Origin of the sequence: Vibrio aestuarianus, assembly GCF_012395185.1 — a bacterium.
GTDB classification, from domain to species: Bacteria; Pseudomonadota; Gammaproteobacteria; order Enterobacterales; family Vibrionaceae; genus Vibrio; species Vibrio aestuarianus.
The window spans coordinates 1-57671 of sequence record NZ_JAAZTU010000029.1 but is presented as its reverse complement, the minus strand read 5'-3'; the positions used below and the strand labels follow the sequence as shown (position 1 = coordinate 57671).

The 57671-nt window shown below is 41.9% G+C and carries 52 protein-coding genes and 1 riboswitch (1 of these 53 running past the window's edge); of the genes, 28 read left to right on the top strand and 24 right to left on the bottom strand.

Translation table 11 applies throughout. From position 1 onward, the window contains the following. The 4 genes from HGG78_RS13980 to HGG78_RS13965 form a co-directional block, all read left to right on the top strand. Positions 1-258, top strand: partial view of a DUF4123 domain-containing protein gene (locus tag HGG78_RS13980; protein WP_254068219.1) — the final stretch only. Its footprint begins 540 nt before the window's first position; 258 of the gene's 798 nt are visible here — the last part of the coding sequence; its start codon lies off the left edge, out of view; its stop codon occupies positions 256-258. Beyond that, entirely contained in the window at positions 255-2396 is a 2142-nt protein-coding gene (locus HGG78_RS13975; RefSeq protein WP_172533253.1) for a phospholipase effector Tle1 domain-containing protein, read from the top strand. Before HGG78_RS13980 ends, HGG78_RS13975 begins: the two co-directional genes overlap by 4 nt. Before the next feature lies 1 nt (position 2397). Continuing rightward, the gene (locus tag HGG78_RS13970; RefSeq protein ID WP_172533252.1) at positions 2398-3135 is read left to right on the top strand and encodes a DUF2931 family protein; all 738 of its coding nucleotides are present in this window, start codon (positions 2398-2400) and stop codon (positions 3133-3135) included. Between the two features lie 183 nt (positions 3136-3318). Beyond that, positions 3319-3960: a LysE family translocator gene (locus tag HGG78_RS13965; protein WP_171981498.1), complete on the top strand. Its 642-nt coding sequence runs from the start codon at positions 3319-3321 to the stop codon at positions 3958-3960. 328 nt (positions 3961-4288) lie between these two features. Here the strand turns inward: HGG78_RS13965 and HGG78_RS13960 are convergent, their stop codons facing one another. Next, positions 4289-5668 (bottom strand): alanine/glycine:cation symporter family protein, encoded by a 1380-nt coding sequence (locus HGG78_RS13960; protein ID WP_172533251.1) that lies wholly within the window; start codon positions 5666-5668, stop codon positions 4289-4291. A gap of 105 nt (positions 5669-5773) precedes the next feature. Continuing rightward, positions 5774-5868, bottom strand: a riboswitch (glycine riboswitch). A gap of 366 nt (positions 5869-6234) precedes the next feature. Between HGG78_RS13960 and HGG78_RS13955 the strand changes: the two genes are divergently transcribed. Next, positions 6235-6393, top strand: a complete 159-nt coding sequence (locus tag HGG78_RS13955; RefSeq protein WP_168522127.1) for a hypothetical protein — start codon at positions 6235-6237, stop codon at positions 6391-6393. 21 nt (positions 6394-6414) lie between these two features. Next, the gene (locus tag HGG78_RS13950) at positions 6415-7149 is read left to right on the top strand and encodes a hypothetical protein (RefSeq protein ID WP_053311461.1); all 735 of its coding nucleotides are present in this window, start codon (positions 6415-6417) and stop codon (positions 7147-7149) included. Between the two features lie 60 nt (positions 7150-7209). Here the strand turns inward: HGG78_RS13950 and HGG78_RS13945 are convergent, their stop codons facing one another. Both HGG78_RS13945 and HGG78_RS13940 read right to left on the bottom strand, forming a co-directional pair. Next, a complete protein-coding gene (locus HGG78_RS13945; RefSeq protein WP_172533250.1) occupies positions 7210-8316 on the bottom strand; it encodes a M20/M25/M40 family metallo-hydrolase in 1107 nt (368 codons plus the stop codon). Between the two features lie 141 nt (positions 8317-8457). Next, positions 8458-9978: an EAL domain-containing protein gene (locus HGG78_RS13940; RefSeq protein ID WP_172533249.1), complete on the bottom strand. Its 1521-nt coding sequence runs from the start codon at positions 9976-9978 to the stop codon at positions 8458-8460. 481 nt (positions 9979-10459) lie between these two features. On the opposite strand from HGG78_RS13940, the gene hppD reads away from it, so the two are divergent. The 11 genes from hppD to HGG78_RS13885 all read left to right on the top strand — a co-directional run bounded on the left by hppD (position 10460) and on the right by HGG78_RS13885 (position 20213). Then, the gene (gene hppD / locus HGG78_RS13935; RefSeq protein WP_172533248.1) at positions 10460-11533 is read left to right on the top strand and encodes a 4-hydroxyphenylpyruvate dioxygenase; all 1074 of its coding nucleotides are present in this window, start codon (positions 10460-10462) and stop codon (positions 11531-11533) included. Beyond that, positions 11526-12662 carry a homogentisate 1,2-dioxygenase gene (locus HGG78_RS13930; RefSeq protein ID WP_172533247.1) on the top strand — a complete coding sequence of 379 codons (1137 nt, stop codon included), beginning with the start codon at positions 11526-11528 and terminating at the stop codon, positions 12660-12662. The genes hppD and HGG78_RS13930 overlap by 8 nt, the downstream gene beginning before the upstream one ends. 9 nt (positions 12663-12671) lie before the next feature. Further along, positions 12672-13682, top strand: a complete 1011-nt coding sequence (locus HGG78_RS13925) for a fumarylacetoacetate hydrolase family protein (RefSeq protein ID WP_172533246.1) — start codon at positions 12672-12674, stop codon at positions 13680-13682. Beyond that, entirely contained in the window at positions 13682-14332 is a 651-nt protein-coding gene (gene maiA / locus HGG78_RS13920; protein ID WP_171981555.1) for a maleylacetoacetate isomerase, read from the top strand. The genes HGG78_RS13925 and maiA overlap by 1 nt, the downstream gene beginning before the upstream one ends. 184 nt (positions 14333-14516) lie before the next feature. Further along, positions 14517-15284: a DUF3450 domain-containing protein gene (locus HGG78_RS13915; protein WP_172533245.1), complete on the top strand. Its 768-nt coding sequence runs from the start codon at positions 14517-14519 to the stop codon at positions 15282-15284. A gap of 1 nt (position 15285) precedes the next feature. Beyond that, positions 15286-16638, top strand: a complete 1353-nt coding sequence (locus HGG78_RS13910; protein WP_172533244.1) for a MotA/TolQ/ExbB proton channel family protein — start codon at positions 15286-15288, stop codon at positions 16636-16638. Beyond that, positions 16638-17174 (top strand): MotA/TolQ/ExbB proton channel family protein, encoded by a 537-nt coding sequence (locus HGG78_RS13905; protein WP_172533243.1) that lies wholly within the window; start codon positions 16638-16640, stop codon positions 17172-17174. Before HGG78_RS13910 ends, HGG78_RS13905 begins: the two co-directional genes overlap by 1 nt. Next, positions 17171-17575, top strand: coding sequence for an ExbD/TolR family protein (locus HGG78_RS13900; RefSeq protein WP_053311471.1), 405 nt, complete (start codon positions 17171-17173; stop codon positions 17573-17575). Before HGG78_RS13905 ends, HGG78_RS13900 begins: the two co-directional genes overlap by 4 nt. Next, positions 17575-18195, top strand: coding sequence for an energy transducer TonB (locus tag HGG78_RS13895; protein WP_053311472.1), 621 nt, complete (start codon positions 17575-17577; stop codon positions 18193-18195). Before HGG78_RS13900 ends, HGG78_RS13895 begins: the two co-directional genes overlap by 1 nt. Continuing rightward, a complete protein-coding gene (locus HGG78_RS13890) occupies positions 18192-19376 on the top strand; it encodes a tetratricopeptide repeat protein (protein WP_053311473.1) in 1185 nt (394 codons plus the stop codon). The genes HGG78_RS13895 and HGG78_RS13890 overlap by 4 nt, the downstream gene beginning before the upstream one ends. Positions 19377-19499: 123 nt before the next feature. Further along, entirely contained in the window at positions 19500-20213 is a 714-nt protein-coding gene (locus HGG78_RS13885; RefSeq protein ID WP_053311474.1) for a siderophore ferric iron reductase, read from the top strand. Between the two features lie 10 nt (positions 20214-20223). On the opposite strand, the gene HGG78_RS13880 is transcribed toward HGG78_RS13885, so the two are convergent. Then, a complete protein-coding gene (locus HGG78_RS13880; protein WP_053311475.1) occupies positions 20224-21468 on the bottom strand; it encodes an MFS transporter in 1245 nt (414 codons plus the stop codon). A gap of 134 nt (positions 21469-21602) precedes the next feature. Here HGG78_RS13880 and HGG78_RS13875 point away from each other — a divergent pair, with 134 nt between their 5' ends. The 9 genes from HGG78_RS13875 to HGG78_RS13840 all read left to right on the top strand — a co-directional run bounded on the left by HGG78_RS13875 (position 21603) and on the right by HGG78_RS13840 (position 33770). After that, positions 21603-22370, top strand: coding sequence for an ABC transporter ATP-binding protein (locus HGG78_RS13875; protein WP_172533242.1), 768 nt, complete (start codon positions 21603-21605; stop codon positions 22368-22370). A gap of 25 nt (positions 22371-22395) precedes the next feature. Next, positions 22396-23286, top strand: coding sequence for an ABC transporter substrate-binding protein (locus tag HGG78_RS13870; protein WP_338326142.1), 891 nt, complete (start codon positions 22396-22398; stop codon positions 23284-23286). Positions 23287-23293: 7 nt separating this feature from the next. After that, positions 23294-25285, top strand: coding sequence for a Fe(3+)-hydroxamate ABC transporter permease FhuB (gene fhuB / locus HGG78_RS13865; RefSeq protein ID WP_172533241.1), 1992 nt, complete (start codon positions 23294-23296; stop codon positions 25283-25285). 180 nt (positions 25286-25465) lie between these two features. Then, positions 25466-25597, top strand: coding sequence for a hypothetical protein (locus tag HGG78_RS19150; RefSeq protein WP_255091358.1), 132 nt, complete (start codon positions 25466-25468; stop codon positions 25595-25597). 75 nt (positions 25598-25672) lie between these two features. Then, positions 25673-27448 (top strand): IucA/IucC family protein, encoded by a 1776-nt coding sequence (locus HGG78_RS13860; protein WP_172533240.1) that lies wholly within the window; start codon positions 25673-25675, stop codon positions 27446-27448. Next, a complete protein-coding gene (locus tag HGG78_RS13855; RefSeq protein WP_172533239.1) occupies positions 27441-28367 on the top strand; it encodes a GNAT family N-acetyltransferase in 927 nt (308 codons plus the stop codon). The genes HGG78_RS13860 and HGG78_RS13855 overlap by 8 nt, the downstream gene beginning before the upstream one ends. Beyond that, positions 28367-30124 (top strand): IucA/IucC family protein, encoded by a 1758-nt coding sequence (locus tag HGG78_RS13850; protein ID WP_172533238.1) that lies wholly within the window; start codon positions 28367-28369, stop codon positions 30122-30124. Before HGG78_RS13855 ends, HGG78_RS13850 begins: the two co-directional genes overlap by 1 nt. A gap of 14 nt (positions 30125-30138) precedes the next feature. Beyond that, positions 30139-31446, top strand: coding sequence for a lysine N(6)-hydroxylase/L-ornithine N(5)-oxygenase family protein (locus HGG78_RS13845; protein ID WP_053311482.1), 1308 nt, complete (start codon positions 30139-30141; stop codon positions 31444-31446). Between the two features lie 149 nt (positions 31447-31595). Continuing rightward, entirely contained in the window at positions 31596-33770 is a 2175-nt protein-coding gene (locus HGG78_RS13840; protein WP_172533237.1) for a TonB-dependent receptor, read from the top strand. Positions 33771-33830: 60 nt separating this feature from the next. On the opposite strand, the gene HGG78_RS13835 is transcribed toward HGG78_RS13840, so the two are convergent. The 17 genes from HGG78_RS13835 to HGG78_RS13755 all read right to left on the bottom strand — a co-directional run bounded on the left by HGG78_RS13835 (position 33831) and on the right by HGG78_RS13755 (position 52741). Beyond that, positions 33831-34472 (bottom strand): sugar transferase, encoded by a 642-nt coding sequence (locus HGG78_RS13835; RefSeq protein WP_053311484.1) that lies wholly within the window; start codon positions 34470-34472, stop codon positions 33831-33833. A gap of 10 nt (positions 34473-34482) precedes the next feature. Then, positions 34483-35670 carry a glycosyltransferase family 2 protein gene (locus tag HGG78_RS13830; protein WP_172533236.1) on the bottom strand — a complete coding sequence of 396 codons (1188 nt, stop codon included), beginning with the start codon at positions 35668-35670 and terminating at the stop codon, positions 34483-34485. Then, on the bottom strand, positions 35667-36767 hold the full coding sequence (locus tag HGG78_RS13825) for a glycosyltransferase (protein WP_141652891.1): 1101 nt from the start codon (positions 36765-36767) through the stop codon (positions 35667-35669). The genes HGG78_RS13830 and HGG78_RS13825 overlap by 4 nt, the downstream gene beginning before the upstream one ends. A gap of 153 nt (positions 36768-36920) precedes the next feature. Further along, a complete protein-coding gene (locus HGG78_RS13820) occupies positions 36921-38348 on the bottom strand; it encodes a GumC family protein (RefSeq protein WP_053311487.1) in 1428 nt (475 codons plus the stop codon). Then, positions 38345-39463, bottom strand: coding sequence for a glycosyltransferase family protein (locus tag HGG78_RS13815; protein WP_053311488.1), 1119 nt, complete (start codon positions 39461-39463; stop codon positions 38345-38347). Before HGG78_RS13815 ends, HGG78_RS13820 begins: the two co-directional genes overlap by 4 nt. 11 nt (positions 39464-39474) lie before the next feature. Continuing rightward, the gene (locus HGG78_RS13810) at positions 39475-40185 is read right to left on the bottom strand and encodes an acyltransferase (RefSeq protein WP_053311489.1); all 711 of its coding nucleotides are present in this window, start codon (positions 40183-40185) and stop codon (positions 39475-39477) included. A 119-nt stretch (positions 40186-40304) separates the two neighbouring features. Further along, positions 40305-41678, bottom strand: coding sequence for an O-antigen ligase family protein (locus HGG78_RS13805; protein ID WP_053311490.1), 1374 nt, complete (start codon positions 41676-41678; stop codon positions 40305-40307). A 13-nt stretch (positions 41679-41691) separates the two neighbouring features. Next, positions 41692-43113, bottom strand: a complete 1422-nt coding sequence (locus HGG78_RS13800) for a lipopolysaccharide biosynthesis protein (protein ID WP_172533235.1) — start codon at positions 43111-43113, stop codon at positions 41692-41694. Next, positions 43110-44312, bottom strand: a complete 1203-nt coding sequence (locus HGG78_RS13795; protein ID WP_171980504.1) for a glycosyltransferase family 4 protein — start codon at positions 44310-44312, stop codon at positions 43110-43112. Before HGG78_RS13795 ends, HGG78_RS13800 begins: the two co-directional genes overlap by 4 nt. A 6-nt stretch (positions 44313-44318) precedes the next feature. Beyond that, entirely contained in the window at positions 44319-45512 is a 1194-nt protein-coding gene (locus HGG78_RS13790) for a glycosyltransferase (protein ID WP_172533234.1), read from the bottom strand. Positions 45513-45664: 152 nt separating this feature from the next. Further along, positions 45665-46696, bottom strand: a complete 1032-nt coding sequence (locus HGG78_RS13785; protein ID WP_172533233.1) for a glycosyltransferase family 4 protein — start codon at positions 46694-46696, stop codon at positions 45665-45667. After that, the gene (locus HGG78_RS13780; protein ID WP_172533232.1) at positions 46674-48146 is read right to left on the bottom strand and encodes a sigma-54-dependent transcriptional regulator; all 1473 of its coding nucleotides are present in this window, start codon (positions 48144-48146) and stop codon (positions 46674-46676) included. Before HGG78_RS13780 ends, HGG78_RS13785 begins: the two co-directional genes overlap by 23 nt. 108 nt (positions 48147-48254) lie before the next feature. After that, positions 48255-48662: an Hpt domain-containing protein gene (locus tag HGG78_RS13775; protein WP_080996395.1), complete on the bottom strand. Its 408-nt coding sequence runs from the start codon at positions 48660-48662 to the stop codon at positions 48255-48257. 93 nt (positions 48663-48755) lie between these two features. Next, positions 48756-49451, bottom strand: coding sequence for a P-loop NTPase family protein (locus HGG78_RS13770; protein WP_053311496.1), 696 nt, complete (start codon positions 49449-49451; stop codon positions 48756-48758). Further along, positions 49451-51544 (bottom strand): SLBB domain-containing protein, encoded by a 2094-nt coding sequence (locus HGG78_RS13765; RefSeq protein ID WP_053311497.1) that lies wholly within the window; start codon positions 51542-51544, stop codon positions 49451-49453. Before HGG78_RS13765 ends, HGG78_RS13770 begins: the two co-directional genes overlap by 1 nt. Continuing rightward, positions 51537-52370 (bottom strand): OmpA family protein, encoded by an 834-nt coding sequence (locus HGG78_RS13760; protein WP_053311498.1) that lies wholly within the window; start codon positions 52368-52370, stop codon positions 51537-51539. Before HGG78_RS13760 ends, HGG78_RS13765 begins: the two co-directional genes overlap by 8 nt. A gap of 50 nt (positions 52371-52420) precedes the next feature. Beyond that, entirely contained in the window at positions 52421-52741 is a 321-nt protein-coding gene (locus HGG78_RS13755) for an STAS domain-containing protein (protein WP_053311499.1), read from the bottom strand. A 303-nt stretch (positions 52742-53044) separates the two neighbouring features. Here HGG78_RS13755 and HGG78_RS13750 point away from each other — a divergent pair, with 303 nt between their 5' ends. Beyond that, positions 53045-53893, top strand: a complete 849-nt coding sequence (locus tag HGG78_RS13750; RefSeq protein ID WP_172533231.1) for a DNA ligase — start codon at positions 53045-53047, stop codon at positions 53891-53893. A gap of 37 nt (positions 53894-53930) precedes the next feature. Here the strand turns inward: HGG78_RS13750 and HGG78_RS13745 are convergent, their stop codons facing one another. Continuing rightward, positions 53931-55301 (bottom strand): MATE family efflux transporter, encoded by a 1371-nt coding sequence (locus tag HGG78_RS13745; protein WP_053311501.1) that lies wholly within the window; start codon positions 55299-55301, stop codon positions 53931-53933. 118 nt (positions 55302-55419) lie between these two features. Here HGG78_RS13745 and HGG78_RS13740 point away from each other — a divergent pair, with 118 nt between their 5' ends. Further along, entirely contained in the window at positions 55420-56031 is a 612-nt protein-coding gene (locus tag HGG78_RS13740; RefSeq protein WP_171980513.1) for a riboflavin synthase subunit alpha, read from the top strand. A 42-nt stretch (positions 56032-56073) separates the two neighbouring features. On the opposite strand, the gene HGG78_RS13735 is transcribed toward HGG78_RS13740, so the two are convergent. Both HGG78_RS13735 and HGG78_RS13730 read right to left on the bottom strand, forming a co-directional pair. Next, positions 56074-56277, bottom strand: coding sequence for a CPXCG motif-containing cysteine-rich protein (locus HGG78_RS13735; protein WP_053311503.1), 204 nt, complete (start codon positions 56275-56277; stop codon positions 56074-56076). Between the two features lie 156 nt (positions 56278-56433). After that, positions 56434-57300, bottom strand: coding sequence for a fructosamine kinase family protein (locus tag HGG78_RS13730; RefSeq protein WP_172533230.1), 867 nt, complete (start codon positions 57298-57300; stop codon positions 56434-56436). Positions 57301-57671: the final 371 nt, after the last annotated feature.

Here is a 57671-nt window from a genome sequence, read left to right as displayed (position 1 = left end):
CATGCCCATTCTTTAGAAAGGCGTTTGTGGGAGCTACTGCCGCATCTTTTACAACTCTTGGAAGCACCGCAGCAGATAATACTCGCCGCTCTGCAATCAGCATTAGACAAGCAGCATGACCACGATGTTGCAGAGCAGCATGCGTTAGTTGCGATCGTCACTGCGACCGATACCGCGCTTGATGATTTGTCTCACTATTTACATTTAACATCGGATGAACTCAAAGAATTAAAAGCCATTAAGGAGAGCTGGCAATGAGAAGTACGACAGGAGTTAGCCCTTTCTGCGCACCGTGTGAAAATCGAACGCATTGGATTGAAATTATCATCCGTGATGAGTTCAATAAGCCATTTAAAGGAGTCACTGGTATTATTACTGACTCGGCAAAGCATGAATTTCCCGTCGTATTAGGTGAAGCGCCTATCTTGCTGAAAACGCTTGCCCCTGGCCCGGTGACGCTGACTCTTGATGCTGAACAATGGTTAAGAGAGTCTCAGGGCAAACTGAGAACACCCAATAATGAAGCCGACCCTACTTTGGATTTTGCCAAGCAATACCAAGACCATTTAGGGAATAGTGCTAGTTTTCTAAGTGTAACCACTGGCGATCTAACCGAATTAACGCCAGAACAAGCTCTACCCGTAAGGCACCAAAAAGGCCAAGCGGATGCTTGTAATTTACTGACAGATAAAAGTTATATTCTTAAAGTGAGAGGATTTAACTTTATTACATTGCGCGTAGGTATGTTTTTTGATGGTACGGCCAATAATAGCTACAGTGCGCAGTGGGGGAAAACTCAGTTAGAGAATTACTATCAAACATGGAAAATGAAATACAACGTTGATTGCGACATTATTTACAGAAAAACAGGGCGGCTTAAAAACGACATTCCTGCTACTCACTTATCGAGTGAGTGTTTTGATTATCCTAAAAAAGACAATTTTTTTATCTCTTTATTTAAAAATGATGAAGGCGAAGTAGAGACAGTGGCAGGCAGCGCCACTAATGAGCTAACTAATGTACAGAAGTTGTTTGAACGCTATATAGATAAAGAATTCTCGAACGATAAAGAAACCTATTTTCTTTCTGAATATATGACCGGAATTGGTACGGGGAATAGTACAAATATTGCTCCGGCTGATGAATCGGAAATTTTTGGGCAGGGGGCTGGGATAGGTAAATATGGTGTGACTGCTAAAGTTAGTACTTCTATAGATCAGCTTTCAACGTCAATTATGGAACTGAAATCTACCTTTGCTAACGCACAGTCGAATATCGTTGACGGTTTTAATAAGTTGCAGTTTGATGTGTTCGGCTTTAGTCGTGGAGCTGCTGCTGCAAGACATTTTATTAATGTGGTTTTGGATGGCGAGCAGGGCGAGTTTGCTCAGGCGTTTAGCAAGGCGTGCCAAAAGATCGGTATTCCTTTAGCTTATGGGTTTGATTGGAATGAAGCGGATGAGGCTAAAGCCAACTGTGAGATTACTTTTGCAGGCCTATTTGATACCGTCGCTTCTGTGGTTGACCTACTCTCTTTTGATTTTTCAACTCATCATGATAACGGTGATGTGAGGTTATGGCTTGATCCTCAGCGCGTTCGACGTGCTGTTCACTTAACCGCCGATCCTACCATTGAGTGCCGCTATAACTTTAGCCTTAACCATCTTAACTCCGTGGATTCGGTGGCGCATTTTCATGAATTTGTCCTTCCTGGAGCCCATTCCGATATTGGTGGTGGTTACCATTCACGCCTGAGCTACAACAAGAGTGATTATCTCTTGCCGATCTTAGAAAAAAAGTTGGTGAAGCGTGCGAGCCGCTCTTTCTCTGACCGCTGGGATAAGGATCGCGCCGAGCAATACGTGAGAAGAAAGCTGGCTGAGTATAAACAGCGTGATTTAGCCACTGGTTGGCAGGAGAGTGACTATGTAGAGCCAGAAATTGAGTGTATTAATCATGGTAAAAAAGAGGGCGGAAGAGTGGTCGGTCGCCTTTACATACAGCGAAAAGTGGAAGGTGAACTCTCTCGTTTATACCTCAGATTAATGTATGGTCTAGCTGAGTTTCATGGTGTTCCTCTTGAGGATTATGATGGCAAGATTTGGCATGTTCCGGATCCTTATGCGATTTATTACACAGTAAGAGATTTTCCAGAGCTAACCATAAACGGTTTAGCTGCCAGCTTTAAGGCTTTCAATCAAAAAGTACTGGATATGGCAAAGCAAGGACAGTATGCCAAGTTAGAGAGTGAGTTTGATGAAAAACGTAAACAAGAGTTGATGCAGTTAAACGTATTTCACCACTCGTCAGATGATAGTTTTGCACTTAAACCGCTTTGGGATGAAAGTCAAGGTTGCTATAAGCGCGCCAGCTACCCATGCGAAAAAGGAAAGTAGAATGTATTTGAAAAGTATATCTGTTTTGCTAATTACGGCATTGTTGAATGCTTGCTCATCGTATGCTGGGTCGATACCGGAGACGCCATGGAGTGTCAGTATCTCTATGCCCACTTTTTATCCTGTCAGTGTTACTCAAGCCTATGGGGTGAACGATGCGCAAGATTGGACATCCCCTTTACATACATTTTCTCAGTTTATGAGGATCAGTGCATTTGAAAATATCAAAAAAGAACTTCCTGACTATGATGGTTTTGGATTACCAATACATCCCTTCGCAATGAATCGACGAGGTGATCAGGTAATGCGAATTAAGCTACCACCCGATACTCTTTATTTGTATTGGGTTTCACTTATTAATACTCAGTTTTACGTGACCAAATATACTGTATCTGAAGACGTTAAAAGTTTGATGGCAAGAAAAAGTCTTTACCAAAATCGAGATGGTTCATTGGGTAATGTTTGTTATCGCACCGAATTCGTGTTCGGTTTACTGCCCAATGGACAAGCCAAGGTTTGGCTAAGAGGCTGTGGTGAAATCATCTATTTAGCTGAGCTGGGACCGGATAGAATATTGGATCGTGATAGTAATGGGTTTGATGAAGAAAGATATAAACAGGGTTCTTTAGTAAATGATATACAACAACGCGCAAAAGACGCAGGTGTATCAATTGACCCGATTCCTTGGGATAAAGTGAATAAGGTGTACTCGAGTGAAAAAATTATCCAATTGAATTGAAAGTAAATTACTTGCTGGATAAAAATCTGCTCTGGTGATGTTGTTGCAGTCATCATTAGACACGGAAACAGCCCGATTTTATCGGGTTTTTTCTTATCTGCTGCAAAACTCTTAAAGACATCAATCAAATGCTCAGGTATAAAAAGAACAACTGACCGCATTATTTTTCATACAGGGATAGGTATGTATATCCAAAACTTTGAGGCATTTTTAATTGCCATTACCATCTTAACCTTAACACCAGGGCTAGACACCGCATTGGTTATTCGTAATACCTCTCGCGCCGGTTTTAGTGATGGATGCGTCACTAGTTTAGGCATCTGCGGCGGTCTTTTCGTTCATGCCACGTTTTCGGCTGTAGGTATTTCAGCGATATTGGCACAATCCGCGGAGCTATTTCATTTCGTGAAAATGATCGGTGCTGCTTATTTGATTTGGCTAGGGCTTTCTAGCTTAAAAGCTCTGTTAAAAAATGGGCAAGGGATGAATATCTCCACCGTTTCTCACGGCGAGCTCAAACTCTCTCGTTCATTGCGTGAGGGCTTTCTATCGAATGTGCTTAACCCTAAAACAGCGGTATTCTATTTAGCATTTTTACCTCAGTTTATTAATCCAGAGTCTTCTCCATTATTTCAGTCATTATTTATGGCCGCTGTTCACTTTGTTATTGCCATGGTTTGGCAATGTGGGTTAGCGGGTGCACTAAGCTCTGCAAAGAATCTACTTAAAAATGCATCCTTTATGAAATGGATGGAAGGCACAACCGGTGTTGTACTTATCGGCCTGGGTCTCAAATTGTTACTTGAGAAAGAAACAATTCAATAAATAAAATTGTAGGTTTTTTCCCAATGGATTTGCGCTGACATTTCCCTGAAATAACGTCCTTAAATATGAAGTATAAATACCCGCATGCGCTACTCGGTAGGAAATTGTGGGAGATGATGTGAATATTTTACTTATTTGTGCGGTTGTTTTGGTGTGTGTGTTGCTGTTTCTTGAAGGGATAGCGTTAGATCTTGGAGTGCCTACTGCAATCATTATTTTAGCAGTTTTAAATTGGTCCCACTCTTGCTTAGATAAACAGATACGTAAGCAAAAACACATGTCATTAAACCGCAGATAGGGCTGTTGAATACCTATCTGCGGTGTCGATTTAATATTGTGTCTGAACGGTATTCACAGCGTTTGAAGGTTGTTTTTCAAAGAACAGTTTCGTTTCTTCCATCACGACGTGGCGTAAGGCAATTAAACCAATGAGATTTGGAATGGCCATTAACCCGTTAACGATATCTGCAATGATCCAAATCATATCCAGATGCAAGAAAGCGCCAGATGCAACTAAACCGATAAATATCACTTTATAAGGCAAAACCGCTTTTGTGCCGAATAGGAATACCACGCAACGTTCACCATAGTAGTTCCAGCCCAAAATCGTAGTGAAAGCAAAAAACATCAAACCGATAGAGACAAGCATTGGTCCTAATGTTTGAGCATTTAAACCAACAGCAAATGCGTAAGTGGTCATCGCTGCACCAGAAAAATCGCTTTGCCATGCTCCGGTAAGTATTAATGCAAGGCCTGTCATCGTACAGATGATAATGGTGTCAAAGAACGTACCCGTCATCGAAATTAACCCCTGTTTTACACAAGAGTCTGTTTTCGCAGCGGCAGCAGCCATTGGCGCACTGCCAAGTCCTGATTCATTTGAAAAGACACCGCGCGCGATACCTGATTGTATAGCAAGCATGATGCTTGCCCCTAAAAAACCACCAGTTGCAGCGGTTGAGGTAAATGCAGAAGTAATGACAAGGCTGACTGCATCTAGCAGCTTATCACTATTACTCACGATTACACTTAAGCAGGCAACAATATAGAATAATGCCATTGCCGGTACGATTTTACCTGCCACGTTAGCAATCGATTTAATACCACCAACGGTGACAAAGGCGACTAAAAGCGTCAGAACTACAGCTGAAATTTCGCGAGATACACCAAATGAGATTTCAGTGGCGTCCAAAATGGCGTTTACTTGCGGGAAAGTGCCGATACCAAAGCAAGCCACGCCAATTGCAAACAGAGCAAATAGAACTGCTAGTGTTTTCGAACCAACACCATATTGTAAATAGTACATTGGGCCGCCAACCATTTGCCCTTTGTCATCGACTTTACGATATTTTACCGCGAGCAAGCATTCTGCATATTTTGTTGCCATACCAAATAGTGCCGCCAGCCACATCCAAAACAGTGCGCCCGGACCGCCTAGCTTAATTGCGGTTGCGACACCAACAATATTACCAGTACCGATAGTAGCGGATAATGCTGTGCAAAGTGCAGCAAAGCTTGATACATCACCTTGTTTATCCGATGACTTATCTTTGCTAAAGACCATTTTTAGTGCCGTTGGCAGGTGACGAAACTGAATAAGTCCCAAACGAAAGGTAAAATAGACACCAGTACCTACTAATAAAATAAGAAGTGGTGGTCCCCAAATAAAGCTATCAACAGTTTCAAGTATAGATTGCAGGTTGTTCATGAATTCCCCTTAATAAAACAACAGTTAAGGAGAAGAGGGAAAGGGTAGTGATCAAATAGAACACGATAGGTATTGAATAGACAATAACTATTTAAAATTATAGCTTTCCACTCCTCTGTCCTTTTGCCTGAGAGTTTCACCCTATGATAGGGTTTGCTCCTTCGGCGACCGATTCAACGGTTCTCTCCAGAGGTTCCTCCAACTACAGTCCTCGCTTGTTCTGTAAATAGAACATTAGCACCTGAAAGATTTACTTCTTCGGTGGGTTAGTTCATTCAGTTAAGAATGAACTAACCTCTCTCCTGCAGTCTTCATCGGAACTGACGGCAAGCAATGCTTACCGTCAAGGCACGATATGTTACATAAAGAAGTTTGCAAAACAAGATAAATTGTGGCTTTAGTCTCATTTTTATATTGATCGGTGAATTGTTGTCCAATCGATTTATCCAATGAGTAACAATGAAAAGCGATTAAGGTGAAAGTTTACGCAACTTGTCGATTGTTCTACTTTTCTCTGACCTTTGACATGCTATAAATGGTATAAAATACGCTGGAGGAATAGTGCTATGACACGACTAATAACCATCGTTGTATTGATCGCTTTGGCGTTCATTTTAGTGCGTTTTCGCACTAATGAAAAATTGCAGAAAGGTGTTGTTATTACCTTACTGTCTGCTTTTGTAATCTACACCGCTTCAATTGTAATTGCTGAATTAACCCGCTGATGTTTATAGAGGAGTAAAAGAGTGGATAAACATACTGACATTGACGAACAAGAGGATGTAGTAGTCATTGAAGAACGAGATAAACGCACTTACGTTTATCTCGCATTGGCGGGAGTATTAGGCTTGGCACTAGGCGGCCTGATAGGTTCAAGTATCACCACTAATAAATGGCAAAAAAGCTATAGTCAATTGGAAGAAAAATATCAGCAGCTCAATGAAGACCGTACACAATTAGTTGAAACGGTAGAATTGAAAGTGGCAGAAGTTGACGCTGAAGTTGAGACTAAAATACAACGAGCATTGGATGAACAGAATTCACAGCATCAAGAACAATTGAATCAATTCCAAGAAAAATATAAAAAACTGGAATCAGAAAATAAGTTGCTACAGGTGAAACTCAATGATGAGAAAGAAAAGCTAGTAGAGGTTGCTCAAAGCAATAGTAAGCTCAATCGCCAGGCGGATATGCAAGCGACCATGTTTGAACGTTCACGTGAACTTTTCCAACGTGAGCTAAAAATTAAACAAGAGCTTGAAGCGCTAGAGAAAGAGAAACAGACCATTACTCCAAAGTTGAAGTTACTGAAGTCTGACTGTGACGCTTACTTGGAAGGTAAATCTTGGGATGCGAAATCAGATGCTTGTGATAAGCAAGATGCTGCGAATTCTCGTATCAGTCAAATTGACCAAATGATACAAGTACACCGCATGGACCTAGAGCAGATAAAAGTTTTAACAGAAGGTATCGGCTTGTAAGTTTAATTTTTTGTCTATGTATAAAGAAAAGCGCCTCCGAAAATAGAGGCGCTTTTTGTTTTATGCCGTTAAGTACGCTTTCACGAACTGGGCTATTTTAACCATATCAGCAACTGCAATGTACTCTTCAGTAGTATGAACTTTTGCCATGCCAGTAGAAAGATTGACTGTTGTTAACCCTTTTTCGTTGAAGTTGTTGGCGTCACTACCGCCGCCAGTACGCTTCGTTTTAGGTTCAATATCAATAGAATGGAAGGTGTTTTTGATTGCTACAATGTGCGGATGATCTTCATCCAAAACAAAGGCGTTATAAGCGCGTGTTGATTCAATCTCGACTTGTGCACCGTGTTTATCTGCCGTCGCTTGGAAAGTTGAAACCATGTGTTCAACTTGTTGGCTCAGTTTGTCATCATTCAATGAACGCGCTTCTGCGACAATTTTAATGTCTGGCATAACAATATTGGTTGCGCCACCACCTTGAACAATACCGATGTTGGCTGTGGTTTCTTCATCAATGCGTAACAACTTCATTTGAGTAATAGCGTCAGCGGCAACCATGATCGCGCTGATCCCTTCTTCAGGAGCAAGGCCTGCATGAGCAGGTTTGCCTTTGATTGTCGCTACAATCTTTTGTTGGCCTGGTGCGGCTTTTACTATAGTGCCGATTGGACCGCCAGTATCTAACACAATGGCTTTCGTTGATTGAATGTTCGTCATATCGAATTGTTTTGAGCCTTGAAGACCACCTTCTTCATGAACCGTAAAGGCAGTTTCAATAGTTTTGTGCTGCAGATTTTCAGCTTGAATACAGCGAATGGCCTCGATAATAGCAGCAATACCTGATTTATCATCGCCACCTAAAATGGTATCGCCTTGAGAGCGAATGATACCATTGTCGATAATTGGCGTAATATTTATGCCTGGCTTTACGGTATCCATATGGCAGCTTAATACCACACTATCGTTTATCTGGCCTTCTAGACGAGCATAAATGTTGAAACCATTAGAGACTTGCTCTGGTACTGCAAGTTTATGAACGGTAAAGCCTAGCTCTTCAAGTTGTGCAGCTAAGGTTTCAGCAATTTGCTTTTCATTACCGGATTCACTATCAATTTGGATCAATTCAAAAAAGTGCTCAACCAAACGTTGCTCGTTTATAGAATTCATTGTTTTTACCTTGTAGGGAACAGAAGCGATACCTTATCCCGTGTTGCAGGAACAAGGTTCTGAGGTAAATCAAAAAATACCGATAAAATCAAACCGTTTAATCACTGATATTGGCTGGGTTTATCTATATTGGCTAAATCGCTAACTTCTTTGTATGAGATTCTGTTGACCCATCTTTAAATGAATATCGGCAAGTATCAATGGGCGATGAAAATAGTAGCCTTGCTGAAATTGTACCCCTTTTGACGCCAAGTAACGGGCTTGTTCTTCTGTCTCGACACCTTCAGCAATAATGGCGATATTTAAGCTATGCGCGAGGTCGATAATGGCATTCAATACGGGGGCGTTAACCGATTGTAGTCCAATCGTATCGACAAAACATTTATCGATCTTTAGGCAATCAAAAGTGATATTTTGCAACACGGAAAGAGTGGTATGTCCGGTACCAAAATCATCGATGAAAACTTGAATACCTAATTTTCGGACCTCTTCTATGGCTTTTTGCCCTTGTTCATTCAATAACTGTCTTTCGGTGATTTCGATATCAAAATTAATATTGATATCCTTAAAAGCTCGACCATATTGTTCAAGCCGTTGTAAACAAAGGTCATTGAGAAGGTATGAAGGAGGAACATTGACCCCAAGGTGGAACTTATCTTGGATAGTGATCATTTTCCAATCTTCAAAAGCATGTTCAATCACGTAGTCGGTAATTTGATTGATTAACCCATGCTCTTCGGCTAAAGGAATAAAGGTATCTGGTCGAATAAATCCAAGGCTTGGATGCACCCAACGAATCAAAGCTTCTGCACCGATAATAGAATGATCGTCACTAGAAATGATTGGTTGATACATTAAAAACAACTCTTTATTGGTTAGTGCTCTTTTTAAATCATCAACTAACGAATTTCGTTTACTAAACCATTGGAAAAAGATGAAAATCAATATTGATATTGCCAAAGAGACCGGAATTGCGCTGAGGAAACTAAAAATAACCCTTGAATCAACAAAATCAGAACTAGCTTCAACCATTAGGGAAAAATCGTAACGGCTTGATTTTACAATTTGACTTGGATTTTGACTGACAAACTTTTTATTTTCTGGGTAGTAAAGTTCACCTAACTTCACAACAATCTTTTTTATACGCTTATCAGATCCATGTCCCAAGCGAGCAGAAACATAATGCCTATCCATAATGGACACAGCACCACGTTGCGGATTGTTTTTGTCTACATCGACCACAATTAAGGTGCGATTATCAGGATCACCGTCTAGGTCAAATAAGAATTCCCTTGCATTCAAGCCACTCGCCGATACGCGATGACTGATATCGGTGTGCCTAACCCCACGTTTTGAAGAGCAGGTGATGGTTTGATTTTCGACAATTAGCATCTCCCTTAAGTTGCTCTCAAAAAGAAAGTTATTTTGAATCTGAGCGCAGTTATTGGTGCGATAGAGCGCTTGATAATTATTTTCTTTCAAATCATCAATGAGGTGCTCTATCCGCTTTACATAAGAGGTGCCAATCGTCTCTAAATTGTTATTGATAGCTTTTAGGTTAACTTGATACGCCACAGAAAAAACGATAGGGACTGGTAGTATTAAAACAGCAAACGCTTTTGTGATCAGTCTTCGTTGGCTATCTGTGAATCTTTTGAGCATAAGTTAAATTTTCTACCTATCTGTTTATAAAAAGGAGTCGCAGTATAAAGATATAGCGCTGCATTAATAGACACTATTGAGAGAATTAACACAACAATTACACTGTAGGATTATTCTTAATAGAGTTATTGCACTAATTATCGTGATTGTAGTAATAATGTTACATTGTAATTATTAGAATACTCTATCTCTCATAGTTGGCTAGCTTTTTATTATAGAGTTAATTTAATTTAACTATTTGTATTTAAGAGTTTTATATTGGCGTGCATCATATTTTCCCTGAGCATCATAATCCTTGTGGATGCCCACCCTTTCAGTGTAACAATTTGATTACATTTTGTGGCGGATGAGGTAGCTGCACCATTTTCCGTTCAGTTATTCCTTTTTGCCAAAAATTGCGTAATTTTCTTTAAATAGCTTATCAAAACATAGATAAATTTTTAAAGCATGGTAACGCTTGTGCTCTGAAGGAGTAGAAAAGATGGCAGCAACCTATAACCCACTAGGGACTGATGGTTTTGAGTTTGTGGAATATACAGCCGCAAACCAAGCAGGGATCAAGCAATTAAAAGCGCTATTTATGTCATTAGGCTTTGCCGAAATAGCAAAGCATCGCTCCAAAGAGGCTTGGCTATACCGCCAAGGAGACATCAATTTCATTGTTAACGCTCAACCGCATAGTCAAGCTGAGTCATTTGCTCGTGAGCATGGACCTTCAGTTTGTGGTATGGCATTTCGTGTTGCAGATGCTAGCCTTGCGATGGAACATGCGTTAGCCAATGGTGGCAAAGAATACAAAACTCAGATTGGGCCAATGGAGCTCAGTATTCCAGCTATTTACGGAATTGGCGACAGCTTACTCTATTTTGTGGATCGCTATGGCAGCCAAAGTATTTACGATGTGGATTTCAAATTTTACCCCGATGCCGGTGAGCGCGTAGCAACCGCGAATGTTGGCTTATATGAAATAGACCACTTAACGCATAATGTAAAACAGGGGCACATGGATGTGTGGTCTGGTTTCTATGAGCGTATTGGTAATTTCAGAGAAATCCGTTATTTCGATATTGAAGGTAAGCTGACAGGGTTAGTGAGTCGAGCAATGACGGCTCCATGTGGCAAAATCCGCATTCCCATTAACGAATCTTCAGACGATAAATCACAGATAGAAGAATTTATCCGCGAATATAATGGTGAAGGTATTCAGCATATTGCGTTAGCGACAGATGATATTTACGCCACCGTGAACACACTGCGTGAACGTGGTATGGATTTCATGCCAACCCCAGATACCTATTATGAGAAAGTCAATGAGCGGGTCGAAGGGCACCAAGAAGATGTTGAACAGTTGCAAGATCTGCGTATTTTGATTGATGGCGCACCAATGAAAGATGGCATCTTGTTGCAAATCTTTACTCAAACCGTCATTGGTCCGGTCTTTTTTGAAATCATTCAACGTAAAGGTAATGAAGGATTTGGGGAAGGGAATTTCAAAGCACTGTTTGAATCGATTGAAGAAGACCAAATTCGCCGAGGAGTACTAAGCGATGCATAAATGGATCACATTCCCTCATCGAGAAGGGGCGTGCTCTAAACAAGCGCACGCCGATTTTCCGCAACAGGCAATATACGAAAGAGAAGCCGGACGCAGTGGCTTTTTTGGTCCGGCGGCACATTTTCATCATCAACATGCTCCGACTGGGTGGGTTGAATGGCAAGGTGAGTTGAGACCAAGAGCATTCAACTTTAACCATGTCGAACAGGCCAAACAATCTTCTCCTTGGGCTGTGCCCCATCTTTTACACAACGCCAACTGCAAAGTGCGTGTCTGGAAAGTAGCACAAGCCATGACCCATCTAGTTCGTAACGCTGATGGTGATGAACTGCTTTTCATCCATCAAGGTAAAGCGGATTTATATTGTGACTATGGGCATTTAAATGTCACCGAAGGGGACTATGTTGTGATCCCTCGTGGCACTAATTGGCGTTTAGCTCCGAGCGAACCAATGTTTATTCTGATGATAGAAAATACCGATGCAGCGTATTCTCTGCCAGAAAAAGGACTGGTCGGAAATCATGCAATCTTTGACCCGGCGGTGTTAGAAGTCCCTTCAATCAATGAGCAGTTCAGAGCTCAGTATTCAGAGCAGAGCACGCAAGTAGAGCTAAAGCGTCACGAAAAAGTGAGCGTGATTACTTATCCATTTAATCCTTTAGATGCCATTGGCTGGCATGGTGATCTCGCGGTAGTCAAACTGAATTGGCGAGATATTCGTCCCTTAATGTCGCACCGCTACCATTTACCTCCATCCGCCCACACGACCTTCGTTGGACAAGGTTTTGTGGTATGTACATTTGTTCCGCGTCCGATTGAAAGTGACCCCGGAGCATTGAAGGTGCCGTTTTACCATAACAATGATGACTACGATGAAGTGCTGTTTTATCACGCTGGTGATTTTTTCAGTCGCGACAATATTGAAGCAGGTATGGTTACGTTTCATCCGGCAGGGTTTACGCATGGACCGCATCCGAAAGCGTTTAAAGCAGGGCAAGAATATAAGAAAAAATTCACAGACGAAGTCGCGGTGATGATTGATACTCGTCATGCATTGCAATTTAGTGACGCAGCGCAGCTAGTGGAAAATAAGCACTATGTCTACAGTTGGAAAACGACGCAAGAGTAGGGAGATAACATGAAATTAGCGACGCTAAAAAATAATACGCGAGACGGTCAGTTGGTTGTGGTTAATAAAAGCTTAACCAAATGTGTTGCGGTGCCCGAAATTGCAGAGAATTTGCAACAAGCATTAGACCATTGGCATCAGGTTGAACCGATGTTGAACCAAGTTTACGCCGCCTTAAATGAGGGGCAATTACCGCATGAAGTGACATTTGATCAAACCTTGTGCCATTCGCCGCTTCCACGTGCTTACCAATGGGCCGACGGTTCGGCGTACGTCAATCACGTGGAGTTAGTCAGGAAAGCACGTGGTGCTGAGATCCCAGACAGTTTTTGGAGTGACCCACTGATGTATCAGGGCGGTTCAGATGCATTTTTAGGCCCGTGTGATGAGATTAAAATGGTTAGTGAAGAGTGGGGAATAGACTTTGAAGCCGAGGTCGCTGTGATTACAGACGATGTGCCGATGGGTGCGACAGCAGACGAGTCGGCCCAGGCTATCCGCTTAGTAATGCTGGTGAATGATGTGTCGCTGCGGGGATTAATTCCTCAAGAATTGGCCAAAGGTTTTGGTTTCTTCCAATCGAAGCCGTCATCTGCGTTTTCACCGGTAGCTGTCACGCCCGATGAATTGGCAGAACATTGGGACGGGGGCAAGCTCAATTTACCTCTACTTTCTACTTATAATGGTCGTGCATTTGGTTGTCCTAATGCAGGCGTTGATATGACCTTTGAATTTCCACAATTGATCGCCCACGCGGCAAAAACTCGTCCACTCTGTTCAGGTACGATCATCGGTTCTGGTACAGTATCGAACAAGCAAGGAACGGACTACGGAACCTCTATTGAAGAGGGTGGGGTTGGTTACTCCTGCATTGCCGAAGTACGGATGATTGAAACAATTCGAGATGGTAAACCGAGCACGGAGTTTATGAAATTTGGTGACACCATCAAATTAGAAATGCGAGATAAACATGGCAATAGCTTGTTTGGCAGCATAGAACAGAAAGTGGTGAAATATTAATGGCAGACATAAAATTGTATGGATACTGGCGTTCTTCGGCTGCGTATCGAGTAAGAATTGCGCTTAATTTGAAAAAATTAACCTACAAGCCAGTTCCGATTCACCTTGTCAAAAGTGGTGGAGTTCAGCATTCTCCGGAGTTCAGTGCGCTTAACCCTAGCGAATTGATCCCAGTACTTGCAGATGGCGAACTATGTATCAACCAATCGCTAACAATTATCGAATATCTCGATGATGTGTATCCTGACATTCGTTTAATCCCTGAGTCTGGCAAAGAAAAATATCTGGTTAAATCACTGGCTCAAGATATTACTATAGATATTCATCCGCTTAATAATTTGCGGGTGTTGCAGTATTTAACCAGTGAATTGGGCGTGAGTGAATCGCAGAAAAGTGATTGGTATAGGCACTGGATCCAGACAGGTTTTCACGGATTAGAGAAGAAATTGGCACAAGTGGCGGGGACTCATTGCGTTGGTGATCAAATAAGCCTCGTCGATGTCTGTTTAGTTCCCCAAGTGTATAACGCTGAACGGTTTAGTCTTGATATTAGCCAGTTCCCTAACATTGAGCGCATAACCGCCAATCTTAGAGCTCATCCTGCTTTTATAGCAGCAGAACCTGAAAATCAGCCTGATGCGGAAATCTAATAAACTAGCCTGATATTGGGCTAGCTTCACTTCCAAAAATAGACTTTTATAACCTGCTGAAGAAGTTAGCGCGGTATACTGTTGTTTGAATGGTAAAAGATCGCTAGAATGCAATTCTTGTTGATAATGAGAGCTTTTATCAATAAGATTGCACGCACTGCTTTGATGGTAATAAATAACGTCTATGAATCCTTTTAAAATAAGTTTGCTCTTTGTCGCAACCACAAGCTTGCTCGGCGCAAATGCTTCAACGTTCAGCGATGCTAACGCAATTCAAAATAGCACCAACTCAATGTCTGCCCTTAGTCAGCAGAGTATTAATCACAGTTCACAACAGGCTTTGCAACTGCAAGCTGAAATTGATCAACTTAAAGAAGATGTAAAAAACATCACCATCTACCGTAATCATTTAGCGTCATTGGTTGAAAGCCAAAATCAAGAAACTCAAAGTCTTGCTCATCAAATTGAAGAAATAAAACTAACACGTCAGGGGATAGTCCCTTTGATGTACAAAATGATTGATGGGTTGCGCGTTATCGTTGAAAGTGATCGACCACTAAAACGTGGACAACGTTTGGAACGCATAGAAAAACTTCAAACGATGATGACCAGAGCCGATGTCAGTGACGCTGAAAAATATCGTCGAATTCTTGAGGCTTACCAAATTGAAATTGATTACGGGACTAAACTTGGTGCTTACCAAGGTTCGATCACTTTGAATTCCGCTGAAACTATTGAAGCTGATATTTTATACGTTGGGCGTATATCTTTGGTAGCGAGAAGCTTCAATGGCAAACATTATTGGGCTTGGGATCAACAGTCTCAACAGTGGAATTCAGTGGATACAAACGCATACAGTGAGTTAGATTATGCATTCAAAATGGCAAGCAGCCTGATAACACCAAACTTAATGACGGTGCCTGTTTCACTTAACCAGAAACAGGAGCAATAAAATGAACAAGTTATTAAAAATTTCTTCGCTCGTTTTTGCTCTGCTTTCATTACATGCTTTTGCTAATGCTGAGTTAGTGGCTAGTGCTAAACAGGAAAACCACAAGCAGCAAACTCATAATATTCAGCGAGAAGCGAGTTTTAAACAGACAGAGCAACAATTGCGTGCGATTAAGCAGGACTTAGAAACTCAACGTAAGGCACTGCAAGCACAGGCTGACCTGCTCAGTAAACAGTTTGGTGATAACGAAAACACCTTAGCTAGATTAGAAGAGCAGTTACGTTTAGAAACAGGTAGTTTGGGCGAGTTATTTGGTGTGGTACGTCAAAATGCCAAATCATTGAGTAGCGAGTTGCAGCAATCCATTACCGCTGTTGATCGGCATCAGCACACAGCACAAGTTGATGAAATTGTTGCGGCAAAATCATTACCTTCGATGACACAATTGACCGGATTGTGGCGCAGTTTTAACGAGCAGATCATCGCAAGTGGTGAGCTTAGTCGTGTTGACGTTGATTTTATTGATGGTGACGGTGTCACCAAATCCATTCCAGCTTATCGCATCGGGGCCTTTGGCCTTGTATCAGAGCAAGGTTATATGAAATGGAATAGTGATAAACAGGTGGTGACAAGCTACGCTAAACAACCCGAAAATACCCCTACCTTGACCCACATGGCAGGCAGTCATGTACAAATGTTGATGGTGGATCCATCGCGTGGCGTGATGCTAGAGCAACTCGCGCAAGTGCCGACATTGATGGAACGCTTACAAGCTGGTGGAGCTGTGGGTAATATTATTTTAGCACTGTTAGTGATCGGGCTGCTGATTGCGCTTTATCGTGGTTCGGTGTTGTTCATGACTCATCATAAGATCAAAGCGCAATTAAAAGATCCACAGAAAATTGGCGATAACCCCTTGGGTCGAGTACTAACTGTCTATAACAAAGAACAAAATCGTAGTGTAGAAGCGTTAGAACTTCGTCTATTAGAAGCGGTAGTCGACGAGCAAGCTCATCTTGAACAAGGTTTATCGATGCTTAAATTGTTGGCAGCGATTGCTCCTATGCTCGGATTGCTGGGAACCGTGACAGGAATGATTGAAACCTTCCAGGTGATCACTCAGTTTGGTAATGGTGATCCGAAAGTGATGGCTGGAGGCATTTCTATGGCACTAGTAACGACTGTGCTTGGTTTGATCGCGGCGATGCCATTGCTGTTGGCACACAATATCTTGAGCTCTCAGGCTGAAAACATTCGCACTATATTGGAAAAACAAGGTATTGGTTTGGTTGCAGAGCAAGCGGAGCAAGACTGCTTGTCTGTTAATCCTGCCGCAGCCGAGGTTGCAGCGTAATGCCAAGTGCTTTGTTAGCCAATGATTGGCTTGTGACATTGCAGCAATTTATGCAACAAGGCGGTGTCGTACTTTGGTGGTTAGCGGGCGTGGTGGTTTTGTATTGGCTACTTATTGTTGAGCGAGTGCTGTTTATAATGTTTGCTTTTCCCAAACTTCGTAAAACGTGGTTAGCTGAATGGCATCAGCGAGTCGATCACCATTCATGGTATGCCCACGCCATTCGCGATGGGTGGCTAGGGCAAGCACAATGCCTACTGCGCCAAAATCTCAATATGATAAAACTGCTTGCCACTCTATGCCCAATGCTTGGTTTGCTTGGTACCGTTACTGGGATGATTTCGGTGTTTGATGTTATGGCAAACCAAGGCAGTAGTGATCCTAAATTAATGGCTTCGGGTATTTCATTGGCCACGTTACCAACTATGGCTGGTATGGTTGCAGCATTAGCAGGCGTATTTGTTCACGCTCGTTTAGCAAAAGCGTGCCATCTGCTTGAACTAAAATTAGAAAAATCATTAAGGAGTTTGCGATGAGATTAGGCAGACGCCACCAAAAAAATGATGAAGCGCAAATCGATTTAACCTCGATGCTCGATATTGTTTTTATTATGTTGATTTTCTTTATTGTTACCAGTTCATTTGTTCGAGAATCTGGCGTTGAAGTGAATCGACCGCAAGCTTCGCATGCGGTGAGTCAAAAAGACGCGGGGATTTTCGTCGCAATTAATGCGGCAAATGATATCTATATTGATAAACGTCTGATTGATGCAGAGCGAGTTGAAGCGACATTAGAGCACCTGCTATTAGAGCAGCCAGATGCTTCACTGGTTATTCAAGCTGACGAACATGCTTACAATGGCACGGTTGTTAAGGTCATGGACGCGGCAAAAGGGGCTGGAGTGAAAAACATCGCATTGGCTGCGGAAAAACGCTGATGCTACGATTATTCATTGCATTGCCTTTTGCTGGCATCATCTCGCTAGCATTATTCAGTTTTATGTCATGGATGATAGATAACGGCCATCAACGGGTTACTGAAAGTGCTCAAGCGCTCAGCTTTACTATGATTATGGTTGAGCAAGAGCAGGATCTTCAACGTCGTCAACGTAGCTTACCAGAGCCATTACAACTACCAGAGCCACCACCACAATCACCCGTAACACAGGCCCAAACGGTAGCAGTTGAAACGTTAGCCGCTAACGCATTGCCTGCGTTAGGGCTAGATACCGTAATGAATGGAGTCGCAATTAGTGCGCCTACTTTCGGTGACTTTGGCACTAATCAACAGGCAATGCCGCTGTATCGTGTTGAGCCTGTTTATCCAGCCAAGGCGCTTAAACGTAGTGTAGAAGGGTTTGTTACGCTGAGCTTTACCATCGATGAGATGGGCAAAGCGACCAATATTAAAGTCGTGGAAGCAAAGCCAGTGAGGATGTTTGAGCGGGAAGCGATACAAGCAGTGAAAAAATGGAAATATCAGCCGCAAATTGTCGATGGACAAGCCATATCACAAAATGGGCAAACTGTAACGGTGGAGTTTAAAATCGCCAAATGATAAAACGACTTTTCATTAGCTTGCCGTTGTTTATTGTATCGCTAGCCCTAAATGCCAGTGAATTAAGCCCCATAACAGCGATAAAAGTACAAAAAGCGCAGCAACTTGCACAACAAGAAAAGCTGATACAAGCGATAGATGAACTGCGCCATTTAGAGAGTTCGAGAAGCTACGACAAAGCTTTTATCGCGCGTATGTTAGGCGTTTTTTATTGGCAAAATAACCAGACACAGCAAGCTATTTCACAAATAAAATATGCGGTTGAAAGTGGTGAACTTAACGACCAACAAACGTGGACAACCGAGCGTATGTTGGCTGATTTATATGTTAATGAAGGTCAATTTGAGCAAGCACTACCACATTATTATCAATTAGTTAAAAATACTCCAGACGCACAAAGCGCGCCACAATTATGGTTGCGTATTGCTCAGACTCATTACCAATTAGCGCAATGGCGTAAGGTACTAAAGGCGTTAGTTCAATATCAAAACCTAGCCGCAATGAATAGCAAAACGCCACTCTCTCTTAAGCTTGGGGCGCAACTTCAGCTTGAACAATGGAAAGAGGCTATTCCAACTCTGAAAAATTTGATTGCTTTGGAGCCGAATAAATCAAATTGGTGGCGTCAATTAGTAGGATTGCACCTGCGTTTAGATCAGCGACGCCAAGCGCTTAATAGTTTAGCGCTAGCCAAACTACAAGGTGTTGAATTATCAGAGAAAGATACACATCTATTAGCGCAACTTTATGCGCAAAATGGCATTCCAGAACGTGCCGCGAAAACGATGCAAACTCTGCCTGATATCAATAGCGATGTGTCATTAATCACAGAGCAAGCAACGTATTGGCAACAAGCCAGAGAATGGCAAAGTGCCATAGAAACTTGGTTGATTGCCGCTCAATTTGATAATAAGTACTTTTGGCAAGTTGCATTGCTGTATAACCAACAAGGGCAATACAACCAAGCATTAGTAGCGCTAGATAAGATCACAACAAAAGAGAAGCAGGCTGATGTTGCATTAGTTCGTGTACAAGCGCTGTATAAACTCAATCAACTGGATACGGCGCTGTACCAAGCGAAGCAAGCAGAAATTATTCAGCCTTCACAAGCGGCCAAAGGATGGATCAAGTTTTTGACTCAGTTACAACAAATCAAAAAAGATAAGTCCATTCAGTCTTAAGAGGCGTGGAGTATCTGTTGATGATTCACAAGTTTTTGTATTGAAAAATCGTTAATGATAACTATTTGCATTGGTTTGTGGCGCGCTTTATGATTTAATCCCTTTTCATTATTTGTTCGTACCATGAGTCAATCACTAGTCACACAACTTTTTCAAGATGCAAACCAAATTACTCCCTACCTTCGGGGGTATACTGATTTTCCCCAGCATGTGGAATCTATTCAAGTTAATAAGGATAATAGCGTTCTCATCCAGCAGTTATATAACGAGCTTGCTCAATCTAGCCCTGAAGGGGGGGCAGCGTACTGGTTAACTCGAACATGGGATCTTCTCTGCTGGCAGCCCGTCTATCTTTGTTTCTTGTCCATTTATCGTTTGAATGCGTTGCCTGACATTTACAATATGACGCAGTTTACACAACCTAAGTTTATTTCCGGCTTTCATTTTCATCGCACAGAGTTCATTCACGGATCACAATCACTATTGATTGAGCAAGCGGGTCAGCAACTCACGTCGTTATTTGAAACGTATCGCCAACAGATGGATCCATGGGTGCGGATCCGTCCTGGTTTTACGCGTCACTTATTGGCAGATGGTCTACTCAATTGTTTAGTGAAGTTACAAAGTACTAATCCGGGCTACAGCAATGAACAGATCATAGAACAAGCAGTACAATGGTTAGAGGTGTGTAATCTTCCTAAAAAGCACTTATCGAGTTTACAAGTGAAAGATAAAAACACGCCCTTGCAGCTAATTCGTACAAGCTGCTGTCTAGTGTATAAATGCGAGGGCAGAAGCCTCTGTTCAGACTGCCCTCGATTGCGTCGAGATAATTAAGTCGGATGTCTCAATGAACAGTTTTGTTGCTAGCCGAAGGGGAGGATAACTGAACGGATGGTCGAATGCTCAGTAACAAGATCAATACAGAAAAACCGATACAAACAAATATAGGATAGTGCGCAGAGTACATCGCTAAGTAAGCCAGTAAGGAAGCCAGACCATAACCAAGGGTATGAGACATAGCAATGTATCCCGCCACAGCTCCAGGACGGCTTTCATCACATTGAGTGGCGAAGGTAGTGTATGCTGGAACAAGCAGAGCTGCTCCAATCGCTGATATCGCCATTGCGAGAGCGAAAAATTCAATGTAAGGCAATAGAAACAGTCCCAAGCCAATGAACAGTAATAATGCACCAGTTTGATACATTCGGTGCAGTGACATCTTTTTCTTTTTGATCACCAGAACTTGCGTAGCCAATGTAAATGCTGCGCTGATGGTTAATAAAATCCCGATCACATCGCTTACTTTAGCAATTGACCAATCCGTTATGCTGAGTATTAGCGGGGAAAAACTGTATTGCAGCAAAGCGATCACTGCGCACAAAAGTAAGCCAGACAGCAGATATGGCCATAGTTGGCGTTGTGGTAACCAAGGTGAAGATGAACCTTTAGAATGCCTCGTACTAGTGTCTGTTAGTGGTGTGGGTAAGTAGAGTGCGACCACTAAAGCGATCATCGGAAAGAGAATCATCCCCGCTAAAGGGGCAAATACATGAATTTTTAAAGCCCCGATCGCAATGAGCGGTCCAATTAAGCGACCAGCACTTAGGCCGATACTGACCGAAGTAATTGCCTGTAAGCGGTTTTGTTGTCCGCATAACAAAATAGCCCAGTGCTGACTTGCAGGCACCATTCCCGACACTGTACAGCCATATATCACCCGAGCTATGACTAACCCAGCTAACCAATACCAATCAGAAACATTGGTATCTACTATGAATGAACGGCTCATTGCAGTAAAAAATAACAATAGTAGAAAACTGATACTCATCCCTAGTAGTGCTTGTAATACGACGTTTTTGGGACCATGAGCGTCACTATATCGGCCCCAAAATGGCGCAGAAGGCAGGAATAAAAAACTGCCAATAGCGATGACAATCGACCATGTTGGTAAGTTAAATGCAGAATGTTCAACCAAAAAGGGAAGGGAGACTAATAATCCATTCTGCCCAACTCCCATTAGGGCGGCGACGAATGCAATGGCTGTTAACTCAAATGTCGAGGCGTTTTTTCTTCCAAGTAGTTTATTCATCTCTAACAACAAAGCGTGGGGAATGTATGCTACATCCTACTGATAATAAATGATTGTGAAAACCATTATCATTAAGATTAAGTTGTGATATCTTCACATGCTATTGACTTTATCGTGAAGAATGATGTTTTAGCATGTATCAACTTATCGATGCGGCGTTTGAAATTGATGGCAAACGCATACTCCACCCAACCACACTGACCTTGCACAAGGGTAAAGTAACGACATTGCTTGGCCACAACGGATGTGGAAAATCCACATTAATGAAGTTACTTAGCCGTCAAAACTTTCCTAGTCAGGGACACATTTTGCTAAGAGGTAAGGGTGTGGAACGGTACAGTGCCTCCGATTTTGCACTTAATGTGGCTTATTTACCGCAACATCCACCCATTACTGATGGGGTGACGGTACGAGAATTGGTTTGCTTCGGACGTTATCCGTGGAAAGGAGCATTCGGTCGCTACTCTGCGCAAGATTATCACATTGTTGATCAAGCAATAGAGCGAGTTGGGCTAAACGCGTTTTCAAGTCGTTATGTGGCCACTTTATCGGGTGGTGAGCGTCAACGAGCTTGGGTAGCAATGTTGCTAGCCCAGCAGAGCGAATGCATTTTATTAGATGAACCGACATCGGCATTAGACGTTGCCCATCAGCATGAGCTGCTCACCTTGGTACGTGAGCTCAATCAATCAGTTGGTATAACCGTGATTATGGTACTGCATGATGTGAATATGGCCGCTAAATTTAGTGATCAACTGGTCGCACTTCATTCAGGGAGAGTAATTGCTCAAGGCGCACCCAAAGATTTAATGAAACCGAAAGTACTCCAATCTATCTACGGCATGGAGTTAGCACTGTTTCATCATCCTCAAACTGGCCAGCCAATCAGTTACATCCCCTAATCAATAATGCTAAAAGGATCAAATTGTGAAATCGTATTTTTTGTTGTTGAGTTTGCTGCTGACCACCACGGTACAAGCCATTACCGTCGAGCATGAATTGGGCTCAACAACCTTTGAACATCGACCAAAAACAATCGCCACACTCGATTGGGCATTAACGGAAACCGTATTAAGTTTAGGCGTTAACCCTGTAGGAGTTGCTGATGTAAAAGGCTACCAAACTTGGGTAAGTGAACCAAGATTAAGTGATAGCGTCGCTGATGTCGGTTCACGTCGAGAGCCAAATTTAGAACTACTAACACAGCTAAAACCTGACGTTATCCTTATAAGCCAAGCGATGAGTCACGCCTACCCGCAACTGAATATGATTGCACCAACCTTGGTATACAGCATTTATAGCCCTAAAAAAACACCGTTGGAAAATGCCAAAGCTATCACGAAACAATTGGGTGAATTATTCAATAAATCCGTTCAAGCTGAAGCGGTGATTGCTCAAACAAATGCGAAGTTAGAGCTCAATGGTCAGTACATGCGTCAGTACAAAAATTCCGATCGACCTTTACTGTTTGTTCGATTTCTTAACGAGAAAACTGTACGTATTCACGGTAATGGGTCTTTATCTCAAGATGTTTTACAACAGATGGGCCTAGTTAATTCATGGCGCGATACTACTAATATGTGGGGTTTTACCACCGCAGGCATCGAAAAGCTGGCAGAACATCAAGTCGCACGTGTCTTACTTTTTGGCCCACTACAACCAGAAGAACGCAGTGTGTTAGAGCAATCGGCACTATTTCAAACGATGGTTTTTAGTCGTCAAGGTTTGGTGTATGAGCTTCCGCCAATTTGGACCTTTGGTGGGTTGATCTCTGCACAGCGTTTTAGTGACCAGATTACTAAACTTGTTGCACTGTGAAGTGAATATGTCTCCATCACTATCGCTAGCCGTAAATTATCGTCACTCAAAATGGCTACTTTGCGCCATATTTTGTTTTGGACTTATTGCGTCGTTATTGCAGCTGAGCATACCTTATCACCAAGGCTTGCCACTATTGTGGCAAACCTTATTTCATTATGATGCCAACAATTATCAACATTTGATCGTCAACTTAACCTATTTGCCGCGATTGGCAATGGCAGTGTTGTGTGGTTTCGGACTAGCGGTTGCAGGCTCGGTAATGCAATATGTGTTGCGAAACCCTATTGCATCGCCAACCACACTAGGGGTCGCCTCTGGTGCTGAATTAGGAATGGTGTTGGGGATTTTATTTCTTCCCAGTTCGTTTTCTATCTCCGGATTTATTCCGGCATTTTTTGGTGGCTGTTTCGCAACGTTATTAGTATTTTTACTTTCCGCAAAAAGAGGTTTTGCACCTATCCATATGGTGCTTGCAGGGATGGTGATCAGTTTGTTCTTTGGTTCATTAAACACCATGCTTTTGTTATTGAACGAACAGAAACTCACTAGCGTCTTTGTATGGGGAGCCGGGGCGTTAAACCAAAATGGCTGGCGAAGTGTCATTTTTTTATTACCAATGATCAGTGTGCCAGTTGCATTACTCTTGCTGCTGCAACGACCTTTGGCTTCGCTACAGCTCGGAGATTCAGTATCAGCTTCTTTGGGAGTGAAGGTAAAACAGGTCAAAGTGGCATGCTTAGTTTTAGCCATTTTTATTACTGCTGCTATTGTCAGTGAAGTTGGCTTGATCGGTTTTATCGGTATTGTTGCGCCAGCAATTGCACGTATGTTCGGTGCGCGAAAACTGCCCGTGCAACTGCTTAGCAGTGGAATTATTGGTTCTGCCATGCTGCTACTGGCTGATTTGATTGTGCAACCTTTGTCAGGTGTAGGGGGGGAATTACTACCGACAGGTGCGATGACAGCGTTACTTGGTGCGCCATTTTTGCTTTTGTTGCTACAGCGCCAAATATTTAAGTCAGATCTAAAAGCTCGTGAAGTCGTTATCCAAACGTATCGTCACATTTCATTCTCCAAAAGCGTTCTTTTCTTAACATTAATACTCGTGATATTGGTACTGTTGAGTCTTTTTGTTGGGCAAGGTCAAACGGGATGGTACATAAGTATCGATGCTAATATCATCGCATTACGATGGCCGAGAGTATTTGTCGCGCTGTTTGCAGGAATGGGTCTTGCCATAGCTGGTACTATTATTCAACGTGTTACCACTAACCCAATGGCGAGCCCAGAAATTTTAGGCATTAGTTCTGGAGCTGCCCTTGCTTTGGTTATTGGGGCATTATCGGGAGTGGCTATTGAACGCCATCAGCAAATGCTGCTAGGTACTGTTGGGGCATTGAGTGTCACTGCTATCATCTGGTTGCTAGCCAGAAAACATCAATTTTCACCGACGCATATGCTACTTTCTGGCATTGCCCTCAGCGCTGGGCTCGATGCCGTACTTCGGATCTCCTTAGCTTCAGGTCAAGATAATGTGCAAGGCTTACTAACTTGGTTATCTGGTTCGACATATTTAGTCACAACGATCGATATCTGGATCGTTGCATGTGCTGTTTTGGTGATAGGGTGTGGTGTGGTGTGTACTCATCGTTGGCTCGATATCATTGGCTTAAGCAGTGTAACAGCCAGCAGTATTGGACTGAATGTTCGGTGGGTTAGGCAGGTTCTATTATTGATGGTCGCCTTATTAACAACCGTTTGCACCATCGTGATTGGCCCATTAAGTTTTATTGGTTTATTAGCGCCGCATATGGCACGTTCCCTAGGCCAATATAGTGCGCTAAAACAGGTAATCGTGGCTAGTTTTTTAGGGGCGTTGATTATGGTCATCGCCGATTGGACAGGGAGAACCTTGTGGTTCCCATGGCAATTTCCAGCAGGGCTTTTAGCCTCTGTTTTTGGTGGAGCATATTTTTTGTATTTAATGCGCAAATAGCCGATGAGCTATAATTTACCAACATATAAAAGCAGACTATTGAAGTTGTTTTTATCGACGTAACAAACGGTTAAATATATGTGAAGCACAAACCGAACGTATTATACCAATCGCAGTAAAGAACCGCTCATACTCGCTAGCTTGTTAAAACTCTCGATAACGGCGTTAGAATTTTTGATTGTGGAACAAGTAGTTATCGAAAAATCCCGCTTTGTTAGCAAGCATTTTTTCTACGCTATTTTTGAGTACTTATTTACGGTGATTGGTATTGCACAAGTGTTAGAAATAAAAAGTGTTTCATTGTACCAGTAAATATAAAAAATAGGTTGATTATGCAAATAAGAATGATTAGCATTTGTGTTAACAATAAAAACACAAAGACGCATTATGGAAAACATACCTTACCCAGAGCAACAACAGCCGATCATCAATGATGTCGCTGCTGCTTGTTTCTTAAATGCACTTGCTAGAGAGTGCGACTCGATTTCGATTGTTATTGAAGGAGATAAGTCATTTTACTGCATACCACGATCAGAACAATCCGCTATTTATATTCCGCTACGCTATGTCTCATCTTTAGGTTTACATCAATATCATTTTCCCGCTTATGCATTAGGAGAAAATAATACTCCCCTTGATTTCACCTCAGTCTTGAACGCGATTATGCATGAGCCTTCACTGGTTGGCTTATTAACCGCTGAACAAAGTGACATTTTTATAACCCGTGTACTAGAAAGCAGTACTAATACCCATCAAGCCATTTTAAAAAATCCTTATGGACAGTCACTGTTTAATGATGCGTTAAATTTTCAACAGGCCGAACAAGGATTATTAGTCGGACATTCTGTCCATCCTGCACCGAAAAGTCGTGAACAGTTCACCGCAGATGATGCTGCGCTTTATTCACCAGAGTTTGGAGGGCAGTTTGCACTACGTTGGTTAGCTGTTCACCCAAGTATTACCATTTCAGGCAGTTCCGCAGAGCTTACTGTGCAGCAACGACTTGAAGAGTTTTTAGAGGCCGATACCATGCTGGCTAAAATGGTCGTGGGGGAGATACCCGAAGGCTATTTACTCTTTCCTGTTCACCCATGGCAGTGGCAATGGTTCAAAAAACATCGTGATATTATTCAGTATCTCGAACAAGGCTTAATCGAAGATTTCGGTGAATTTGGTGCGACATGGTACCCAACCTCGTCCACTCGCTCGCTATACAGCCCTTCAATGCCTTATATGTTGAAATTTTCTTTAAGCGTAAAATTAACCAATTCAATTCGAAATTTATCACTAAAAGAAGTGGTTCGGGGGACGCGCCTCAACCAACTTTTCCATGATACTGATCTGAGTGGCACACAAGGTAAAGGACGTGGCTTTCAAGTAATGCAAGAGCCTGCTTTTGTTGGTTTGATTGATCAGAAAGGAGATGTGATCGACGAAAGTTTGGTGGTTTTTCGTGATAACCCGCTGCAATCTCAAATAGATCAAGAAGCGGTGGTGTTAGCAACCTTAACTCAACAAAACCCATGGTCTAGTGCGTCGTTAAGTGCTGCAAGAATTCATTCTATCGCTAATGAAAACAACAGCTTGGTAAAAGATGTTGCACTTGATTGGTTTAGCGCTTACTGCCGCCATGTAGTGGTACCACTATTTGCTTTACAGGCTAATTTTGGTGTGGTGTTTTTAGCGCATCAACAAAACATAGTATTGCAAATGGACAATGGATTTCCAGTTGGTATGTATTACCGAGATTGCCAAGGTACGGGATATACCGATCTCGCCTTTGAGCGCTTTTCTCAGCAGTTAAGTGAAAGCAAAAACGATGTGGAAAACTATTGGAATCAAGAAAAAGTGCGTCGTTACTTCGCTTATTATTTGGTGATTAATTCCACCTTTAATGTCATCAGTTCGATTGCTTCTCACTGTGATATATCGGAACAAGGGCTACTACGCGTTCTACGCCAACATCTTGAAGCATTGCACTTTAGTGAAATACGAGATTCAGCATGTTTAGATTACGTACTAGACAGCGACACATTATGCTGCAAGGGTAATTTTTACTGCTATTTGCAGAACTTCAATGAAAACTCTATTCCAGATCCTGCGGTGATTTATTTCGATTTGCCTAATCCCTTAATCAGCATTAAAGAGTATTCTCATGTCTAGTTTTGCCACTTTTACCGTTAAACAAGCAGCAGAGAAACCCGTTGAACTGAATTTGACACTTTCGCTTTCCGATCTCGAACATTGTGATGTTTTAGTCCAGTTATTTAGCGATCTCGATCGGCTTTTTAGCCAAGATCGCGGTATTGATGAAGTTCAATTTTTCCCGGGTAACGCTTTAGTTTGGCAACAAATAGCAGTGAAACTGCCCATTTTTAAGGCTTATATCCTGAGCCGAGCGTGTTTCTATCAATTGCCTTTGCATTGGCATAAACATTTAACTTCAAGTCAATTTCCGTTCAACGAAGTTCAAACTCATGTTCAATATCGTCATCATCCCCAAAGGCCACCTATGCCAAGTGGAATAGTGTATGAACGTTTTGACTATGACGCCCAAACGAACGTTTCTTTTCGAGTATTTGATATCGAGAAAGATCTGCTTCGCTTTGCCCGTTGGATGAATGACCCTCGAGTAGCACATTTCTGGGAGCAAGCGTGGAGCCAAGAGAAGTTAGCGGAGTTTGCTGTTGAACAGCTGAATGACCCCCACATCATCCCATTAATTGGTGAATTTGATGGACAACCATTTGGTTATGTTGAGGCGTATTGGGTAGCTGAAGATCGTTTAAGCTCTTATTACGATGTTCAACCTTACGACCGGGGTATTCACTTATTAGTCGGTGAAGAGCAATTCCGTGGTCCACGATTTTTTGATGCATGGATGAAAGCTATTACTCATTACCTATTTATTGATGATAACAGGACACAACGCATTGTATTAGAACCAAGGTCAGACAATCACCGTTTGTTTAACCGAATAGAGCAGGTCGGTTATCGAAAATGTTTCGAGTTTAACTTCCCGCATAAACGCTCGGCTCTGTTGATGCAAACTCGCAGCGAATTTTTTAAAGGACAATGGTAATGGAACAACAGGCTTTACATCTCTACTGGCAAGATGCGAATAGAAAAATGGTCGCAAAGCTAATGAGTGAATTAGCTTATGAACAAGCATTTGAACTTAAAACCATACCTGACGGTTTTTCGCTTTCGCTAGAAAGTGGCGTTATATATTCTGGATGTGGTCAGGCGAATATTTGGGGGCAAGTTGTATTTGACTCGACAACATTGAAACGAGAAGAGGATGGTCATTTTTCCGACATTCTTGCTTCAACATTCATGTTGGATATCCAAACACAATTAGAGATTAACGATGAGGTGTTGGCTGAACATTTTGAAGATCTCAATGCTACATTGCTAGGAGATTGTAAGTTAGCCTTACTAAAGCAAGGGCTAACGGCTAACGAACTTGCCAGCATGTCTTGTGAACAGCAACAAAGCCTATTTAATGGGCATCCCAAATTTGCCTTTAATAAAGGGCGAAGAGGTTGGGGAAGTGATGATCTTCAGTGTTATGCACCAGAGGCACAAAAGGCATTCCAATTGTGTTGGGTGGCGATTGAACGTTCAAATGTCGAGCAAGCCATAGGAAAAAATCTAGACTGGCAAGACTTGGTACTTTCAGCGATGAGTAGTGATGACCTGAAAGGCATCAAGCAACAAATTTTCAGTTATAACGTTGACCCAGAACAGTACACACTTGTTCCTGTTCATCCTTGGCAATGGCATAAAAAACTATCACTGCTTTTTGTACGTGAATTGGCGCAAAAAACGATCATTTATTTAGGAGAGTATGGTGATGAATTTTTACCTCAGCTTTCCTTACGTACCTTAAGTAATGTCACTCGCCCGAATGGTTATGACATAAAATTGCCACTGACTATTATGAATACTTCGTGCTATCGCGGTATTCCTGGGCGCTATATTTTGGCTGGTCCACTGGCGTCTGAATGGATTGATCACGTGTTTCAAACTGACCCGATACTGCTGGATAAACAGGCACAAGTACTACAAGAACCTGCGGCAGCATTTGTTGCTCAGCAGGATTATCAGCAATTGGCTAAAGCCCCCTATCGTTATCATGAATTGTTGGGCGTAATTTGGCGCGAATCGGCCCACTCAAAACTAGCACGTCATGAAAAATCGATATTAATGGCGGCATTAATGGAATGCGATAACAAAGGGAATCCATTGGTTGCTGAGTATATTCAAGCTTCAGGCTTGTCTTCTCTAGCGTGGTTAAGCCAACTCTTTGATGTGGTGGTGATTCCGTTTTATCACTTGTTAGTCAAGTATGGCGTATCTTTAATTGCTCACGGTCAAAACATCACCTTAGTGCTTGAAAAGCATGTGCCTAAACGTATTTTACTTAAAGATTTCCAAGGTGATATGCGCTTGATTGATAGAGAATTACCTGAGCAATCATTGTTACCTAAGGAAGTGAAAGAGGTGACGGTTAAATTACCGGACTCCTTGATTATCCATGATTTACAAACAGGCCATTTTGTTACCGTACTACGGTTTATTTCACCTTTGATGATACGCCTCGGTGTTAATGAAGCCACTTTTTATTCTTTGCTTGGACAATCGATTCAACGGTATATGGCTGAAAACCCTGATCTGAATGAACGTTTTACTCGCCTCGATCTCTTTAAACCTCGAATTTTACGCATCGGTTTAAACCTTGCGAAATTTCGGCACAGCACTGACGGCAGCGTATCACGCATGCTGCCTGATATGGACGACCAGTTAGATAATCCACTTTATCTAGTGACTCAATAATAAGGAAAAATACGATGAATAATTCCTCGAATCAAATGTTGGACATCGCCGGTATTGGTGTTGGTCCATTTAACTTGAGTGTTGCCGCGCTATTGATGCAAAACCCGAGCGTGAATGCCCAATTTTTTGAACGTGCTGAATCCTTTTGCTGGCACCCAGGCTTGTTGCTCGATAATACTCATATGCAAACCATGTTTTTAAAAGATTTAGTCAGTGCGGTTTGCCCTGAAAGCCCTTATTCATTCTTATCCTACTTAGTTAAAAATAAGAAATTCTATCGATTTTTATCGGCAGAATTGGGCTGTATCAGTCGCCATGAATTTTCAGATTACCTCGCTTGGGCAGCACATCAACTACCAAATGTTCAGTTCTCAAGTAAAATCGAACACATTGAACATACGGGCAATGAATTTGAAATCCATGCTACACATGGCCGTTATTTCGCTAAAAATTTATGTATAGGTACCGGAAAAGTACCTTACATGCCTAACTGTGCTAAACCACATATCGGTGAACGAGTATTTCATGCTGCTGAAATGGGGTTAAGAGAGCGAGACTTTACCGACAAGCGGGTGCTAATTGTTGGTGGAGGGCAAAGTGGCGCAGACATTTTTATTAATGCATTACGTGCTAAATGGGGGCAACCTCGCTCACTTGATTGGCTATCTCGTCGTTCTAATTTTCAACCTTTAGATGAAGCAGCATTCACCAATGAGTTCTTTACACCAGAATATGTTGATGCGTTTGTTGGTCTATCGCCAAAGGTAAAGAAAACGGAAATTGCAGCACAAAAGCTGACATCTGATGGGATCACTCAAGCGGCTATTTTGGATATTTATCGTGAGTTATATCATCGCTTTGATGTATTGAAACAAGATAAATGGGTGAGGTTATTGCCACATCGAAGTTTGAACCAACTTAATCAAACTAAAAATGGATTTGAGGCGGCAGCATTTAATGCCCTCAGTCAACAAAACGAAGTTCATCAAGCCGATATTATTATTTTGGCCACGGGGTTTAGTGCGCCATATCCAACCTGTTTAGACACTATCTTGCCGATGTTGGAGCTAGATAAGCAGGGACGTTATCAACTGAGTGAGAACTTCGAACTTCAGTGGAAGGGAAGTGCTCGCAATAAGATCTTTGCGGTCAATGCAGGAATGCATACACATGGTATTTCTGAGCCGCAGTTGAGTTTAATGGCGTGGCGTAGTGCTAGGATCATCAATCAACTTTGCCAGAAAACTGTTTTTGATTTAGACACAGGACGAGGAATGATTGAGTGGGTCAGTGAAAGTCGTATCGCTGAGCTTGTAGAATAATCAACTTGTTGAATATTTTCGAAAATGCCGCCTGCCATATCATTATAAATTCACATTGTTTTTTCATTTTATATGGTAATGAAGTGGCAAATGAGTATTATTATCAATTCCGATAATTGCAACTATATGAAGTAACAGAGAAAGATAAAATGAAAGCTCAAAAAAGGATATTTACATTAACGTCTATTGCAGCAGCAGTTGTGTCTGCAATGGCATTTGTACCAACAGCATCAGTGGCTGAAGAAATCAAATCTACACAAGACAAAATGGTTGTCGTTTCCAGCCGTGCGCCAAAAGCCATCAGTGAGATTCCAGGAACGGTTTGGTATGTTGATTCTGAAACCATTGAACGCGAGTATCGTGGTGGTAAAAGCCTAGGTGAAATATTAGCGATAGCCGTACCTTCATTGGATGTCGCGACAGAAGGACGTACAAACTACGGTCAAAATTTACGTGGTCGTGCGATGTTGGTAATGATTGATGGGGTGACCTTACAATCTTCACGTCAAATTAGTCGCAACCTTGATGCCATTGACCCATTTAATATTGATCGCATTGAAGTATTATCGGGTTCGACCTCAATCTATGGAGCTGGAGCTACGGGTGGTGTTATTAACATCATCACCAAAAAGTCACAGAGTGAAGAATTAGAGTTTGAAAGCTACGTTAGTGGTCGTTCTGGTTTTAACACGAGTGATGATTTTGATTATAAAATGGCACAGTCGATTTCAGGCGGCAATGACCGTCTTCAAGCGCGAGCTTCAGTCGTATACGGAGAGACACAAGGTTTCTACGATGCTGATGGCACGATTGTTACGCCAGATATTTCGCAAGGCTCGCTTCAGTTCAATACGCTTGTTGATACGTTGTTAACCATGGGGATACAGATCTCAGAAACTAAACAACTTAACCTACTTGCTCAATATTATGATAATCAGCAAGACTCACCTTATGGTTTATACATTAAAAGTAAAAATGATATTGAAGTGCGTGACGGTTTTGAATCTGATCGCCAACAAGGTACTGAACGCATTATGCTTGGTGTTGTATATAGCAACACAGCATTCTTCAGTCATCAACTGTTGGCTGAATTTTCGTATCGCAAAGAAGATCTCACTTTTACACCGTATTATCAAAGTGCATCGCAACAAACGACGGATGTAATCTCACTCAAAGCAGCGCTATCGAAAAACTTTGAGCGTTTCCAATTGGTTTATGGTGTGGATGCTTATGTCGATCAATTTACGTCAAATCAAGCATTGTTTGACCCCGTAGTGGCAAATGCCAGTGGTCAATTGATCAACCGTACTTATGCGACAGTAGGGCGCTATGCTAATACGGATGTGACCTCTATCGCTGCATTTGTGCAGGGGGATTATGCTTTAACGGATGATTGGTCATTGCAAGGTGGTTACCGTTACCAATACATGAACAATGAGATTGGTGATTTTGTTGGTGCTAAACAGCAAAAAGCGATTGCAGCCGGAAATGGCACTTCAGCTGATGCGGTACCAGGTGGCGAAACGGATTACACCATTGGGCTCTTCAATCTAGGGACACTCTATAAGCTTAACCATGAATCACAGCTATGGGCAAACTTCTCGCAAGGTTTTGATTTAGCCGATCCTGCTAAATGGTATGGCCAAGGTGATTACAGTAACACCCCTGATGCTGACGGTCACTATACATTGAACAAGAGCATTAACGTCAACGATTCTAAACTGTCTGGTATAAAAACTAACAGCTTTGAAGTAGGTTACCGACTAGACAAAGAGGCGCTTTCGCTACAAACCGCTGCGTATTACTCAGAATCTGATAAATCAATAACCTACGATAAAAACTCATTACTGATTAAGGAAATCGAAGATAAAAACCGTGTATATGGTTTGGAAGCGATGCTTTCTTATTGGTTAACAGACGCTGTTCAAGTGGGGGGGTACGGTCATTACGTGAAATCAGAAAAGAAAATTGATAATGAGTGGAAAGACATCTCTATTGGTTCTGCAAGTACTTCGAAAGCCGGTTCGTGGATTGGTTGGTATGAGTCAGATTTCGCTCTTAAACTGCAAAGTCAAACCATGTTCGATTACACGGATGCAGACGATAATACCTTGAATGGTTACACCACATTTGATTTTGTCGGAAGTTACCAATTACCTGTGGGTAGTTTAGGTTTCGGCATTTCAAATTTATTGAATAAAGAATACACCACGATTTGGGGTCAGCGTGCACAAAATGTGTACTCGTCTCATTACGCGGCAGAGGCTTATGACTATAAAGGTCGTGGCCGTACCTTCACCTTGAATTATCAAGTGAAGTATTGATAATTCACTCCTTTAACTATATGTAATAAAAAAGGTGCGGTTCTCGCACCTTTTTATTGCTTAACGTCCTCTACCGTCGATCATCACTATCAAGGTTTTAGTGAGGATACTTAAATCCATACTCAGCCATCCACCTAATGAATTCATGGATAACGCATAACTATGGTCAAAACCGACTTTGCGTCGAACGTCATCGATGCAGGTATCGTAACCTTGATTAACTTGGGCAAGGCCAGTAATTCCAGGTAATACTCCATAAGTTCGATCTGCAAAATAGGGAATGGCTTGCTCGAGTTTTTGATAGAAACCGGGTCTTTCTGGGCGTGGTCCGATCAAAGACATTTCGCCTTTTAATACATTAAATAGTTGTGGAATTTCATCCAAACGAGTTTTTCTCAAAAAACGACCAACAGGTGTAATACGAGGATCATTTTCGGTTGCCCACACAGCGCCAGAGCGGGTTTCAGCATCTTCATACATGGTACGAAATTTGATGATTTCAAAGAACGCCATTTTTTCAGGGGTTGATTTACCCACTCGCAATTGGCGATATAAAACAGGTCCTGATGATGTGGTTTTAATCGCTAATGCAATAAACGGTAAAATGGGTAGTAGTAATAGCAGACCAAGTGCAGCACCGATAAAATCAAAGCCGCGCTTGGTTGCATAAACGGATAAGCGAGTAAGTTTGCGAGTTTTCATCATCATCTCCTTAACGATTGACTCGAGCCCAACGGCCATTTTCCAACCCAAGTAGGTAGCGTAGCCCACCGATAAAATTGGCATAATGGCCCGCAACGATATATGTCACTAATTGGCAAATTTTGTAGCTAAATAGTCGTGGGAATAGCACGCCTAATGCCCCTAGGCTATAGGCAAATATTTGTAGTAATAACAGAATCATGAATAAAAAATTATGCATGAGTACAAGTGAGCAACTGAAGCAAATCAGCATCAAGTATGGGGTTGCTAAACGCAATCCTTTCCCTGAAAAGAAGGCAAAAGCAACACCTTTATATCGTGGGCTAAACAATTCAAATAAGTGAATCATTTGTTGCATGTTACCGGCAGAAATACGTAAACGTCGTTTGAAATCACTCTCTTGTTGGGTTGGCTCAAGTTCGAGGGCCACCATATTGGGTTCGTAATGCGCGAGATATCCTTTACGAATGATTTCCATAGGCAGTACAAAATCATCATTGATCGTATTTTCAGATAAAGGTTCGAATAAAGCGGTTCGAAAGAGATAAAGCGCACCATGAGCCCCAAGGGTGGATCCTAGTGAAGCTTCATTCAGTTTGACTTGTCCTTGATAACGCCAGTAATTTGTTTCACCTTGGTTGGTTTGATCAAGTAACTGATATTGAGCATTCACGACACCTACATCTGGATTCATAAAGTGCTGCTCAGCAATGAGCAAAGCATCCAATGAGATTAAAGCACTAACATCACTAAAAGCCGTGATCTCAGATTGAACATACGTCATTTCATCATTCAGTAACGCCACTTTTCCGCGGTTAAGCGTATAGCTGTGGACCTCAAAATAGGTATCACTACAAATAGCTTCTTGTATGGTTTGTTCTGCTATTTCTACAGTATCATCTGTACAACCATCACAGGCAATAATGACGGTCAGCTGGCTTTTGGGATAGTCAAGAGCTGCGAGATTGCGAATTTTTTCAGCAATCCAGCGAGATTCATTAAAGGCAGGGACCACAACGGTCACACTTGGGCGTAAAGAGTCATTTTGCGCTTGACGGTAACCTCTTAGTGTTTTGGGGACGGTTTTGATTGGATGGCTTTTGGAGTACCACTTGAGAAACAAGGGATATCCAACATGATGATAAATAATCAAACCGCCACAGGTTATACATACAACAATTAAGATAAGTTCCATCATGCTAACGCCTCCGTAGCTAAAGATTCATACGAATTCACCATTTGCCGAATATCGCTGTGAGCGAGCACAAACGTTCTTGGGTTAAAGCATATGGGGTAGTCTAAAGCTTGCTTCAAGCCTATGGCGAGATCCAATACTCGATTTGGTTTGACAATAAATCCAGACAATGGGCAAAGCGTTTCGCGTGATGCGCCGACATTGGTCAGCACGGCGGATGTTCCGCATGCCTGAGCCTCTAATGGTGAAAGAGGAAAACCTTCGCAGCGTGACGGCATACAAAATAGGTCGATGGCTTGATAAAAAATAGGCATGTCTTCAACTAAACCAAGAAAATGAACGCGAGAGGTGACAGCGCAACGTTTAGCTAGAGCTTGCAATTTATCCCTTTGTGAACCTTGCCCCGCAATGACTAAGTGAACAGAATCCGGCAGTAGTGCTAATGATTTTATTGCTAAATCATGGCCTTTCACTGTTTCTAGGCGACCAGCACAACCAATAAAGGTGGTGTCTGCATCTAAGCCAAGTTGTTTGCGTGCTTGTTTTTTTGAACCTAAGTTAAATTTTTCGCAGTCGATACCATTTTTAACGGTAATGGTGTTTGCATAATGAAAGCGTTGTCTTAATGTGTCAGCAACATAACTTGCGTCCCCAACAAGAATTGGTTTGACAGCCTTCAATACCCATTTTTGTAAGTTGAAATGTTTTTTATTCTCTAAATGCCAAACATCATGTTCGGTATGAATTCGAACCTGAACTTTTGCTATTTTGGCTGCAATACCCGCATAAATTAATGGACCAATATGATGAGTATGCACCACATCAACTCTAAGAAAGCGAAACAGATTAACTAGGACTGGAATCATAGCTAGGTGTACACCGTTTTTTTTATCCAGAAATAATAACCGGTCGCTAAAGGCTTCAAGCTTCGGCCAGTTCTTAATCGCTGCTTCTTTATTTCCTTCTAAACTGAGGATGAGAGTATTGGTCTGTGGGTTTGCAAAATTCAATAAATCGAGCGTTAAGCTTTCAAGCCCACCAGGAGCAAGATGCTGAACTACATGTATAACATTACGACGGTAAGGTTGCTGGTTGTTCATCATGTCATCCTTTAACGACTAGGTTTAAAGTAAATAAGGCATGAAGCATGCCAATAAAAATGGCATTGTTTTTCAATGCATTAGGTGGTTTTTTTGTTGAGGCTAACGTTCAATTCCAATCTGAGAATCGAATTGAACGTTAGATTTGCAAAATCAAAGAGAGACTTTCGGTATAACGGTAAGAACGGGAGATTTGGTGAGGTTTTCCAATTCATCACGACGACGAATGCTGGTATCAAACAATTCACTTACTGTGGCAAGCCCACAGCCTAATGCAATCCCAGCAATAAAGCCTGCTATCACAAACAAAATGCTAGGCAGATTGGATGGTGTGCTTGGTGTATAAGGTAAATCGATGATTTTCACCCGTTTGTTTTGTTCAAACACACCAAGAGAACCGGTTAGTTGCGCCATTTCATAGCGCTGTAGTAACTCATCGTACAACTGACGCTTAATCTGTACATCGCGTTTTAAACGGTATAATTCTTTGGCATTGTCACCAAAGTTATTAGCTTTGTTCTCTAATTCGAAAATGATTTGGCGTAAGCTTTTTGTTTCCTCATTTAACGCTTCATAACGGCTACGTGCATTTTGTAGGCCTTGCAGTTGAGTGACGAGTAATGGCTGAACTTCATTTAAATCAGACAATGTATTACTACTGGCTATATCCCATAGCTGGTCACTATTCAAGTTAGGGTGCCCTTGTCCGAGTATGGTCGTTCTTTCTAACTCTAAACGCGATAATTCGCGTTTTTTAGCTTGCACCAAACTATGAGAGTCGGTGTATTTTGATTGAAGCAATGCTAAATCACTGCGTATTTGAATTATTTTATCTTCAATTTTACCGATCACCGGATTGGTTTTTGAAAGCTGTTCATCCAAGCTACCTAGTCCTTTTTTAACGCCGGATAACTCAGCCTCCTTTTCTGACAATGATTGTTTTAAAGCCGCAAGCCGATTTAAACTTTGCGTTTGCATTTCCGGTGAAACGGATGAGTTTTGGTTGTTATAAATAGCGAGCGCATTTTCTGCAACATCCAACTCAGCCCTACGTTTTTCAATATGCATGGTTAAAAAATCGCTTGAGTCTCGAATTGATGAGCGTTCAGGTGCAAGTAATTGGTCAATAAAATGTTCGCTCACGGCTTGCAACGTCTCTTTCATGCCTTTAGGGGATGAACCTTGTAACTCAATTTTAATAAAATCTTTGCCAAGCATGCTGATTGAAAGGTTGTTGGATAATTTGTTGATGGCTCTTTCTATCTCGCTACCCGACATCGTGTCATTGACCAATTCAAGCTCCTGAGCAACTGAAAATAGAACATGGCGACTCTTCAAGAGAGTGCTGAGTGCGCTCATGCGATCATTGAGCATGGTTGATACTGCGATATCTTCCAAAAAAGGATTCATTTTGGCGGTTTCTTGGATCAACATACTAGTATGTGATTGGTATTTTAGCGGAGTGAGGTAGGAGACGAGTAAGCCAACTACAGGTAAAATAAGCATTGGCAGTGCAATTAAATAGCGTCTGCGCCATGCCCCGCAAAGAATCACCAATAGACGTAATTTTAGTTGATTCATAATAGCTCCAACATCCAATTGACGAATTGACTGCGGCTATCCCAACTCTCTTGAGTCACGATATCTCGGGGAAGTTTTGGTTGCTGGCAAGCAAGATGCAGCATACTGACCATTTCTTCACTATTTTGAGCAATATTTACGTGCTTACGGTATGGCTTCAATGCCGGAAAATCAGTTGTGACAATCGCACTGCCTGCAGCTAAGTACTCCATTAACTTTAACGGACTACAGGCTTGGATCTGCTGGTTTGCTTTGAAGGGCAGTAAGCTTACATTCCAGTGTTGGCTGTAACTAGGCAGTAAATAATGCGCTTTAGGGCCAAGGTAATGCACGTTAGGTAACTTAGGTAATTGGCACGACGATAATTCTATAGGACCGATGAACACAAATTCCCAGTTGGGTAAGTTGCACGCAATGTGATGAATTAAATCGTAATCAAGCCATTGAGATAAGCTGCCATAAAAACCTGCGATAGGCTTGCCATTGTTCGGTAGGTCGCTAGCACGTGGTGACGGAGTTGAAAAAAGCTGAGTATCAACGCCATGAGGAAGAAGTTGTGTTTTACACGCTGGAAATTTAGCTTTGATATTTTCACTGGCGGCGAAAATTAAATTCGCTTTTTCAGCAAGGCATCGTTCATGCATTGTAACCACACGATGATCAACCCCCGCTAAGGCAGAAAAGTCATCCCCACAATAATACACCACCGCCGATTCATTCAAATGCCCGCAAAGATCGGCAGCGGTTGGTAACGAGCTCCATAAAATCGGCGAGCTAAGCGACATTTTTTCTAGGATAGGATGCAGTTGGTGTAGCATGACATCCCTTGCAATACGGCGTGCTATCGCACTTTTTGGCGCTGGTATTGTGCGTAAATTAACGACTTTGATTGAATTTAACTCAGTTTGTTTAGCTGAGTGGTTATAGCCAGTTTTAGCTTTACCTAGTATTTTTTGCACAGCGCGCGTTGAATCCCGCCATGTAAGCGCTGGTTGACGTAAGCCAATCGAGTTAACCCATACCACTTGACGATCTTGTGCCAAACGACCAACCAAGTGTTGAGTACTTGAGGGTAGGCCACCCCAATCTTCACCAAATACAATTAGATCACGCATACGATGTCTCCTTACTTGAGGGTTTTTATCACTTGCGCAGGATTTCCTGCGGCAATAACAAAAGGCGGAATACTTTTTGTTACAACACTGCCAGCGGCGATGACACTGCCTTGACCTATGGTGACACCACTTTTTACGGTGACATTGGTACCCAACCAGACATCCTTTTCTAAAATAATGTCACCGACTTGGTTGAGATCATCGGCTTCACCTAAAGCGCGACGTTTCGCATCCAGTGGATGGCCAGAATAACCACATAGAAATCCTTTACCGGCTATTCGAACGTTGTCGCTAATTACAACTTTATTACCCACCGCAATTGTGGTTTGCCAACCGATATCAACATTATTCCCAACCAATAGTTGTGGGTTTTGTGAAGCAGTGCGCCCGCTAAATGTAGTCTGCCCAGAGATACGACAGTCGTCGCCGAGTTGAATGTGTAAAGGACCACTAATAAAAGGGAGCCCGCCATACAAATACAAGCGTTGCCCACTTTGAGATGTTCTACCTCTAAATGCTGGGGTATAAAACAATAAGCGAGACAAATTGCTAATAAATGTGCGGATCAGCGTTAGAAAGAAGTACAACGCTTTATTCCATATTTGCGGGAATGGGATTTCAAACGAGCGCATCTTTTTCAATAAAAAGAAAATAGAACGCAATGAAGTATTTGGGTGATATTGCAACCAAATTTTGAATTGATGAACTCTAGATGCCAGCATAAACAATGTCCTATTTTGAAAAATAACGAAGTCTTTTTCTTTTAATAGTTCATGTTATGTGCCATAAAATAATGTATTAAAAATCAAATGGATAGTTATCAATTGAAATAATCAACTGATTAATTCTCATTTTGACAATCGTTTTGAGCGATATAGGAAACAGCAACTGTGAGTGCGGCCAAAATGTAAATGGGCCAGTTAAAACCTTGGGTTAAAAAGGTTCCAGAGACAATGGTCCCCATTAAACCAGCATAGACGGCGTTGGCGGCCGCGATGAGGTTTGGTGCAACGACAGATTGATGATGGTCAAGGTGTTTTAGTGTTCTGCGGGCGGTTACAATAAGCGAAATGATAAATAGGATAAAAACCGCCAGTCCAAGAAAACCGGTTTCAGCCAGTACGCCAAACCAGGTGCTATGTACAGCATGATTCAAGCCATCCCAATGTGGGCTGTAAAAAAAATAGTTTGAGTAAAAATTGTTTAAACCAACGCCAGTCAAAGGTCTATCTAATGCCATTTTAAACGCAGCTTCCCATGCATATAAACGGCCCATTGCCGAAGCATCAATTCCAGCCTCAGCAGCGCCGCCGGAAGCTCGATCTGAAATACCTGCCGCATAGTACATCACCAAAGCGCCAACAGCGCCGATACTAAGCAAAAGCACTTTGGATCGAATTAATTTAAAGGCATAAATACCAATCACTGCTAAAGCGCCGAGTAATCCTCCGCGGCTTTGGGTTGCAATCACTGCTGCTATTAATAAAACGGTGGCAACAAGACCAATAAAACGAACGAAACCATGAATACCTTGAGTCGTTGTTAAACTAATGGAAAAAGCCAATGGAAACATCAGCACTAGTGCTAGATCATTAGGATCTCCCAGCATAGAGCCTAATTCACGGCCAATGGTGACACGAGTTCCTTCCACTAGCCCTATTTGATTAATAGAATTGCTGATCGCCACCATGGCAATCAACATGCCAGATAACGTAATTAACAGTGAAATTCGTCCTAGGTTCTGTGAAGTGTTCACCAGCCAAACGATGGCAAGTGTCATAACAATGATCTTCCAATAAATACTTTTAAAATTCGCCAGAGCTTCTCCACGATTCGAGGCAAATGCAATACCGATGATAACCAATACCCAGAATATCGTTAAGAAAGTTAATGAGTGGTGCCAATAGACTTTTAAGTCTCGGCTTATTAAGGTGTGCCAAAGTAGGGCTGATAACGCGCCAAGTGAAAGAAGGAGTGGGATTTTTAGTGCAAATAAAATGGGAAACGCTTCATGCAAGCGAAAGAAAGAAAACACCACAAATAAGGTTACTAACCAGAAAGTCTGGTTAATTACGAACAAAATAGCAAACGGCAGTAAGGAAATGGCAATAGGAACTGCTGGGTTAGGAATATATAACCAAAGTAGGGCGATCCCTAAGCAAAGCGAGCTAACCATAATAATTGTTGAAATACGGCTGACTTTATTTATCTCCATACTGGCTTCCTTACTATCGGCTGCTGAGTTTGAATGAAGGATGAAACCAAGCACTAGGCAAAATGACAAGACGTGTTATCAGTGCCATTAGCAATATCATAATTGGTGCGAGAATAGACCCCACGATTAACATCCAGAGAAATTCAGCATGCCATGCGATGATCAAGCAAAAACCAACGCAGAGCATCAATGCGATAGAGCTTTTGTAAGCATAGGGGATAGGCTGTAATTGATGGCTGAAATAGATAACCAATAAGCAACGAAAGCCTTGAGCAATGATCAGAGCAATCAGTATTCCGCTAATCCCAATAGTAGCCCAAAACCCACACAGGGTTAAACCGGCAGTGGTAGCGGTAAGGTTAATTGCGAATAACCAATGTGTTTTTTTATGATGAAGTAAACCCAGATTAAACAGCTCACTTTGCTCTTTAAAAAATGCAACGGCTAAGGTACCAATCAACATTTTGGCTGCATCGGCATATTCTAATGGTAAGGAAAAAAGGATAATGACTTGCCCAGCAAATGCGATAGTGACTGTGAGTAACGCAATATAAACCATGCCATATTGTGTGTATTTTACCGCTTGTTGTGGGCCTTTTTGCTCCAAGGTAGTGAAGCGTTTGGGCATCCACCACATACCAAAAGGTTGAACCAGTATACACATTGCTAAGGAAAGTTTGATGGCAATAGCGTAATGAGCCAACTGCTCTAGTGAGCTTGAAAAGGCGATGATCCAACGCTCTGAGCCACTCAATCCAAAAGCAATTAAGCCTGATAGAGCTAGAGGAAGTGCATAACCTAGATACACTTTAGGTCGTGCAGGCCACTGCCAATCAAAGTGATTGTGGTGTTGAAGCAATAATAACTGAACAACGCTTGCTACAGCGCCTACCGTTAGGATACCTATAACCGTCGGAAATAGATGTAATACCGCCATAATGCCACATACTTGCATACCCGTTGTTGTAATACTGATTTTAAAAAACAACATTGGTTTGTCGATCATCCTTAACCAAGCGGTACTGATCGCAATGGCGCCTTCTAATCCAACAACCAATAAAATCAAGCTTTGCTCTTGTACTGTAAAAGGTAAACTCACGGAAGTGGAGAAACGAATGAATTGAAAAACTAGCCAAAAGCCTATAGCAATCAATGTGCCCAATATCAATGCAAAGGTGAACAACTCGCTTGCTTTTATCCATCGTTGATGCTGTGTTTTTTTTACTCCGGCAAATCGGTATAGACATTCATGTAAGGCTAAACCTGCCATAATGCCGAAACATGCGCTGATGGTAGCCAGAAGCTCGAGCTTTCCGACTTGGTCAACCGTTAAGTAGTAGGTAATTAAAGGCAGCATGAATAAAGAGACACCCTTACTGAGAAATAGACTTAAGGCATAAATACCCATGTTTTTCATTGGTTGCGACAGAATCACAATGAACTCCTTAGCGACATAGGAGCCGTAGAAGGTAGTCTCTTGTTATGATGATTAATAGCATAACCAATAGCCCAATATGTACTTTCAGCATGATATTGGTGTGCAAATTGCGCAGCTTTAGTACCAATTCTTGCGACGACTAATCGTTCAGCGCTGGCATATAAAATTGCTTCGCTTAGACTGTTGCTATTATTAGGTTGATACTTAATACAATTCAGATCATGAGTTAAAACGTTATCCCAATACGCCCCATCTTGTGGGATGAGGACACACATACCCGCTGCTAATGCTTCTAATATCGACAAGCCAAACGGCTCATGGTGGCTAGTTGATACGAATATATTGCTTTGTCGACGTATATCATCCAGATTTTTCGGGTCTTCGTACCACTGAGCTAGAGCTAGTTTTTGTGGTGCGATACTGCAAGGGAGCGAGATATCTTGCGGGCGAATAAAGCAGATATTTGCGCGACAAGATTGAATCTCGTTTATCTCGGAGAGTGACTCAGACAATAGGTCTAACCCTTTCCATTTGAGTAGTGAAGCACACCAAAACACCACTGGAGTTTCATATTGGCAAGGCGATGGCCATTTATCTTGAGTGATACCATTAACAAAAGGAGTAAACTGGCGGCTTTGACAGACAAATTGTGCAATTAAACTAGCATCAAGATAAGTGTATTGAGTTTGGTAATAACGGCAAAGGGCATTGATTAAACTGCGTTGAGTGGACGGTAGATAAAAGACAGAGTTTGCTTGAGTTAAGCAATAACCAATTGATCGTGAGCAAGCGACAGGGCCGTGGATAAACTGCAATAGTTTAAAGCGAAAGATTGGTCTTAGAAGATAAAGAGGCATATCAATACCCGGACCAGATGCTCCAATTGCTATTGAAACCCGACTAAGCTTCAATAAAAGGAACAACAGATAAAGACTATAAATGCATTGCTTAAACCAAAATGCAAACCCAGAAGTCGCTTTGGCAATAAAACGAAATGAAGGTAATGAAATAAAATCGACCGTTTGCTTGTCGCTAAATCCAACGTCTTGCCATGACTCTAAACTGGATGTGATCACGGTAAAGCGCGTGGTGGTGTGGTCACATAAAGATAACGCTTCTCTGGTCGCGATTTTTGACCCGCCTTTAAAGGCGATGGGGTCAAAAATAATACAATGAGTTGGGTGAGAGTTCATCATCCCCTCCTAAGCAAAGTGCTTTGTTATGTAAGTTTTCACTGGGCGAAATGCCGCTAACCAAGAAAACTCTGGTAAGTTTTGCGCTTCTAATAACTGTTCGTACACAAACTCAATCGCTCGCGCATTATGTTGGATTGTATGGCGGGCAAGTACATTCTGTTTTGCGCGTACACCAAGCGCCCGTGCAGGGTAAGGATGCTTCATCACGGCTCGCATTGCTTCGACTAAAGGTTTGATCGAGGAGTTTTCATAAAGAAGCCCAGTTTGCTTATGGCGAATAATTTCAGGTATGCCGCCCACTCTGGGGGCAACAATCGGTAGTTCGGCAAGTGCAGCTTCAATAATCACCAAGCCAAACGCCTCATTTCGAGCCCCGCTGACAAACGCATTTGATGCATGAAGCCAACCCTGAACGTTAGTTTGCTCACCCACGAAATGGACATGATTATTGATATGCAGCTCATCCGCATTGAGTTCTAAAGAATGCCGTTGAGGTCCTTCGCCAATCACCAATAAATGAGTATTGGGATATTCTAATGCCAGATGGCGGATCGCCGACAATATACGATCAATCCCTTTACGATGTATTAAAGAACCAACGGTAATGAACACGTAAGCATCATCAGCAATCCCCCATTTTTCATTTAAATCAACCGCAGAAAAATGTTTAAGCCGATCAACATCAATACCATTATGAATGACGGAGAGGCGATCACGTTTATATCCATCACGACGTAAATGCTCAGTAATCGCTTTGCTGACGGCAATAATATGTGGCGAAAAATGCAGCCCGAGCGTTAGGCGATCGCGCATTGGATAGTCTGAATGCAGTTGTGTCACCATCGGCGTTTTAGTGATTCTGGCCGCAAGGCTCATCCATTGACAGGGAGCACCACTGTTGACATGAATGACATCAATTTGTGCTCGTTTAATATAATCGATACCTTGCTTTACTAAGCGATACCAGCCTAGCACGCTAAATCGAGGCGCTTTCCAGCCTAGAAGTAAAGTAAACGGAGAATACTCACTGTGCACCGCATCGATTTGCATTCTATGATGCAATGCTTCGCAATTGGTCCAGATATAAGGAGTGTATTGAGTTCGGTTCAAATGAGTCACTAAATCAAGCAGACATTGTTCACTACCGCGAATCCAATTATCACCGTAATGAACAAACAAAACGTGTTTACGGTTTTTCATGGGAATATCTCCTTTTTCTTTCGGTGATGGAAAGGTTGCAAATGGAGTGCCAATGATGATTTTGTTATATTTGTTTGTTTTTAAATGTTTTTTTATGCAAGTGAGATTTATGGAAAGGTAGGAATTGGCATTTTCTCAAAATGAGAATCAGTTTAAGTAAAATAAAAGCCAAGGATTGTTGGAATCATCACGTCACTAGAATAATGCTCTTGAATGGTTTGTTTGGCGTGTTGGTTCAGGGACATTTTTTGTTGTGCACTCATTGCCGACCAATGCTCGATAACATCAGAAAGCTGAGAGTAGTGATCAACGATAAACCCATTGTTTCCATGGATAACTAATTTGGGGAGGTCACCAACATCAACGGTCGCGATGGGAATACCACGCGCCATAGCTTCCAATGCCGCCATAGGTAGTCCTTCATAGCGTGAGCAAATCACCAGCAAAGCAATGTTCGGCCAAACGGTGTTCATCGCTATTTGATGACCATGTAACTTAAGATTGTGTGATTTTTTAGCCGTGAGTATTTTTTCCATTGGTCCAGAGCCATAACAATGAAATGAAAGATTAGGGCTAGCTTGTGCTAAACGAAGGAAATGATCGGGCGCTTTTTCATGGCTCATGCGTCCAACAAAAGCAATTTGTTTTCCTTGTGAAACAGCAAGGTTTTCCACATTAATAAAATTATTTAGTACTAACGCAGAATATGGGATTTTTTGGGCCACTTTTTCACTGACGGCAAAGCGGTGTTTAGACAAAAAACTCGTGTAGCGATCAAATGCATCGTAAAGCCAAACGCGGCCTTTTGGTGTTTCACCTGCATGAAAGGTACTAATTTGTCTCACCTGACAACCAGGCATACACATCAATAATTTGCTAATAATACTGGCTTTATAACCGTGAGAGTGAATCACTCTGGGTTTTTCATCTTTCACTGCCTGTATCAAGGCACAGAAAGAATTAGCGGTTGGGTAACGATCGGAAAGATAAAAGAAAGGGATCTGATATTCCGTTAATTGTAAGGCAAGTTGGTTACTTTTCTCATATCGCTGAATAAATACAATTTCCACATTAACATTATGAGACTGAAGCCCACGTGCCAATTCAAGCACGTAGGTTTCAATCCCACCAAATACTAAGCTATCAAGCAGTAACCAAACCTTACTGACTGTGGATTCTTTCATCTTCCATTTCCCATGCCTGTTTTTTCCGATAAACAGTAGAAGGGCTCAGCTCTAGTAACACTGCGGCATTAAGCACATTACCATCACAAAAATCGATCGCTTGCTGTATGGTTTCTCGTTCTATTTGCCACATGGGGCGAATCACCATTTGATGAGGAGAAGATAGGTTTTCCGATAAAGGAATTGCTTCGTGATGACCAACCGCGCTCACTTCCGACAGAGGTGTGGCTGACATTGTTGAAGAAGCTGTATCACTAACCAATTCGATTTTGACAGTTCGTTGTTGATGCATTTGAGCTGGTAGGTGCGCAACGGAAACTTTACTCTCATCATTTAGCACCACGATATTACGGATAATATTTTGTAGCTGACGTACATTGCCAGGCCACGTATAACGTTTGAATACCGCCTCCACATCACGGCTGATACCTGTGAATTTCTTCTTATCTTGTTTGGCATATTGCAGTAAAAAATGATTTGCTAGCGTTACAATATCATTTCCACGTTCACGCAATGGTGGCATTTCAATCGGTACCACATGAACACGATAATAAAGGTCTTCGCGGAAACGCCCTTCTTCAACTTCTTTTAGAGGGTCTCGGTTTGTGGCACAAATGATTCGCAAATCAACTTTGTGTTCCTTGGAAGAACCTAAAGGAGTAAAGGTTCCTGTCTGCAAAAACCGCAATAGCTTCTTTTGCATCTCCAATTCCATTTCACACAATTCATCGAGAAATAGTGTTCCGCCATCAGCCAATGATGCTGCCCCTTTACGGTCTGTTGTTGCGCCAGTGAATGCGCCTTTAACATGACCAAAAATCTCACTTTCCATTAAATCACGTGGAATCGCACCACAGTTAATGGCGATGAAGGGTTTATCTCTGCGTTGGCTTTCTTTGTGAATGGCTTCGGCACACACCTCTTTACCCGTCCCACTCTCACCATTGATAAAGACACTCGCAGTTGTTGGAGCGACGGAATCAATAATTTTGTATACTGCTTGCATTGGCAGGCAAGCACCAATAAAACCATGGAAACGAGTTCTATCGAATTTATTGTTAATATCTTCAACTAGATGCTCTAGCTTGGCTCGCTTTAGATGTAGATTAACCGAAGTTTTGAGTCGATCTGCTTTGATCGGTTTTTCCAGAAAGTCTTCTGCGCCTTTATTCATTAAGGTGACTGCGATATCGACAGAACCATGCGCGGTGGCCACAATAACGGCGGTTGGTATTTGATTGTCAGAAATCCAATCCAGTACCTGCTCTCCAGACATGTCGGGTAGCTTTAAGTCTAAAATGACTAATTGTGGTACGTTACGTTCGATAAATGCGATGGCTTCTAGCCCCGTTTCTACATGAAACAGGTCATAGGGCTCATCTTTGACATACTGTTTATAAAGTACGGCAAGGGAGGTGGAATCTTCAACGAGTAATACTTTGGGTCTCATTTTCACGTCCTTGTTCTATAGCTTGATATTCACCTGTATCCATATTTTCTAGCATAAGGTTAAGATTGTGTGAAATGCTGTTCGCCAATTATTTGAAGTTGAGGCATTTCAGAATCCGAGAGCTTTACGTTGAATTAGCGCGCGTATAGAATCATGCGCTAGCTTTTCTAATTCAGGAATAAGGCTAAATGCAATATCAGCCTCTCCTATGAGGCAATGTTTTTCTATCTTGCGAGCTAATTCAGACAGGCGGCGATTACCCAAAGCAAGAGAAGTACTACCCAAAGTATGTGATTCAAACTCTAGCGCTGGTAGGTTTTGTTCTATCGTTGCGAGTTGAATTTTAGAGAGACGTAATTCGCACTCTTTGAGGTAATGCTCAATAAGAAAAGGGATGACTTCTACACCAGTATCTTTAATCATCTGTTGTAAAATAGACTCATCAACCCATTGTTCCATCTCATATTTTGTCATTAACTTCTCACCTAGCACTATTCCAAACTTATTATTTATCATAGCCTTTGTTTCCTTTATCGTGGCTTATAAGTCAGCTTTTTCTGTAAGCTGAGAGAAGGCGCAAGTTTTACGCCAAGGATTAAAAGCGTGTTGTTAAGCAGAAACAGAAAGGAAACTATTTTTTAGTAACCAGTGATTGATTCGTTCGCGCCAAGATTGAGGAATAAAAGGAATGCGGTCTAATTCTCTGACCAACTCTTGACTCAACGGCGGTTGGTTTTTTATATTGAGAACCGAGCCCAAAAAGTCGATTTTCTCCGACTGTAATAAATTCATTGCGGTACTGATTTGGCCGGAAGTAGTGGCACCGCCCATTACCACTAGAATGGTTTTATCACACGCACTGGCAACGCTTTGTGCGGGAATATTCCCTTTATTAACCTGCAGTAATGGTGAGGTATCAACAATGACGCGGTCAAATTTGCTCATCCAACCGGCTACCGCCTTTGCCATGGTATTTGGATCTTTATAGGCCAGTTGGGTTGCACGTTCATTGGGAATGGCAAGCCCAGTAAATAACTGATGGGTCTCTTTATTTTCTATCCAATACTCTTGTTGTTGATTACTATTAATGGTCAATTCCAAGTTGCGAAAGGCGGGGTTAAATAGGTTTAAATCCACTAATAATGTTTGATGGCCTGCAAGTAAATAACGTTCGGCGAGTGCACTTGCTACCGAAGTTACACCCTCACCAGTTTGACAGGCGGTAATACACAGTGAGTGGCAGTCTGCTAACTCTGCCGCCATATAGATTTGCTCAATTTCAGCATGGGTTGCAGGAATACACATTATAAAGCTCCTATCAGTACGATGGTGGTAGTTAGACGCAAAATATCCTCTAAACCGACACGTGCTTTTTCCATGAAACTCTCACTGCGATCAGGAATGTAAATGGTATCACCAGCACGCAGTACGGGAAGTTGATAGATATTCGCGGTTTTACTAAATTCGACTAAGTTGAATGAACGCGCCTGCCCTTGACAACATGACATATTAACCACAGTAATTTTCTCAAGATAAGCGGAGTCACTCGGACCACCAGCTTCAGCCAAAATATCGAGAATAGTCATTGTGTCGTTAAATACATATCGGCCGGGCTTATTCACAGAACCAAGTACACGTACCGTTGATTCTTTAGAGCGATCGAGCCAGTTACGGTTTTTCTCTGGAATATAAATGGTGTCACCGGGTTTAACTTTAGGCAGCAGATTTTCATCACCAGTTTCAAAATAAAGCGATAAATTCAACTTGCTGACCTGTGCATAGGTTTTATCGCGATGAGTAATGCGAATGTTATGGATATCTGCGTCTTTTGTCGGGCCATCAGCCGCAGAAAGAATATCTAGGAAGTGCATTTCCGTGGTGAAACGATAGCGCCCCGGGGCGTTGATTTGGCCGAATAGATAAATAGAAGCCTCCGAACTTTGGCGTACCCATTGTGATTTATTATCCGATGGATCTTGAGGAAGATCGTGAATTCGAATGATTGAGCCAGCACGAATCAAAGGCAATTCCGACGTTGGGGCTCCTTTTTGAATATAAGCATCAAGGTTAAAAACATGCAGACGATTATCCGCTGTTACTACTTCTATTCTGGTGGTATCTGCACGTAATGTTGGGCCACCCACATGTGCGAGTAGATCCATTAAATCCATTTCGTCAGACCATTCAACACGCCCAGGTCGAATAACTTCACCAATTACACTGACAGCACGGTCTGGTGCTACTTTCAGCCATGATTTTTCATTCATGTCTGTTTTTTCGGGAACGAAAATAGCGTCACCGGATGCGATGCTAGGAGGATTTTCACCCGTTAGTCCTTCGGTGTATGCGGTTAGATCAAAGCGGATCACCTGGCCGTTAGCTTTAATGATGCGAATTTGACGAGATTCTGCAAAGCGCGTTGGCCCGCCGGCGTTAGCCAAAATATCCATGAAGGTTGCACCTTTCTTACCTTCAAAAGCACCAGGGCGAGCTACTTCGCCCATCACATAAACCATATTTGCACCAGATTTAATCTCCTCTTCTTGTTTAGGTACAAAAATAGTCGTTCCTGGTGAAAGGGTTGGTAGTAAGCCACTGTCTCCAGTATCAAGATATCGCTTAAGATTAAAAATCTGCGGATTGTTATTGGTGATAATTCGAATTTGTTCCACGCCAGCATAACGAGTAACACCACCAGATCGCATTAAAATATCAACCAAGTCTGAGCTGTTTTGATAAGTGAATGAGCCGGGGGCATTCACTTCACCAAAGACTTTAATTGCATTACGACTATCCGCACTGTCACCCGAATTAGCCAATTTTGCAGCATCAAATTCTTGCTCGATATTACCCACAAGTGGTGAGGCTGGAACAAATAAGGTATCAAGAGACTGAAGTTTCGGTAGGGTATTATCGTTACCGGAATCTAAAAAGGCCTTGTAATTAAATTCGGATTTTTCACCACCACGTTTAAGCTGCATTTTATCGAGCTGTGCGCCGGATCTCAGACCGCCAGCAGCGTGAAGCGCCGTCTGAATATCAGCATTGCTGGGCAAAGTATACTCACCAGGGGAAGAAACATAACCTTGCACCGAGATTAATACCTGTTGCTCTGCAATGAATATTTTCGCATTAGATAAATCACGAAATACGGTACTTAATGCTTCGGTCACGCTTTTACTTAATTGTCCTTCATCGTAACCCACAACAAAAATAGGCCCAATTTCAGGTAGAGTGATACGACCACGTTTGTCCACTTGGAAACCACGATTTAACTCTTCTTCACCAGGAAGATTGACTTGAATAAGATCGCCGACTTGAACCATCGTTTCTTTCGCTAGTGACGGCTGAATGAATATGGCTAAAATGATTAGAATGAGAAGATTGAGCTTATTCATAAAGTCCTCCTAGTGACGGAGTCACTGAGTGCTCTTCGGTTGAGATAATTTCAATGCTAACGCGACGATTTGTTAATTGAACAGCTGGTGAGTCGCCTTGGTATAAGGGTAAACTATCGCCTAAAGATTGTGTTGAAACGCGTTTGGCTTCTAAACCAAAAATGGTTAAGTAGCGTTTTACTTGCTCTGCTCGGCCTTTGGCTAGTTTGTTGTTGTGTTCTTCACTTCCTGTTGAATCAGCATGGCCTGTCACCACAACGGAGAGCATTGGATACTCATTTAATAAGTGGGTAGCTTGCGCTAAATGGCCCATAAATTTGGGGTTGATTTCTATAGAATTAAAGGCGAATTGGTTATCGACATTGAGTAGATTAAACAACTTATCAACAATCGCTAATTGTTGGTTTAATTGATTTTGATCACTCGGTGGAGCACAACGAGTTTGCGAAGTGACATAATCTAACTGCTGTTCTAACCGATTCAGACGGTTGCGTTGAATCACTAAATCGTTGGCTGCATCAAGTAATAGCCCACCCTCTAGTTCACGCGCAATACGGTTTTGTTTTTCTAAGGCTTGTACTACTGCGGCAGGAAAACACCATTTAGCCCCTTCACGAATTAGCGCGTCTAGATGCAACTTGGCAAGCTGCCAATCAAATCGCAAACCGTGTTCAGGGCCAAGTGGTTCGTCTGGCATCACGGGAGAAAACCCTGCGGAGGCGTAAGACTCCGCCAGACCGCCAGTCCCTTGTTGTGGATAGCTAGTACAACCTAAGGTTAAAGTTGTGGCTATCAACAAGGCTATGTATCGATAATATAAGCGCATGCCAACGTCTCCAGTTAGTGATTATTATTATGTTTAATATAGCTATAGTATTAATGAGAGCGAGAGTTAACGGGAATAGCATGACCAATACGAAGTAAGTTCATAATCTCTAATGGCTGCCCACGTACGTTTTCAATTCGCATGTTGCGCTCGCGTTCCACAAGACGTTTGTAGAGATAAACTAACGCTCCAACACCTGATGAATCGAGAAACTGAACGTTGCTAAAATCAATTTCGATCTCTTGATATGTATCTTGGGAAATCACTTCATCGATATGAGATTGCACATGACGGCAGCCATCGGCATCTAAATTGCCTTCAATATGTAGAGTAAGTTGGATGTTATTTGTTTCAATTTTACGTAGTTCCATGACGGTATCTCCTCAGTAGTTGTAATCTAATAGAGCAGATAATGTGCCATAAATTATTTCCTTATAATTCAATGCAATATGGATGGCTTATTGATGATTCTCAAAATGAGAAATCATTTTTTTTCATTTTGATAGGGGGGAATAGAAACTAGAAATAGATCTCTGTCAGTATAATTTGTAATAAATAATCCTCTTTACCGCTAATGTCTATGAGACTTCTCGCACTATTTTCGTTTTGCTCTTTCTCTCCTATATGCTGACCGACATTATTTAGCCACTATTCATTAACCGGATCACATCGAGATGTTATTCCGTCTTTCTTGCCTATCCATCGCCATGTTCAGCGCTCAACATGCTATTGCTACTGATGGTTCTTTGGCTTTTATTCAGGTCACTGCTGCTAATAATTATCAGCATGGCATTAATATTGATGAGTATTGGAAAAGCGAAAAGCTTGATGGTATTCGCGCCATTTGGAATGGGCATAACTTACAGACTCGAAGTGGCAAGCGAATTTATGCACCGACATGGTTTACCGATCCTTTACCAAATTACGCGATAGAAGGTGAGTTATGGGCTGGCCGAGGGCATTTTTATCACGTGCAACAAACCGTATTAGACACCATACCGAATGATGAAGCTTGGATGAGGATTAATTTAATGTTGTTTGATATGCCAGAAGCGACAGGGGACTATCAAAAACGCTATTTCAATATTGTTGATTTAGTGTCAAAAACCAATAGCAAGCACGTCAAATATATTGAGCATACGCCGATAGCATCAGAAGCCGAATTACTTGGATATTTGAATAGCGTAAATGACGAAAAAGGTGAGGGAGTGATGCTGCGCAAAATCAATGCTCGTTATCAGGCTGGTCGCAGCAATGACATGCTTAAACTCAAAAAGCATCAAGACTCCGAAGCCATGGTCATTGGTTACAAATCAGGACAAGGAAAATACGAAGGACTAATGGGTTCAGTATTGGTAAAGTTAGACAATGGGGTTGAATTTTATATTGGCAGTGGCTTTTCTGATGAGGTCAGGAAAAATCCACCGAAGATAGGTTCTACAATCACGTTTCGATTTAATGGGCTAACGGCAGAAGGAAAGCCTAGGTTTGCTCGTTATCTCAGAGAAAGGCCGACTATCTAATACTAAAAAGCCAGACATCAAGTCTGGCTTTAATCGTTTATTTGGAGGCGAAATCCAATTGGATATGGTCTTCTTGTTTATGCATCCAATGTAAACGAATACCAAGCATTAACGCGGCTGAAGACAAGCCGACAATAAACCCAATCCAAAAACCGCTTGCCCCCATCGGCTCAACAACCATATCTGTCATTGCGAGCACATAACCTGTCGGTAAACCGATCAACCAGTAGGCGATAAAAGTTCTATTAAAGATAGCCGTCATATCTTTATAACCACGCAATGCTCCGGCTGCGACAACTTGAATTGCATCAGTACATTGATAAATCGCCGCGAACAGTAGCAATTGCATAGCCATCGCGACCACCGCACTATTCTCTGTATAAAGTAGGGCAACTTGTTCACGGAAAATAACGGTTAATGTGGCGGTAATGAAGGCGGTAGAAAGCCCAACCAATAACCCTACACGTGAAGCAATAGTTGCTCCTTCAATATCTTTCTCTCCTAATTTATGCCCAACGCGAATACTCACCGCTGCACCAATACTCATTGGTAGCATAAAAATCAAGGAGGAAAAATTGAGTGCAACTTGGTGGGCGGCTACCACTAATGACCCTAATGGTGCAACCAAAAGAGCAACAACAGCGAACAGTGTCACTTCAAAGAAAATTGCTGCTGCAACCGGGAAACCAAGTTTAAACAGTCGGATTTGTGCTTTCCATTGCGGCTTATGAAATTCTCCAAAAATATTAATGTGTGCGATTCGTTTGGAAGTTATTACATAAAACAGCAACATGAAAAACATAATCCAATAGACAATCGCAGTAGCAACTCCACAGCCGACACCGCCCATTTCTGGAATCCCAAACTTACCGTATACAAAAATCCAGTTCAAAGGGATATTAACCAACAAACCGATAAAGCCGATAACCATCGCAGGTTTGGTTAGCGACATTCCATCAGTAAAACTGCGTAATGTTTGAAATAAAAGATAAGAAGGAACCGCGAACATCACCGCATACATGTAACCATTGGTTTTTTCCGCCATTAAAGGTTCAACGTCCATCAATTTAAGAATCCATTGGGTTTGAAACAACACTCCAATGATCGGAATAGAAACAAAAAGTGCTAGCGCTGCACCTTGCTGAATTTCGAAAGGTATTTTCTTTTGGCGACCGGAGCCATTTAATTGTGCTACGACAGGAACTAATGCCATTAGTAGCCCAACACCAAATAAAATTGAAGGTAGCCAAATACTGGCTGCAATTGATACTGCGGCCATATCAATTGCGCTGACGCCGCCAGCCATCACCGTATCAACAAAGCCCATTCCTGTTTGAGCGATAGAGGCGACAAGTACAGGTGATGCTAATTTTATTAGGTTTGAAGCTTCTAGTTTGTAACGATGCACAGAATTCTCCAGAGAAAGGATGAGTAAAAATGGTGCAAAAATAAGTGACAAGTCGCACTGGGAAGGATGATAAAGAAATGTCACACTAAGCTCCATGAAAAACTGCCGGAATGACAAAATGTTTACAGGTATCGTGCAAGGAATGGCAAAAATCGCTGCCATCGAGAAAAAAGAGTCGTTTCAAACCCATGTTATTGAGCTAAAAACACCACTTAATCAAGATTTAGCGGTAGGGGCGTCAGTTGCTCACAATGGATGTTGCTTAACCGTCACTAAAGTCGAGGGAGAGCAAGTATGGTTCGATTTAATGCAAGCGACGCTTGCGTTAACCAACTTGGGAGAGCTAAAGGTTGGCTCTCATGTCAATATTGAACGAGCTGCCAAATTTGGTGATGAAATCGGTGGCCATAATATGTCAGGGCATATTGCTTTAATGGCGGAAATCTCAGAGGTGATTGATACACCGAATAACCGCACCATCTGGTTCTCATTACCTCAAGCATCTATGAAATACGTGCTAGCTAAAGGTTACATCGGTCTAGATGGATGCTCTCTTACTATCGGTGAAGTGAAAGACAATCAATTTAGCGTACATTTAATTCCAGAAACTCTGCAGCGCACACTGTTTGGTATGAGAAAAGTCGGTGACAAAATCAATGTTGAATTTGATCCTCAAACACAAGCAATAGTCGACACCGTTGAACGCGTGTTGGCGAGCCAAAATCGATAATTAAAAATCAGATAGAGCGCCCATTTAGGCGCTCTATCTGAATCAAAAAATCTGTTCGTCATCTGCGTCGATAAATAATTCTATGGTATCTAAACGTTCATCAACCATCATGTTGAGATGAATGGCATGACAACATGCTGGACAATCATCGTAGAAATTTTGACTGCCATTAGAAGCATCTAACGTAATTCGAATTGAGTGACCACAATGCGGGCACGTAACTTGTCTTTCAGTGTAATTCTGCATATCTCTGTCCTTACATCATGTTGAGATATCCTAATACTAGGCTGCGAAGTTACTTAAAGCGGCAAATTAAGTGTAAAGTTTGAGTTCATCCATAAAACAGCCCCGTAGTCATTTATACCAATTCTTTAACGATGTTTACCTATATAATTTTCATATTTAATAAGAGAGTATTTCCTTGATGAGGCTTTCCGCTTCAGCAAGATAATGTCCCCCAAACTGATTGTAGTGATTAAGAATATGATAAAGATTGTAAATCGCTTTACGTTCTTCGTAATCTAAACTCAGTGGTAGAATACTTTCATAGCCTTGGTAAAACTCTGGCTGAAACCCTTCGAATAGCTGAGTCATCGCAATATCACATTCTCTATCTCCCCAGTAACAAGCGGGGTCATAACAAATCGGCCCAGTGACAGAGTTAGCAACATTGCCGTGCCAAAGATCCCCATGAAGTAGAGAAGGGCGAGGGTTATGATTAGCTAATCGTGTTTGAATTACATCTAAAAATTCGCTGATATTAACCAGTTCAATTCCTTTTTCACGTAGTAGCTGTAACTGCCAACCTATGCGCTGCTCGGCAAAAAAGCGATGCCATTTTTTATGCCACTGATTCGGTTGTAGCGTAGTACCAATATAATTATCACTATCAAAGCCATACTCTTTTTGCTCACCCCATTGGTGTAATTTTGCAAGCTGTACACCAAACTGGTAACTATTATTGGCATCATCAAGAGGTTTAGTTGGCAGATAATTTAAGACAATAAAAGCATGGTTTTTACTGGTTCCGATCATTACCAGTTCAGGCAACGATACCGTTGAAGTTTCACGGAGTGTACGAAGATTTTCACCTTCTATCTCAAACTTGGGTAAAAAATCGCGGGTATTCGTTTTCACGAAGTAACGCTGTTCACCATCGCTAATCATGTAGCAGTCGTTAATGTCACCACCACTGATTTTGTTTTTTTCAACTAGGTCGAATTGAAACATTAGCGTGTCGGATAATTGCTGGGTGAGCCTTTGCCACATAATGACCTCTGCTTTATTTACTTAATAATTCGTAGTTTAGGCTATGCTTACAAATATTTCAGACCTCCATGGCACAAATTTCATCACTTTAGGCATCAAGACTGTCTCTTATACACTGTCCCTTATACACATTGACGCTGCCGACGACTAGTCCTGACGCTGCCGACGACTAGTCGAGTAACACAAAAACATTTAATATAGCTGCACAAATTCACAAACAAAACAATTCTACCACTCATACATTACCCTAGTCACAACAGCACATTCGCATACTCTACCACCGTCAGCCAACCACAGACGATAACCTACTATCGCTCCCCACTCTACACCTACTACTGTACACGACTCATCATCAACTCGCTTATACACCT

What these genes read in the sequence shown, in the direction of transcription:
- HGG78_RS13975 (WP_172533253.1), top strand. Translation starts at nt 255, where the DNA reads ATGAGAAGTACGACAGGAGTTAGCCCTTTCTGCGCACCGTGTGAAAAT.
- HGG78_RS13970 (WP_172533252.1), top strand. Translation starts at nt 2,398, where the DNA reads ATGTATTTGAAAAGTATATCTGTTTTGCTAATTACGGCATTGTTGAAT.
- HGG78_RS13965 (WP_171981498.1), top strand. Translation starts at nt 3,319, where the DNA reads ATGTATATCCAAAACTTTGAGGCATTTTTAATTGCCATTACCATCTTA.
- HGG78_RS13960 (WP_172533251.1), bottom strand. Translation starts at nt 5,668, where the DNA reads ATGAACAACCTGCAATCTATACTTGAAACTGTTGATAGCTTTATTTGG.
- HGG78_RS13955 (WP_168522127.1), top strand. Translation starts at nt 6,235, where the DNA reads ATGACACGACTAATAACCATCGTTGTATTGATCGCTTTGGCGTTCATT.
- HGG78_RS13945 (WP_172533250.1), bottom strand. Translation starts at nt 8,316, where the DNA reads ATGAATTCTATAAACGAGCAACGTTTGGTTGAGCACTTTTTTGAATTG.
- HGG78_RS13940 (WP_172533249.1), bottom strand. Translation starts at nt 9,978, where the DNA reads ATGCTCAAAAGATTCACAGATAGCCAACGAAGACTGATCACAAAAGCG.
- hppD (WP_172533248.1), top strand. Translation starts at nt 10,460, where the DNA reads ATGGCAGCAACCTATAACCCACTAGGGACTGATGGTTTTGAGTTTGTG.
- HGG78_RS13930 (WP_172533247.1), top strand. Translation starts at nt 11,526, where the DNA reads ATGCATAAATGGATCACATTCCCTCATCGAGAAGGGGCGTGCTCTAAA.
- HGG78_RS13925 (WP_172533246.1), top strand. Translation starts at nt 12,672, where the DNA reads ATGAAATTAGCGACGCTAAAAAATAATACGCGAGACGGTCAGTTGGTT.
- maiA (WP_171981555.1), top strand. Translation starts at nt 13,682, where the DNA reads ATGGCAGACATAAAATTGTATGGATACTGGCGTTCTTCGGCTGCGTAT.
- HGG78_RS13915 (WP_172533245.1), top strand. Translation starts at nt 14,517, where the DNA reads ATGAATCCTTTTAAAATAAGTTTGCTCTTTGTCGCAACCACAAGCTTG.
- HGG78_RS13910 (WP_172533244.1), top strand. Translation starts at nt 15,286, where the DNA reads ATGAACAAGTTATTAAAAATTTCTTCGCTCGTTTTTGCTCTGCTTTCA.
- HGG78_RS13905 (WP_172533243.1), top strand. Translation starts at nt 16,638, where the DNA reads ATGCCAAGTGCTTTGTTAGCCAATGATTGGCTTGTGACATTGCAGCAA.
- HGG78_RS13900 (WP_053311471.1), top strand. Translation starts at nt 17,171, where the DNA reads ATGAGATTAGGCAGACGCCACCAAAAAAATGATGAAGCGCAAATCGAT.
- HGG78_RS13895 (WP_053311472.1), top strand. Translation starts at nt 17,575, where the DNA reads ATGCTACGATTATTCATTGCATTGCCTTTTGCTGGCATCATCTCGCTA.
- HGG78_RS13890 (WP_053311473.1), top strand. Translation starts at nt 18,192, where the DNA reads ATGATAAAACGACTTTTCATTAGCTTGCCGTTGTTTATTGTATCGCTA.
- HGG78_RS13885 (WP_053311474.1), top strand. Translation starts at nt 19,500, where the DNA reads ATGAGTCAATCACTAGTCACACAACTTTTTCAAGATGCAAACCAAATT.
- HGG78_RS13880 (WP_053311475.1), bottom strand. Translation starts at nt 21,468, where the DNA reads ATGAATAAACTACTTGGAAGAAAAAACGCCTCGACATTTGAGTTAACA.
- HGG78_RS13875 (WP_172533242.1), top strand. Translation starts at nt 21,603, where the DNA reads ATGTATCAACTTATCGATGCGGCGTTTGAAATTGATGGCAAACGCATA.
- fhuB (WP_172533241.1), top strand. Translation starts at nt 23,294, where the DNA reads ATGTCTCCATCACTATCGCTAGCCGTAAATTATCGTCACTCAAAATGG.
- HGG78_RS13860 (WP_172533240.1), top strand. Translation starts at nt 25,673, where the DNA reads ATGGAAAACATACCTTACCCAGAGCAACAACAGCCGATCATCAATGAT.
- HGG78_RS13855 (WP_172533239.1), top strand. Translation starts at nt 27,441, where the DNA reads ATGTCTAGTTTTGCCACTTTTACCGTTAAACAAGCAGCAGAGAAACCC.
- HGG78_RS13850 (WP_172533238.1), top strand. Translation starts at nt 28,367, where the DNA reads ATGGAACAACAGGCTTTACATCTCTACTGGCAAGATGCGAATAGAAAA.
- HGG78_RS13845 (WP_053311482.1), top strand. Translation starts at nt 30,139, where the DNA reads ATGAATAATTCCTCGAATCAAATGTTGGACATCGCCGGTATTGGTGTT.
- HGG78_RS13840 (WP_172533237.1), top strand. Translation starts at nt 31,596, where the DNA reads ATGAAAGCTCAAAAAAGGATATTTACATTAACGTCTATTGCAGCAGCA.
- HGG78_RS13835 (WP_053311484.1), bottom strand. Translation starts at nt 34,472, where the DNA reads ATGAAAACTCGCAAACTTACTCGCTTATCCGTTTATGCAACCAAGCGC.
- HGG78_RS13830 (WP_172533236.1), bottom strand. Translation starts at nt 35,670, where the DNA reads ATGATGGAACTTATCTTAATTGTTGTATGTATAACCTGTGGCGGTTTG.
- HGG78_RS13825 (WP_141652891.1), bottom strand. Translation starts at nt 36,767, where the DNA reads ATGAACAACCAGCAACCTTACCGTCGTAATGTTATACATGTAGTTCAG.
- HGG78_RS13820 (WP_053311487.1), bottom strand. Translation starts at nt 38,348, where the DNA reads ATGAATCAACTAAAATTACGTCTATTGGTGATTCTTTGCGGGGCATGG.
- HGG78_RS13815 (WP_053311488.1), bottom strand. Translation starts at nt 39,463, where the DNA reads ATGCGTGATCTAATTGTATTTGGTGAAGATTGGGGTGGCCTACCCTCA.
- HGG78_RS13810 (WP_053311489.1), bottom strand. Translation starts at nt 40,185, where the DNA reads ATGCTGGCATCTAGAGTTCATCAATTCAAAATTTGGTTGCAATATCAC.
- HGG78_RS13805 (WP_053311490.1), bottom strand. Translation starts at nt 41,678, where the DNA reads ATGGAGATAAATAAAGTCAGCCGTATTTCAACAATTATTATGGTTAGC.
- HGG78_RS13795 (WP_171980504.1), bottom strand. Translation starts at nt 44,312, where the DNA reads ATGATGAACTCTCACCCAACTCATTGTATTATTTTTGACCCCATCGCC.
- HGG78_RS13790 (WP_172533234.1), bottom strand. Translation starts at nt 45,512, where the DNA reads ATGAAAAACCGTAAACACGTTTTGTTTGTTCATTACGGTGATAATTGG.
- HGG78_RS13785 (WP_172533233.1), bottom strand. Translation starts at nt 46,696, where the DNA reads ATGAAAGAATCCACAGTCAGTAAGGTTTGGTTACTGCTTGATAGCTTA.
- HGG78_RS13780 (WP_172533232.1), bottom strand. Translation starts at nt 48,146, where the DNA reads ATGAGACCCAAAGTATTACTCGTTGAAGATTCCACCTCCCTTGCCGTA.
- HGG78_RS13775 (WP_080996395.1), bottom strand. Translation starts at nt 48,662, where the DNA reads ATGATAAATAATAAGTTTGGAATAGTGCTAGGTGAGAAGTTAATGACA.
- HGG78_RS13770 (WP_053311496.1), bottom strand. Translation starts at nt 49,451, where the DNA reads ATGTGTATTCCTGCAACCCATGCTGAAATTGAGCAAATCTATATGGCG.
- HGG78_RS13765 (WP_053311497.1), bottom strand. Translation starts at nt 51,544, where the DNA reads ATGAATAAGCTCAATCTTCTCATTCTAATCATTTTAGCCATATTCATT.
- HGG78_RS13760 (WP_053311498.1), bottom strand. Translation starts at nt 52,370, where the DNA reads ATGCGCTTATATTATCGATACATAGCCTTGTTGATAGCCACAACTTTA.
- HGG78_RS13755 (WP_053311499.1), bottom strand. Translation starts at nt 52,741, where the DNA reads ATGGAACTACGTAAAATTGAAACAAATAACATCCAACTTACTCTACAT.
- HGG78_RS13750 (WP_172533231.1), top strand. Translation starts at nt 53,045, where the DNA reads ATGTTATTCCGTCTTTCTTGCCTATCCATCGCCATGTTCAGCGCTCAA.
- HGG78_RS13740 (WP_171980513.1), top strand. Translation starts at nt 55,420, where the DNA reads ATGTTTACAGGTATCGTGCAAGGAATGGCAAAAATCGCTGCCATCGAG.
- HGG78_RS13735 (WP_053311503.1), bottom strand. Translation starts at nt 56,277, where the DNA reads ATGCAGAATTACACTGAAAGACAAGTTACGTGCCCGCATTGTGGTCAC.
- HGG78_RS13730 (WP_172533230.1), bottom strand. Translation starts at nt 57,300, where the DNA reads ATGTGGCAAAGGCTCACCCAGCAATTATCCGACACGCTAATGTTTCAA.